Source organism: Paenibacillus solani (genome assembly GCF_050475945.1).
Taxonomy (GTDB): Bacteria; Bacillota; Bacilli; order Paenibacillales; family Paenibacillaceae; genus Paenibacillus_AQ; species Paenibacillus_AQ solani_A.
This window is the reverse complement of sequence record NZ_JBCMXJ010000008.1, coordinates 1-57671: the sequence shown is the minus strand read 5'-3', so window position 1 is coordinate 57671 and position 57671 is coordinate 1. Positions and strand designations below refer to the sequence as shown.

The following is a 57671-nucleotide window of genomic DNA, read 5'->3' as shown; positions in this document are numbered from 1 at the left end:
GATCAGCCGGATTAGCAATGTGGGCTTTTCGAATTCGGGATTTGTTGACCGTTTTTACTTCCGTTCCCTGTACTTTAGAGAGCCTAACGGTATTTTGTTCGAAGTAGCGACTGACGGACCGGGATTTGACACGGATGAGCACATCGACCATCTGGGCGAATCTCTTGCGCTGCCGCCATTCCTGGAGCCGAAGCGGGAACAGATTGAAGCTAATCTTAAGCCGCTGCATACAATTCGATAATGATAATGGCGCATATGTGCGCAAAGCACACAACACCGGACAAGTCTCTGTTAAGGGGCGATTGCCCGGTGTTTTCTTTTACATATCAGAAAGTATAAACTTCGAAGCTTGTGATTTCTGATATCGTAAGAAAAACATCTTATAGCAGAGGTCTGCTATCTGAGAAAGTTACGTTGACAGGCCTTTTTCTAACCTATTCGTACAGCCGGGTAATAGCCTTTACCGCTGTACTGACATGCTCCCGCAGCTCTTGTGGAGCAATGACCTCGATCTCCGCTCCGCAGCTAAGCAGAATAGCTGAAGCTGACTCCATTGTATTAAATTCCAAATCTGCCGAGATCCATCCGCTCTGTGAGTTATCCATGTCGCAGCGGAGTATTTTGACGTATCGCTCCCGCTCAAGGCGCTCGGTAAGATTGACGCTCATACGCACCTGCGCCGGATATTGCGGGAGATTCTGCATGAACCGTACCAGTGACTCCTCCCAATAATTGGCCAGATTAAAGTCAGGCGGGCGCTCGAAGGCTTCCTCGGTCATGACGGCATCAACGATTCTGGACACACGGTAGGTTCGGAGTTCGCCTTGGGATTCGGCTACCACATACCAGGTGCTGCGTTTGGCAACCAATCCGAGCGGATGAATAATTCTTTCGACTCGCTCCTCTCCCTTCATATATTGAATTCTGGTGATACGATCCAGCCACAGAGCCTCCTGAAGCACGGTAAGGTACGGATGCGTTTCACGATAGGAGTGCCAGCCTGCGCCATCAATATGGATTTTCTCCCGTATCATTTCAGCGTCCTGCCTGATGGAGCGGGGAGAAGAAGCCAATAATTTCTGATAGGCCGCGTCAAAATGCTTGCGGATTCCCAAATCACCGATCAGTGGGCTGTGACTAGTCACAAGCAGGGAGATCAGCTCATCATGCGTCATCCCGGTCAGGTTAGTTCGATAACTCTCTTCAAGCACCCAACCCCCAAGGGAGCCTCTTTCCGCATAGACGGGAATACCGGCCGAGCTGAGGCTTTCCATATCGCGTATTATCGTTCGTTCCGAAACCTCGAGCTGCTCCGCCAAATAACGGGTGCTCTTCTTACCTCCGTTTTGGAGCATCAGCATAATGGATAATAGACGATCGGCCCTCAAATCAGCTCACCTCTTTATCATGTGTAGAAATTAATTTCATTGTAGCACGGATATAAGACAAGGGATGTCATATATGACGGGTACGATAAGGATGTTGAGAATATTCAGTATACAGGTGGAGGTTATGCAATGAAGAAGAACGATCTAAAGCCATTACAAGGTAAAGTAGCTGTCGTTGCCGGAGCGACCCGAGGGGCTGGACGTGCGATTGCAGTGATGCTGGGCGCTGCAGGAGCCACGGTATATTGCACGGGACGAAGCACACGGGGACAGGCATCGGATATAAAGCGGTCCGAGACGATTGATGACACGGCTGATATGGTAACGGCACGAGGCGGGGTGGGCATCGCCGTGCAATGTGACCATACCGTGGAGGAGCAAGTTAAGGCATTATTTGAACGAATTCGCAGGGAGCAGGAAGGACGGCTCGATATCCTCGTCAATGATATATGGGGAGGCGAGAACATCACGCACTGGAATATCCCTTTTTGGGAGCAGTTTCTATCTGATGGCCTGTTAATGCAGGAGCGCGCGGTGACGGCGCATATGATCACAAGTTATTATGGTGTGCCACTGATGGTGGAGAACGGTGGCGGATTGGTTATTGAAGTCACCGATGGATCTACGTATCGGTATCGGGGGAACTTGTACTACAGCTTGGCCAAAATCTCGGCAATCCATCTGGCTGAAGCCATGGCGGAAGAGCTGCGTCCATACCAGGTAACGGCGCTATGCGTGACACCGGGGTTTCTACGTTCCGAACAAATGCTGGATTACTTTGGCGTGACGGAAGACAATTGGCGGGATGCTGCTGCGCAGGAGCCGCATTTCATCGAATCGGAGACTCCGTATTTTCTAGCGCAGGGCGTCGCAGCACTCGCCGCCGATCCGAATGTCGCCGACAAGAGCGGTAAGGCCTTGACCAGCTGGGATTTATCCGATGAATACGGGTATATTGACATCGATGGCCGTAAGCCGCATTGGGGCAATTATGCGAAGAAGAATGGACTTCCTGTATCTTAGAATAGAACAAAACTACAAAAACAGGGTGACCTGCTGCCGTGAAGGCAATAGGTCACCCTGTTTATTGTGGATCTTATCCATGAATGGGCTAATGCCGCTGACCGTGACTCTGGGTCTACAGTTCCCGGTTAAGCACACTCAAGCACAATCCACTTCACCGGTTATGAACGGCCGCGTCTCATCGAACCCATGATCAGGCTGACAACAAAGACGAGGACGACGGCACCGATCAGAGCAGGCAGGATGAAGAATCCACCCATTTCAGGTCCCCAAGATCCGAGCAGAAGGCCACCGAGCCAAGCGCCGACGAAACCAGCAATGATGTTACCGATGATACCGCCCGGGATGTCTCTGCCCATAATCAAACCTGCGATCCAACCAATGATACCACCAACGATTAATGACCAAAGAAAACTCATGCTTATCACCTCGTATAAGTTATAGTTGTTTGTGCCTTACTATTAACCAAAGACGTGACTTTTAAACCGAATCGAACATGAACTTGAGTAAAAAAATTCTTCCAAGTTGATAAGAAACGTTGCTGTTCTTTGATAAATCTGAGGCTTTTGATTATGCTTGAAGTACTCAAGGTTGTACATGGTAAAGGAGCTGGCATGTGACTCATGGTTGAGAAATGGACAGAAGAATACACGATTCAATCCGTTGATGCAGATTTTAAAGGGGAGTGTCGTTGGTCCTCACTGCTTAGTATTTTGCAAAGAGCGGCTGACAGGCATATTGAAGCGCTCGGGATCAGTCGCGAGGAAATGATTGAGCGGGGAATGGGCTGGATGCTGATAACGCTGGAGCTCGATATGCGGCGAATCCCAAGGGATATGGAAACCTTGTATGTGGATACCTGGAGCCGCGGCTCCAAAGGGGCGCTCTGGCATCGAGACTATCGGATCAAGGACAGCAGTGGTGACATACTTGGTGAGGCTCGCTCGGTCTGGGCACTGGTGGATATCCATAAGCGGAAAATATTACGCCCATCCATGTTTCCATACGAGGTGCCGATCGGTCAGGAAACGGTTGGAGAGCTGCCAAGCAAAGCTGTATTGCCTGAAGGAATACAACTATATGAAGCCTACCCATACATTGTCAGGTATAGTGGAATCGATACAAATGGTCATTTGAATAATGCAAGATATGCAGATTTGTGCTTTGATGTGCTGGATGAGCAAGAGCTGCAGGAAGGCAAAGTGACTGGTTTCAAAATTACATACCATCATGAAGCCAGATGGAAGGACACGATGCTGGTCAATCGTTCATCAGAACAGAACGGCAGGGTATACGTGCAGGGCACATCGCCGGACGGAACCAACTTTTTTGAAGCGGCTATCGTTAGGGAATCATAAACCATCAGGCGAATTCTTTCGGAAGGGAAGGAGCGGCCTGACGCTTCATGGAGGGTGAACGGATGTACAAAATCATGATCGTTGAGGATGACCCCAAGCTGGCAGGGCTGCTACAATCGCATATCGAACGGTACGGAAATGATGCAATCATCGTCGAGGATTTCGATCATGTGCTGGAGCAATTCCAGGAGATAAAGCCGCATATTGTTCTGCTCGACGTGAATCTGCCAAGCTTTGACGGATATTATTGGTGCCGCCAGATCAGGTCGATATCCACCTGTCCGATTATTTTCATATCCGCCCGGAACGGGACCCCTGATCAGTTGCGGGCGCTGGAGAACGGCGCGGATGATTATATCACCAAGCCGTTTGCATATGATATCGTCATCGCCAAGATTCACAGCCAGTTGCGCCGCGTATATGGTGATTATGCAGCTGCCTCCGCCGAGCGTACGGTTGAGAAGGACGGGCTAATCCTGTACCCCGAACGGATGGAGCTGATTCTTGAGGACCGGACATCCGTACTTACCAAAAAAGAAACCATCCTCCTGGAGACGCTGCTGAGCCGGAGCCCCCGGCTGGTCACGCGCGAAACGATTCTGGAGAAGCTGTGGGATGATACGTTCGTTGATGATAATACGCTCAGCGTGAATATTAACCGAGTGCGCAAACGGCTTGCGGAGTTAGGGATTGAGAATGCGCTGGAAACGATCCGTGGCTCCGGGTATCGCCTGCAAACGGTTTGGAAGAGGTAAGGGAAGTCTATGAAAAAGCTGTTTTGGCGTGAGCAACTGCCCTTGATACTATTTACGGTCGCCGAGTTGTTCGTGGTGCTGCTCGTATTCTGGTATGACGGTTATGATCATCCGATGACAGCGGCCTATGCTCTTTTCCTCGGCCTGACCATTCTGGGCGGATACTTGGCATTCCGGTATTTCACGCACCGGGATTTCTATGAACGGCTGTCACAGCCTATCAAGTCGCTGGAGGAATCGATCAAGCATAATGAATCGGCCCCGCTGCCTACGGCCCTTAGCGAGCTCATGGAAGAGCAATACCGTCAATACCGAACGGTTATGGAAGAGTGGGAGCGCCGGCGGAAAGAGCATATGATCTTCATGAATCAATGGGTACATCAGATGAAAACGCCGTTGTCTGTCATTGAGATGATCACGCAAGAGGATGATAACGACTCCTTCAAGAGTATATCCGAAGAGTCCGACCGGATTCGGCGCGGGCTGGAGATGGTGCTCTACATGTCCAGGCTCGAAACCTTTGAACAGGATTTCAGCGTGGAGCCCGTGAAGTTGCACCAGATTGCAGTTGATGCAGTTCATGAGAACAAGCGCTATTTTATTCACAGCCATGTATATCCGGAAGTCCGGATCAATCCGGACCTCACCGTTCAGACGGATGCCAAGTGGCTTCGGTTCATCATGCTGCAGCTGCTGTCCAACGCCATCAAATATTCCGCCGGCACCGGTCTTAAAGTGACAATCCAAGCCCACCGGAGCGAGCGACATGTCGTGCTGGAGATCACGGATCGGGGGATGGGCATACCCCGATCCGACATGAAGCGGGTGTTCGACCCGTTCTATACCGGGGAAAACGGACGCAGGCTGAAGGAATCCACCGGCATGGGCTTGTATCTCGTCAAGGAGGTCGTTTATAAAATGATTCACCAAATCGAGCTGGAATCCGAGCCGGGGAAAGGAACAACCGTGAGGTTGATTTTCTCGGGGTGAGGCCTGCTTGGTGTAGACGTCTCTTGGGTGGTTAGAGTTCATTTATTACAGTTGCAGGTGACATTGATGAAAATAGCATTATGTAGGCTGTAAAGCATGTGTTAGAGATATCTAGTTCGATTTCTTGTTAAACTTTGGATTGAATCACCTAAATACTTTATGAGGGCACCTTATCTCGGATAAACGATGGTTATTGAAATCATCATGAAGCCCTGAGATAAGGTTCTTTCTTTTGTTTTAAATAATGAGTAGGTATCGGCACGCGCCAGCGAAAGAGGACGAAACGATTCCGAAGAAGCGAAGCGGTCGCCTTTGCACCCGAATTTTTACCACAGTGTAATCGTTCAGAAAATTTGGGGGCAACAGCGATCGTAGGAACGTTACGTACTCGGAGCGGTCTTGAGAAGCGCAAAAGTAAAAACATGAATCTTACACCGATGTAAGATTGGTGAAAGAGTGATCGATAGGAGATGCTCTGGGGATGCTATACACTAACCTTACAAGATATGAAATAACGAAGGTGAGGTTTACAAGATGGAAATACTGAACGTGCGCAATCTGGGCAAAGTCTACAAGGCCGCGGTGTCCCATGAGGCGCTTTCCAATATCAATTTGAGCATCAACGAAGGGGAATTCGTTGGCATCATGGGACCTTCCGGAAGCGGAAAAACAACGCTCCTTAACATGATATCCACCATCGACCGTCCCACATCCGGAGAGATCCACATTGGCGGGGAAGATCCATTCCGTTTATCCCAGGATAAACTCGCGATGTTCCGCCGCCGTGAGCTCGGGTTTGTCTTTCAGTCCTTCAATCTGCTGAATACGTTGACGGTGAAGGAGAACATTTTGCTGCCGTTGGCGCTGGACGGTGTGGATCTGGATGAGATGAATCGCCGAGTGGGCATATTGGCCGAGAAGCTCGGCATTACATCGATTCTGGATAAGCGGACCTACGAAATATCGGGGGGACAGGCACAGCGGACGGCCGTAGCACGGGCGATGATCCATGTACCGAAGCTGGTTCTGGCCGATGAACCAACGGGGAATCTGGACTCCAAATCGGCACGCGATGTCATGGAGATGATGGAACGGAGAAACAAGGAAGACCAAGTGACAATGCTGCTGGTCACCCATGATCCGGTCGCTGCAAGCTACTGCAATCGGGTGGTGTTTATCAAGGACGGTCAGTTGTACAACGAGATCACGTACGGTGAGAGCCAGTCGGCCTTTTATCAAAAAATCATCAATGTGTTATCGCTGCTGGGAGGTTCGGGACATGAATTTTCGCCAGTTCGCCATTAACAATGTCCTGCGCAGCAAGCGCACGTATATCGCCCATTTCCTGAGCAGTGCCTTCTCGGTCATGATTTTCTTTACCTACGGGCTGCTGTCGTTTCATCCGCAGCTGAAGGACGGCCTGGTCTCCTCCAGCGGTACCATGTCCATGCTGGGCACGATGGGCATGACGGTATCGCAATACATTGTGTTTGTTTTTTCATTTTTCTTCCTGCTGTATTCGGTGGGGGCCTTCATCAAGGTCCGGAAAAGGGAGTTCGGCATTCTGCTGATCCTCGGCATGTCCCGCAAGCAATTGAACCGGATGCTATTTATCGAAAACATCTTGATTGGCGTTGCGGCGATCGTTGTCGGCATCGGAACGGGCCTGCTGTTCTCCAAGCTGATTCTGTTAATCAGCGCCAAGCTGCTGGCCGTGGATACCGGGCTTCCGTTTTATTTTCCGCTCGAATCGCTGATCATCACGGCAGCAGCTTATGCCGTATTGTTCCTGCTGATTGCGCTGTTCTCCTCGTTCATGCTGCGAAAGGGCACTCTGCTCGCCCTTGTGAAAGCGGAGGAAAGCCCCAAGCCGCAGCCGAAAGCATCACCTTGGCTCGCCGTGCTGGCTGTCCTGCTGATTGGTTCCGGATACGGCATGGTCATGGTTTTTGCGATACTCCAAATTTTCAATTTGTTATTGCTGCTTGGGGGCGTCGTATTCGTTATCATCGGCACTTACTTTCTCTTCACCCAGTTCAGCGTGTTCTTCATGCGGTACCTGCAGAGAAAAGAGCGATTCTTCTTCAAAAGAACCAATCTGTTGACGATCTCCGAGCTGCTGTACAGAATTAAGGATAACGCGGTGATGTTCTTCCTCGTTTCGGTCATTTCGGCATCTGCCTTTACCGGCATCGGAACTACGCTTGCGATCGGGGATCCGGGCCTGTCGGCCATGGAAAATCCCTATGCCTACACGTATTCCATGTACGAGGAGAATGCGGACAATGACAATCGACATCTTGATATCATCAGGGATGAACTCAAGAAAGGGGGATTCGATTACAAGGAGGCGGAGGTGACCCCGATTTTCTCGGATAACGGGGTGAATCTGATTAAGCTGAGCGAATATAACAGTCTCATTCAGTCGCTGGGTTACCCTGCAGAAACATTGGGTGACCTGGAAGGGATCTTGACTCCGGGAACGGTCACGGAGAAAAACGGCTACCGGATTGACGGCTTATTGAATGATCAGTTCGAGGTCATGAACGGCAACCAATCGGAAACCGTAAAGGTGCTCAAAGCCGAAACGTTCATTGCGATACCCGAAACCTACGGCGATACGCTGGTCGTATCCGACCGCTTGTACGAGGATGTGTTCCAGGTACAACAGGATCAGGAATACGGATATGCGGCATACCATACGTTTTACGTGCAGGATTGGAAGAATACAGGGGATGCGTCCAGAGCGATTATGGATCGACTCAGTGAGAATGAAGACTACAGCTATTATCTAAAATCATTATATTTGGACTGGAAAAGCGCCCAGCAGCAGAACGGAATTCTGCTTATGGTGAGCGGCTTGGTCGGCATTGTCTTTTTCACCTTCGCGGCAAGCTTTGTTTATTTCCGGCTGTACGCAGATCTAGCCCGGGATGAACAGCAGTATCGCATGATTGCCAAAGTCGGCCTCAGTAAAAAAGAGCTTGGCACCATTATTACCAAGCAGCTTGTCATCATGTTCTTTTTGCCGATGCTGATCGCGCTCATTCATAGCGGTGTTGCCTTTGTAGCCCTGCAGCAGCTGGTAGACTTCTCGATCGTTGGGCACAGTTTTAAGATCTTCATCTTCTTCCTGAGCATACAGATCATTTATTTCTTTATTACTCGCTGGCGTTATCTAGATCGTCTCAATAAAATCATTCAGTAAAAAATCGCCATTTCTTCGTTGAAAAGTGCCAAAACGGGTATGTTATTACAAGAAGCACTTACAACGAGAAGTGGGGGCGATTCCATAATGAATGATCACAGTATGTTAAAGACGGGTGCCGTAGAGACTGAAGAGATTACGCCGGATATTCTATCTTTGCGTACTGTAATGGTGAACGTCCAGATGATCGGTACGCCTGGAACGGGAGATTGGGTACTGATTGATACGGGGCTCAGGAATTTTGAAGGCTCCATTGTAGAAGAAGCTGAAAAAAGATTCGGAAAGCCGCCGGTATGCATCGTGCTTACGCATGGCCATTTTGACCATGTCGGGAATGTGAAGGAATTGACGGACCGCTGGAGCGTACCTGTCTACGCTCATCAGGACGAACTGCCGTTTCTTACGGGAAAAGAAGACTATCCACCTGGAGATCCAAGCGTAGGCGGCGGATTGATGGCCCGCGTTGCTCCGATGTATCCGAACAAAGCCATCGATCTGGGCTCCAGGATACAACCTCTGCCGGAGGACGGTAGCGTGCCGGGTCTTCCTGAATTCAAATGGCTGCCGACACCGGGCCATAGCCCCGGCCATATCTCTCTGTTCCGCGAACGGGATCGAGTCCTCGTGGCGGGAGACGCGGTGATTACGGTGAAGCAAGAGTCGGCGTTAGCCGTCATCGGGCAGGAGAAGGAGCTGCATGGTCCGCCGATGTATTTTACGCCGGATTGGGATCTTGCACGAGAATCGGTTCGTCGCCTGGCAAGCTTGAATCCCGGAGTTCTGATCACGGGACACGGGGTTTCGATGCGGGGTGAGGAGCTAATGACTTCACTTGCGCGGTTGGCCCGGGACTTTGACCGTTTAGCCGTTCCCGAGCAAGGTCGATATGTGGATAAGGATACGAAATGAATGTGAAGGGATCCAGTTATCCGTTTCATGATATGAACGATTCATAGGCTGAACGAGACACCGTGAGGGCGATGACCGACCTTGCGGTGTTTTTTCATAGGCTGAATATTCAATATGGCAATGATTAGTGGAATTGTGCAAAAATGAAGGTGATGGAAACTCCAGATTTTAAAAAAAAGATAAACTGACGTGAACCTGAGCACGCTCTCAGGCATCTAACTTATGTAAGGCCAAGGAAGTATTGCAAAGGAGGTCTCCCAATGTGAACAAGAAATCCAATATAGAGCGCGATGCTCAGCTTGCCAAGCATGGGGATCGAGAAGCCTTCAGTAGGCTGATCCATGCTTATGAGCGTAATTTGTATGGCTTAGCCCGCTTGTATCTGAGGAGGGAAGAGGATTGCGCGGATGCCGTACAGGAAGCGATTATTAAATCCTTCGCAGCTATGCCAACCTTGAAGGAGCCTGCTTATTTCAAAACATGGCTGTCCCGTATTCTCATTCATGAATGCCTGCAACTGCTGCGCTCCCAACAGCGGCTGTGGACGGTTGAACTTGCCAGTGGGGGCGCCGATGCCCTGCCGTATGAAGCGATCGAGCTCAACGAAGCCGTGACCCATCTGGAAGATGATTTACGCAGGGTCATTCAGCTTCACTATTACCGGGATATGCCGATTAGCCATATCGCCAAGATCGCAGGGATACCGGAAGGAACGGTGAAATCCCGGCTGTACCGGGCCCGCGCCATTTTGGCGGAAAGATTGGATCCCTCCACGGAAAGGAGCGTGGTCCATGACCCGATAGTAGGTAAGGAGTCGAGTCGGAATGACTTAACTCCTATCATGGCGATCCGAACGGCTAGGCTTGCCGGGGATTACGGTATCCTTTACAGATCATGGGGAGCGGCGGCTTAATGGAAACGAATCTGAATGTCAGATTGATGGACAAATCCGACCTTGAAGCAGAGTATTATATCGATCCCGGTTGGCAGGGTAGCGGATTAGGCTCGGCATTAATATGAAGGCATACCTAAACTCGGTTCACAATCATTATGGTGCTGCTTACGGGAAAGGATCTTTCTGCGGAGGATTTTTATCGGAAACTACGGCTTTGAAGCGAAGAAGGATATTATTTTTTATGGTCAACAGTTTTTAGTCGGCGGGATTTATATCGAAAATAGGGGAGCTGTCTTGATGTCGGTGCGTGTTCTTAACTAACCAAATTGTATAGGACTCTGGCTTGTGTTTTGGGAAAAGACCCACTTTATGTGAGGTTTATTTGTCATGGCGCAATAGCTGGAGTCCACCTGGTTAAGAACACAACAGCCATCCCTTATATATTGACTGTACAGCCGAGCTCTGAGCACGGCTTCCCGCTTGAGGGGACAGAAGGTGGACGATGGTTCATGGACTTCTGTCCTTTTTTTATTACTGCAGCACGTATGGGGTTACGTGTGTTCTTTTCCAGGGGCAATAACCATCCCATATTCAGGAAAAGAGCGTGATTCGAATGATCGATTATATAGGAAAAGTAAAAACCAAGGTTCGTCTCCAGGAAGGCGTTCAGGTGATCGAACAGCTGCTGGTGGCGAGTTATATGCGTCCTGGCATATCAACCAAAGAGCTGGGGCGTCATACCTATCTCCCGGTTCCGGTCGCTGCGGCGATCAAGAAGGAGCTCATCCAAGCAGGGGCTCTCATTCAAGAGCAGGGAGTCCGCTGCACCCATTCCGGGAAGTATTATGTTGAACATGAGTTAGGATACAGCGGCTTGGATTTAGATTTGTATCAGAAGCTGATGGCCAATGAAACTGATTGGCAGACGGAGCTTTCGGATGTACTAGCAAGGCTCACGGAGATACTGGAGCAGCGCCCACAAGTCGATGTACAGATCGATCAATCCCAATGCACGGTCGAGACGAGTCTCCGGAGAGCAGTTCTGTCTCTGAGGGAGCATAGCCTGATCGGAAAAAAAATCCTGTGTGTCGGCGATGACGATCTCGTGAGCATCTCCCTGGGTCTGCTTCTTAAACGGCTGTTCCCGAACGCTAAAGATCAGAGGGCAAGCATTACCGTAATGGACATCGATGAGCGATTCCTGCAGTTTATCCAGGGCGCGGCTGCAAAAGAGGACTTAGTGGTTACATGCAGGCATATCGATCTCAGACAGCCTTTGCCTCAGGGCTGGAGCGGGCAATATGATTGCTTTTTCACTGATCCGCCGTACACGCTTCAAGGGCTGACCCTGTTCTTATCCAGAGGGATTAGCGCGTTGAAACGCGAAAAAGGATGCCCCATCTTTCTCTCCTTTGCCCACAAATCTCCTGATTTCACATGGTCCATGCAGCGTGATTTCGTCCGCATGGGTTTGTCGGTAAAACAGGTGCTGCTTCATTTCAATCAGTATATCGGAGCGCAGATGATTGGCAATAGCAGCCAGATGATCGTGCTGACAACGACGGAATTTACGGAGCCATATATGACGGATTCTTTTGAGGAGGAGCTTTATACAGGCGAGGTTAGGCGAACGGTCCGAATCTACAAATGTATTCAATGTCAGGGCGAGCTGCAGGTGGGCGTGCAGGGTGATTATTCCACGATTGAGGATTTGAAGAATCAGGGTTGCCCAGTATGCGCCAATCAAACGTTTAATTTGCTGGATAAGAAAATGATCTGACGATCTTTGTGGAAACAATCGATGGGAGGTTATAATAGGGGCATAGAGGAAGGGGAGGGCTATGAAAGTATTAGTATTGGCTGAGAAGCCGTCCGTTGCGAAAGAAATTGCAAGAGTAATGGGGAGCCGTGAGAAGCAGAAGAGTTATTTTGAAGGACCGAAATATATTGTGACCTGGGCGCTCGGGCATCTGGTAGGTCTTGCGGAACCCGAGGATTATGATAAGAAGTATCAGACCTGGGCATTGGAGGATCTGCCGATTCTCCCGGACAATACACGGCTGAAAGTGCTGAGGGAAACTAGTCATCAGTTCAAGACGGTCCAGCATTTGATGAAGCGGCAGGATGTCGGGGAGTTGATTATTGCTACAGATGCCGCGCGTGAGGGGGAACTGCTTGCACGCTGGATTCTAAAAATGGCGAAGTGGAACAAGCCGTTCAAACGGCTGTGGATTTCTTCTCAGACCGATAAGGCGATTAAGGAAGGTTTCGCATCCCTCAAGCCGGGGCAGCAGTTCGACCGATTGTATGAGTCTGCGCGCTGCCGGGCGGAAGCGGATTGGATGGTCGGGCTTAATGTGACGCGTGCGCTGACAACCAAGTTTAATGCACAACTGTCGGCAGGAAGAGTTCAAACACCAACGCTTGGAATGATCATGGATCGTGAGAAGGAGATCATAAATTTCCGTTCCCAGGAGTATGAGACATTGCAGGCCGATCTTGGAAGCTTTGAGGTTTCATGGCGTCCGGCTGGCGGTGACGGTCGTATCTTCGAGAAGGAGAAGGCAGCGAAGTTGAAGCAGAAGCTGGAGGGCGGCTCCGGAAAAATCGTCAGCGTGAAAAAGAGCGAGAAAACAGAACCGCATCCGCTGGCTTATGATTTAACCGAACTGCAGCGGGATGCCAACCGTCGGTACGGGTTCTCGGCCAAGCAGACCTCGAATGTGCTCCAGCGCCTGTATGAGCAGCATAAGCTGGTCACCTACCCGCGGACGGATAGCCGTTACCTGACCTCCGATATGGTCGGGACCTTAAAGGAAAGATTGTCGAGCATCGCGATCGGACCTTATGCTTCTCTTGCACGGCCGCTGCTGCGCAAGAATCTATCGCCAAGCAAGCGGGTCGTGGATGACAGCAAGGTTACCGATCATCACGCTATCATTCCGACCGAACAGACCGTGCTGCTGAATCAGCTATCTGTTGATGAACGTAAGCTGTACGATCTCATCGTGCGCCGGTTCATTAGCTTGTTCTATCCTCCTGCCCGCTACGATAATGTATCCGTAACCGTGCAGATTGAGGGTGAACAGCTCTACGCCAAAGGCACTACTATTAAGGACAACGGATGGCGTGAGGTATATGGCGGCGATTATGATGATGAAGCTGACGACGAGCATGACGATGGTCAGAGCGGGTCTTCATCGGGCAAGCTCCTGCCGGAGCTGAAAGAAGGAGAATCGGTGAAGGTGGTCCGGTGCGTGCTGAAGCCAGGACGTACCCAGCCGCCGAAGCGGTATAACGAGGCAGCGCTGCTCTCCCAGATGGAGAAGCATGGTCTTGGAACACCGGCGACACGAGCGGACATTATTGAGAAGCTGGTGAGCTCGGACACGATCGAACGACAGGGGCAGACCCTTCATCCGACAGGCAAGGGCAAGCAGTTGATTGAGCTTGTCGCTCCGGAGCTCCGCACACCAGATCTCACGGCGCGGTGGGAGGCCGAGCTGGAACGAATTGCGAAGGGGCAGGGCAAGCCGGAGCCTTTCTTGCGCGGCATACGGGATATGACGAAGAAGCTGGTCACGGACGTGAAGGGAAGCGATGCGGAATACAAGCCGCATAATGTCTCGAACAGCCACTGTCCGGATTGCGGCACAAGACTGCTGGAGAAGAAGACCAAGCGCGGCAAGCTGCTGGTCTGTCCGAGTGACGATTGCGGCTATAAGCGCTCAGGAGAGAAGCGTCTGTCCAACCGTCGCTGTCCACAGTGCCATAAGAAAATGGAGATGAAGGAAGGCAAGGCAGGTCTCTTCGTACAATGCCTTGGCTGCGGGATCACAGAAACGCTCAAGAAAGACGCCAAGCATGTGAACAAACGCGAGGAGCGGAAGCTTGTGCAGCAATACAGCAAGCAGGAGTCGATCGGTTCCAATCTGGGCGATCTGTTGAAGGCCGCCCTGGAACAGAAGGGGAAGGAATAACCTAACTCAACGGATCTCGGCTGCGTGAACAGCGGTATATTGCTGGCTGGAGCATAACCTGGGGTAGAATAGTTCATTCTACGGATAGGGGGTGATTTGCATGCCGCATCATAAAGCGAGAAAAAGCGAAAATCAGCAGAACAAATCCAGCATCCTTGAGGAGAGCAAAACCCTCAAGCCGAAGAAGGCTGCAGACTATGTTCCAAGTCTGAACGAAATACCCAAGAATGAATCATAAGTTTTCGTAAGTTGTTGAAGAAAAATAGTCTGGTTGCCATTATCCAAAGGACACGGTCCGTTTCGTTGCTCGCGTTCGGTCGGTGTCCTGATAATGGCAGTCACACTCAAGATGGCTGGTCGGATGCATGGTCAGATCATTGTTTTCATCAGCCTGCAGTTTTATAATAAGGATAGAGCGTATAGCTGATGGCTGGTTGGAAGGATCGATCAGTTGGAATGGAGGTGCATGAACCCACTTGAAACCTGCACTGATCGTTTGGATTGTTTTTATCAATGCGGTTGCCTATCTGGTCATGTCAGACGATAAACGTCGAGCCCGTATGGGAAGGGACCGCGTGCCGGAGAAAACCCTTTTTCTGCTTGCAGCCATAGGCGGAGCCTTGGGGATATGGATTGCCATGTACCGCAAGCGTCATAAGACGAGGCATTTGACTTTTAAAGTCGGAGTTCCGCTGCTGCTCATCGTCAATGTTGCATTATATACGTATTTCTGGGGCTAATGCTGATTACTCTGGATACATAGGCACCCTAAAGCTGGTTAGCAAGCTCGATTCATACGGGTATCATATTGTTTAATTATATATAGTTGGTCTTTTAACAATAGAAAGAGGTGGCCTGTATGCTTTTTACTAAAATTCTTCTAGCTTACGACGGCTCCAAAGCAGCGAATAAAGCGCTCGGACGTGCGGTTGAGCTTGCCAAAGTAACGCCGGGAGCGACGCTGGATGTCATTCATGCATATGATTTTCCGCGTTTTTTTGTTGGGGAAGGGCTTGCTCCGATTCCAGCTTCACTTAATAAAGATGTCTACGATCTTGCTGTACAGACGACAGAGGAAGTCCGTGAAAAGATCGAAAACTCCGGCGTCAACGGTCAAGTGGAGATGATCCAGGGACCTCCGGCCGAAGTCATTCTGGAATATGTTGAGCAGAACGGCAATGATCTCATTATCATTGGCAGCCGTGGCCTTGGGGGCATTCGCGAATTTGTACTGGGCAGTGTCAGCCATAATGTGGTGCAGCATGCAACAGTTCCGGTACTGGTGGTCAAATAATACAGCTAGGGACGCTAAAGCGTCCCTTTTTTATACATATACTTCAATACGACACCACTGCTGATTACGATGAAGGTGTATTCATGTACAAATGGAGAAGTTAAGGTATAGGAGGATGGTTAACCTGTTATCAAAAAAGAAAAATACGATTATTTCTCTTGTGATGACTTTAATCCTCGCGGCAGTAGCTTACTATTACTTTGTCATTTATAGCTCCGTTCGTGACATATCCTTACCCGCCACCTACAAAGGGTATTCAACTGCACAAGCATTATTCTCCGGTGCTGATTTGGTTGTGATTGGGAGTCCAATTAAAGACTTTGAGGATCGTGAAGTGATTCTGAAAGAGCGTTCCAGGGGCATTATCGAATATATTGTAACCTCTACAGAAATTAATGTAGAAAAGGTATTGAAGGGGCCTAAAGAGGATGCTGTTAATCTTAAAGTAATTGAACCTATCGGTATAAGACAGACTTACAGAGGTAAAGAAAGAATAGCAAGTGATGGATATACCGCGATGAGAAAAGACAGCCAATACGTAATATTTTTAGGTGAAAACACGTTTGGTCAATACAGTGTCATTAATATGCAGGCTGGAAAATTCAATCTGGATGGAACAGATCCCGATGATCTCTCGGGAGAAGAGTCATTTAATAAGCAAAGAATTTTCACAGAACTTAAAACGGATTTTTCTCAGGAATTAAAATAAGGCGGGATTATCCCGCGGGACGCTATAGGCGTCCCCTATATTAAATCCCAAGACTTAGTGCTCATGGCAAGCAATTCATTGGGAGAGGGGAGTCATTATGGAAATTATTCTTCTTATCGTCGTAGTCGTTCTAGCCGTTCTTATGATCTCCAGCCGTATGGCAGCCATCGAGAAACGAATGAAGCAGCAGCAGGCTGTTTTGAACCAAATCGCCAAACATCTAAGCGCTCCCGAACCGCCGGTTCATGAGGAAGTCAAAAGGCTGCTTCGTGAAGGGCAGGATATCAAGGCGGTTAAAACTGTCAGGGAAGAATTAGGGTTATCTTTGCTTGAAGCTAAACAATATGTAGATGCAATCAAGAATGGTGAACATTAGACCAGGGCGGGAAGACCAGGGCAGATTTCATTTTGGTTATAGGTGAGGTGTCGCATTCTCCAAGGTGAGTTCTAAGCGTCCGCCACGGTGCTCGATTTTGTGCAGGCTGGTATTTGCCGCCGGGAAGAACGGGTTCTTATTACTCCATACGATATCCTTCATTATATGGTAAATGATATTGATGACTCCGCCGTGAGTGACCACCAATACGTTTTCGTTTATTTCTAGCTGGTTCTGGCATAACCTCACGAAGGTTTCCTTAATCCGCGCAAAATTCTCCTGGGGACTCTCACCGCCAGGGTATTTTTCGTCCATCCCTAAGCTGGAAAAATACAATCCGGGGAATCGTTCTTCAGCTAAAGCGTGAGGCATACCGGCGAGCAGACCGTTGTTGGTCTCCCTCCAACCCTCGGAGCCATGAAAGGGCAGGCCGAGCTGATTGGCAAGGATGGCAGCAGTCTGAGAAGCCCTCTGCAGATCACTGCATACAATCCGGTGGATATTAAAATCATGCTTGTGTTCACTAAGGTACTGCCCCAGTTTCTCCGCTTCCCTGATTCCTTCATTGATGAGCCCCCGCTGGCTTCACCCTCCGCGGTATCCTTCTTCATCTTGACCATGTCTAACGAGATAGATAGCCATTTGGTTCCTCCTTAGAAATAGATTCTTGTATGGGACAATTAAGTATTCTATCGTATTTAATTCTAGTGGCGGATCTTAAGAATTCGACACTTAACTCGATCTTCCTTGTAAGCAACTACAATTAAAGAGCAGAATACGGTTTTATTTTTATTCTGCTATAACACTTTTCCCTTACCCTCTATGCAGCAGCAAAAAAAAGTCCGCGCTCCAGCGGAGCAGACGAATCGTGGATGGAGAAGCGAAGCGTTCGCCTTTAAACACGGGAAACTTCCTTAAAGATAGTTCATTCCAGTTTCCCGTGTTTAACAGCGATCGGAATCACGATGCGTCAGCGCAGCGACGACTATGCTCCACATGTACTGCTCAGGGCTTCTTCATGCCCTAGAGCTGCCCACGCTTTATAAAGCCCGCAAACTCAAAGGAAGTTTTTGTTGCTGCATTGCTCACTCCCTAGATACGAACATTATTTTTTCGATAAAAGAGATTGTTCGTGTTTAGGTTGACATGGAGTGTCAGAAATTGATAAACTGAGGATGTTGGGGTTCTAAAAAACTTATAAAGCGTAATTGATGAAATTAAATACATCTCGTATAAAGCCGGGGATATGGCCCGGAAGTCTCTACCCGGAAACCGTAAATTTTCGGACTACGAGGGAATACAAACGGTGCGGCAGCAGTGGGGCTTTTAGCTACATGTTTGTCTCTTTGGCGGCGGATGCGAGAAGACTCTTCTGCTTGACATAGGCAGCAGCGTTCGTAATCCTATTCATGTCCGAGACCTGCACAGACTTTGTGTTTACGGGATCGGACTTTTTTTTCAGTAGTTCACTATAGCATGATCGAATTTCGAAGAAAGCGGGGGTAACTGATGACAGCACAAGTAGGAGTCATTATGGGAAGCCAATCTGACTGGGAGACGATGTCACATGCATGTCAGGTGCTGGACGAGCTTGAAATCGCTTATGAGAAAAAAGTCGTTTCGGCTCACCGGACACCGGATCTGATGTTCCAATATGCTGAGGAAGCGGAAGGCCGGGGAATTCGCGTTATTATTGCTGGAGCCGGCGGAGCCGCTCATCTTCCGGGAATGGTCGCTTCGAAGACCGTATTGCCGGTCATTGGCGTACCGGTTAAATCGAATGCGCTGAAGGGTCTGGATTCATTGCTGTCGATCGTGCAAATGCCGGGGGGAATTCCGGTAGCGACCGTAGCTATTGGCAAAGCGGGGGCAACGAATGCAGGATTACTGGCGGCTCAGATTTTAGGTGCCTCCGATGTAGGGATTCGCGCAAGAGTGCAGGCGCGCCGGGACCGAATCCGTGACGAAGTGCTGGAAAGCAGTGATCACCTATGATGGAAAGCGGAGCAGAGCAGAAGCAAACCGCGGGTAGAAAGATTCTTCCCGGTTCTGTTATTGGTGTTCTTGGAGGCGGACAGCTGGGGCGGATGATCGCGCTCGACGGAGTCCGTATGGGATATTCGTTTGTTACCATTGATCCAACGCCGAAATCTCCGCTTGGCCAAATAGCAGAACAGCTTACGGCCCCTTATGACGATGTGGAGGCTGCCCGGCAGCTCGCCGCTAAGGCGGATGTCATCACATACGAATTTGAAAATGTCGATGCGGGTGTGGCCCGGCTTCTGGAGGAGCAATCTTATGTTCCCCAAGGAAGCAAGCTGCTGTATACCACACAGCACCGCTTGCGCGAGAAGGCTGCGATTGAAGCAGCTGGCGTGCCGGTTGCGCCGTATCGTGAAATAACTAGCTTGGAAGATTTGAAATCTGCCGCTTCTGAACTTGGACTTCCGTGCGTACTTAAGACTGCAACGGGAGGTTATGATGGTAAGGGGCAGGCGGTTCTCCGCAGCGAGAATGAACTGGAATCCGCGTACAGGGAGCTGGCCGCCAGCGGAACTGAACTGGTGCTCGAGAAATTCATCAAGTTCGCATGCGAGATTTCCGTGATTGCTGCGAGAACGCCTAGCGGTACCGTGAAGAGCTTTCCTCCGGCAGAGAATGTGCACGTCAACAATATTTTGCACTTGTCGATTGTGCCTGCGCGCGTGTCGAGCGAAGTCATGCGTAAAGCCTGCCAGCTAGCAGAACGTGTGGCTGAAGGTCTGGAAGCCGTTGGACTGCTGGCTGTGGAAATGTTCGTGACCGAGGACGGGGAACTGTTCGTCAACGAGCTTGCACCTCGACCGCATAATTCGGGTCACTATACGATGGAGGCTTGCTCAACTTCCCAATTCGAACAGCATGTGAGAGCGATCTGTGATCTTCCGCTTGGCGATACTACGCTGCTAAGCTCGGTCGTTATGGTGAACCTGCTGGGACAGCATGTGGAGGAAGCGGTAAGGCGTTTTGGAGAGCGTGACGAGCTTGCAGAGTCTCTGGGCGTTGTCCCTAAGCTTCATTTATACGGCAAGAGTGAATCGAAAGTTAACCGCAAGATGGGACATATCAACCTCTTGTGCGGGGACGTCGATGCCGCGCTTGAATGGGTAGAGAAAATGAATATTTGGAGGCAGGATTAAACGATGATTGAACGTTATAGCAGACCGGAAATGCGGGCGATTTGGACCGAGGAGAACAAATTCAGAGCATGGCTTGAAGTAGAATTATGTGCTTGCGAGGCTTGGGCAGATCTGGGTGTCATTCCGAAGGAAGACACAGTGAAGCTTCGCCAGAACGCAACCTTTGATATAGATCGGATTTATGAAATCGAGCAGGAAACCCGCCATGACGTCATCGCTTTTACTCGCGCAGTATCAGAAAGCCTTGGTGAAGAGCGCAAATGGGTCCACTACGGATTGACTTCCACGGATGTGGTGGACACCGCGACGGGGTATTTGCTCAAGCAAGCTAACGAAATCCTGGAGCAGGACATCCTGCGCTTCATCGGTGTTCTGAAAGAGAAGGCACTGGCCTACAAGCATACTCCAATGATGGGCAGAACGCATGGCGTGCATGCAGAGCCGACGACTTTCGGTCTTAAGATGGCGCTCTGGCATGAAGAAATGATCCGAAATCTGGAGCGTTTCCGCCATGCGGCTGACGGTGTGCAGTACGGCAAAATCTCGGGTGCTGTCGGAACGTATGCCAATATCGATCCTTCAGTAGAAGAATTCGTCTGCCGCAAGCTCGGCACGAAGCCAGCGCCGATCTCAACCCAGACACTGCAGCGTGACCGTCATGCGGAATATATGGCTACGCTCGCGCTCATCGCTACATCGCTTGAGAAATTCGCTACCGAAGTACGCGCACTCCAGAAGAGTGAAGTTCGCGAAGTCGAAGAGGCATTCGCCAAAGGGCAAAAAGGCTCCTCCGCAATGCCGCATAAACGCAATCCGATTGGTTCGGAGAACATCTCCGGTCTTGCTCGCGTCATTCGCGGTCATATGGTATCTGCTTACGAGAATGTGTCGCTCTGGCATGAGCGGGATATTTCCCACTCCTCGGTAGAGCGGATCATTCTGCCGGATGCGACAATGCTGCTGAACTACATGCTGAACCGTTTCGGCAACATCATCAAGAACCTGACAGTCTTCCCGGAGAATATGAAGCGCAACATGGCTCGCACATTTGGTGTTCCTTTCTCGGGCCGCGTCATGACCAAGCTGATCGACAAGGGCTTCAGCCGCGAGCAAGCGTATGACACTGTTCAACCACGTGCCATGCAGGCATGGGAAGAGCAGCGCCAATTCCGCGAGATTGTGGAATCCACACCGGAGATCACCGAGGTGCTGAGCGCTGAAGAGATCGAAGATGCGTTCAATCCAAGCTGGCATCTGAAGCATGTGGATACGATTTTCGCCAAGCTGGGACTGGAATAGTTTAAATACCGGATTGGACCATATTTAAATAAGATCTAGAGAAGATCTTTTTCTACAACGGAGAAGGCCGATTTATTTTGTAGAAGCGTCAGCGGTCTCCTGAAAGCTTTCCGTTGGAAAGCTAGCATCGAAAGCATATGATGCCCCCGGATTTCAACCATTAAATTGTATGTAATAGAAATCTAGGGGCAACAGGGATCGGAAAAATAATCCGCATTCGTAGTGATGAACAAGCTAAAGATCTTAATGCACATAGTACTGAACGTTATATTTTTCATCTGTCAGAAATATAGGGAGCGACTTTTCGAGGATCGAGATACACGTCGCCCCAAGGGGAGGAACACATGACATTACCGGCATTATCGACCGCCACTCATCTGGTCAACGTACCGCTGCTGTATAAGGGCAAGGTTCGTGAATTGTACGACTTGGGCGAGCATGTACTCATTGTAGTAACCGACCGAATTTCCGCTTTTGACTATGTGCTGGAGCCGCCTGTACCGGCCAAAGGAACCGTGCTGAACAAGCTCAGCGCCTTCTGGTTTGAACAAACCGCTCAGCTCATCAGCAACCATGTCGTGCATACAGACGTCAACCTCCTGGGAGATGCCGTTAAGGACAAGGACTTGCTGGATGGACGAATCATGGTATGCCGCAGAGCAGAACGCATCGATATTGAATGCGTGGTGCGCGGGTATATTACCGGCGGGGGCTGGAGGCAGTACCAAACCTCTGGTGAGGTGAACGGCATTAAGCTGCCGGAGGGCCTGCGCAAGAATGAGGCTTTTCCAGAGCCGATCTTCACGCCAGCTGCCAAGAACGATGTCGGCCATGACGAGGATATTTCGCTGTCCCGCATGAAGGAGCTTGTCGGCGAGGAGCTGGCACTGCAGCTGCAGGACAAAAGCCTGATGCTCTATAAATATGCGCGGGATTACTGCGCGAAGCAGGGTATTATTTTGGCGGATTGCAAGTTCGAGTTCGGTTTGATTGACGGGGAGATCATCTTAATCGATGAGATTTTCACGCCGGATTCCTCCCGCTTCTGGGATGAGAAGAATTATGCGCTTGATATTGAGATTGACAGCATGGATAAAGAGCCTGTGCGCACCTATCTCGCATCATCCGATTGGGACAAGAATAGTGCACCTGATCCCCTGCCGCAAGACGTGGTTGAGGAGACGACACGCCGCTACACCGATATTTACAGCCGAATCACGGCTATGAGTCTGTAAAGCTATAGATCTTTTATAAAGCCATTTTATTCATTATACCGAGGAGGAACAGGATATCATGTTGAAAGCAAAGGTCTACGTTACAATTAAGCAGAGCGTATTGGACCCTCAAGGGGTAGCGGTGCAAGGGGCGCTTCATTCGATCGGATTTAAAGAAGTGGAGAGTCTGCGGATCGGTAAATATATGGAGCTTGAACTGGATACGGACAATCGTGAGGAAGCGCAGCAGCGCGTGAAAGAAATGTGCGAGAAGCTTCTGGCCAATACGGTGGTAGAGAACTACCGTTATGAATTGGAGGGCTAAACCAATGAGATTTGCAGTGCTGGTCTTTCCTGGCTCCAACTGTGATATTGACTGTTATAAGGCGGTAGAAGAGACAATCGGTCAGCCGGTGGATTATGTGTGGCATACGGCTACGGACCTCTCCGCTTACGATTGCATTTTGGTACCCGGCGGATTCTCCTATGGAGACTATCTGCGGTGTGGTGCGATTTCCCGGTTCGCCCCGGTTATGAATGAGGTGGCGAAGGCGGCAGAAGAAGGCAAGTATATTCTTGGCATTTGCAACGGATTTCAGATTTTGACGGAAGCGGGACTCTTACCGGGAGCTCTGCGCCGTAATGATTCCATGAAATTCCGCTGCCATGATACTGTGCTCAAGGTGAACAATAATACAACGCCGTTTACGCGCAGTTATGCGGAAAGACAAGAGATCGTCATCCCGATCGCACATGGTGAAGGCAACTATTATTGTGATGAAGATACGCTTCAAAAGCTCCGGGACAACCGGCAAATCGTATTTACGTATCAAGACAATCCGAACGGTTCGGTAGCAGATATTGCAGGTATCTGTAATGAACGCGGCAACGTGATCGGCATGATGCCGCATCCGGAGCGCGCGGTGAGCAGCCTGCTCGGTTCGGATGACGGTAAAGCAATGTTCACATCCATATTACAGGCATGGAGGGATACTCATGGCGCAGCAAACATCCGTTAAGGAACCGACAGCAGAACAAATCGCAGAGCATCAGATTTACAAGCAGATGGGAGTCTCGGACAGCGAATATGAGCTGATCTGTTCCTTCATGGGACGCAAGCCGAATTATACCGAAATCGGTGTGTTCAGCGTGATGTGGTCTGAGCACTGTGCATACAAAAATTCCAAGCCATTGCTTCGTCGTTTTCCGACTAGCGGCCCGCGCGTCCTGATGGGACCGGGTGAGGGTGCAGGGATTGTCGATATTGGTGACAACCAGGCGGTTGTGTTCAAGATTGAGAGCCATAATCACCCTTCCGCTGTTGAGCCATATCAGGGCGCAGCTACGGGTGTAGGCGGCATTATCCGTGATATTTTCTCCATGGGAGCAAGACCAGTAGCGATTCTTAACTCACTTCGCTTCGGCAAGCTGGAGAGCGATCGCGTGAAATACTTGTTCGAGCATGTGGTATCCGGTATTGCCGGTTACGGGAACTGCATCGGTATTCCGACGGTAGGCGGCGAGGTTGTATTCGACGAAAGTTATGAAGGCAATCCGCTGGTCAATGCGATGTGTGTCGGCATTATTGATCATGACAAGATTCAGCGTGGTGTTGCAAAGGGCGTGGGCAATCCGGTCTTCTATGTTGGACCTCCTACAGGCCGGGACGGCATTCATGGCGCGACGTTTGCTTCCGTAGAGCTGACAGAGGAATCCGAAGCGAACCGGACGGCCGTTCAGGTTGGCGACCCGTTCATGGAGAAGCTCGTAATGGAATCCTGTCTTGAACTGATTGATTCCGGCATCGTGCTTGGCATTCAGGATATGGGTGCGGCTGGACTGACTTGCTCCAGCGCGGAAATGGCAAGTAAAGCAGGCAATGGTCTTGAGCTGTACCTGGATCAAGTACCACAGCGTGAAGAAGGTATGACACCTTATGAAATGATGTTGTCGGAGTCCCAGGAACGGATGCTGTTCGTGGTTGAGCCGAAGCATGAAGCGCAAGCGCGTGAAATCTTCGAACGTTGGGGAGTCGTCTGCGCCAAGGTCGGCAAGGTTACGGACGATGGCCGCCTGAAGCTGATTCACCATGATGAAGTGGTTGGTGACATGCCGGTTAAAGCACTTGTTGACGAATGTCCGATCTATAACAAACCATCCCAGGAACCAGCTTATTACAAAGAGCAGGCTGCGGTGGATACGCTCCGTTATGAAGAAGTGAAGGATCTGGGCGGTGCACTCAAGAAGGTGCTTGGTTCTCCAAGCCTTGCAAGCAAAGCATGGGTTTACAACCAGTACGACTATATGGTTCGCACTAGTACAGCTGTTCGTCCAGGATCGGACGCTGCTGTCGTAACGGTGCAAGGAACCCGTAAAGCTCTCGCGATGACAACGGATTGCAATGGACGTTATGTGTATCTTGATCCCGAGCTCGGCGGTAAAATCGCGGTCAGTGAAGCAGCGCGTAATATCGTATGCTCCGGCGCGGAGCCGCTGGCGATCACGGATAACCTGAACTTCGGAAGCCCGGAGAAACCGGAAATTTTCTGGCAGATGGAAAAAGCAGTAGACGGTATGGCAGAAGCCTGCCGTGAGCTGGATACACCGGTTATCGGCGGGAATGTCAGTCTTTATAACGAGAATGCCAAAGGCGCAATTTACCCGACGCCGGTCGTTGGTATGGTCGGTCTGATTCATGATACGGATCATATCACAACACAAAGCTTCAAATCCGAAGGCGATGCCATCTATGTACTGGGTGATACCCGTGCAGAACTGGGCGGCAGCGAGTTCCAAGCGATGATGCATGGAGTTTCGGAAGGCAGACCGCCTGAGCTAAGCTTGGACACTGAGAAAAAATTGCTTGGCGGTGTATTGAAAGCCATCCAATCGGGTCTGATCCAATCCGCGCATGACGTGTCGGAAGGCGGACTTGCAGCAGCGCTTGCAGAAAGCTGCATCAGCGGTAACATTGGCGCAAGCGTGGAATGGTCAACTGATCTGCGTAACGACGTAGCGCTCTTCAGCGAGAGTCAATCCCGGATCGTGTTGTCCGTATCTCCAGATCATAAGAACGCGCTGGAGAATCTCCTGCAAGAAGCAGAGGTTCCTTTTACCGCGCTTGGTGTAGTCGGCGGAAATAAGCTCAGTATTAATATTAACGGTGCTTCTGCGCTGGAAGAATCCGTGGAGGCTTTGAAATCCGTTTGGGAGGATGCCATTCCATGTCTCATGAACTGATACCCGAAGGACTGTGGACAGGGGATTACTACAATGAGGGAACAGGTCAGAGCGATATTTTCGATACATTAAAAGAAGAGTGCGGCGTATTCGGGGTGTTTGGGCATCCCGATGCCGCTTCCCTTTCCTATTATGGGCTTCATGCCCTTCAGCATCGAGGAGAAGAAAGCGCAGGTATCTGCGTAGCCGATGGCGAGCATTTCAATTACCACCGCGGGATGGGGCTCGTTAAGGAAGTGTTTGATAAAGATAGGCTGGAATCGCTTCATGGCAGCATGTCAATCGGTCATGTTCGTTATTCGACAAGCGGGGACAGCGGACTGATGAATGCGCAGCCGCTCGTCTTTAAATATCGCGAAGGCAACCTGGCTATTGCCACCAACGGCAATATCGTGAACGAGCCGAAGTTGCGGCGTGAGCTGGAGATGGAAGGTTCCATCTTTCAGACGACCAGCGATACCGAGGTCATCGCACATCTGATTGCCAGATCACCCAAGGATTTTGTCGAGGCGGCCAAGGATGCGCTGCAGCGTCTGGTGGGCGGCTTTGCTTTTCTGCTCATGACCAATGACAAGCTGCTTGTCGCTTCGGACCCGAATGGACTTCGTCCGCTAACAATGGGACGACTTGGTGATGCCTACATCTTCACTTCCGAGACGTGTGCGCTTGAAGTCATCGGAGCAGAAGCGATTCGCGACGTCGCTCCCGGAGAGCTTCTCATTCTCGATCGGAACGGCTTGCGGGAAGAACGGTATACGGAACCGGGACGCAAAGCGCTGTGCGCGATGGAATATATTTATTTTTCCCGGCCAGACAGCGATCTGAATGGCTCGAATCTGCACTCGGCCCGTAAACGGATGGGCAGCAAGATGGCTCTGGAATCGTTTATCGATGCCGACGTGGTTACGGGCGTACCAGATTCCAGCATTTCGGCAGCTATCGGTTATGCCGAGCAAACGGGCATTCCTTATGAGCTTGGATTAATCAAGAATAAATACACGGGCCGGACGTTCATTCAGCCAAGTCAGGAACTGCGGGAGCAGGGTGTGAAAATGAAGCTGAGTGCGGTACGGCGCGTGGTCGAAGGCAAACGTGTGGTCATGATCGATGATTCCATCGTTCGGGGAACCACATCCCGCCGAATCGTAAACCTGCTTCGTGAAGCAGGCGCGGCGGAAGTGCATGTGCGGATTACATCGCCGCCATTCAAGAATCCTTGCTTCTACGGTATTGACACGCCGGACAGAAGGGAACTGATCGCCTCCGAGAAAAGCATCGAGGAAATCTGCCGGGAGATCAATGCGGATTCTTTATCATTCCTGAGTCCGGAGGGACTTATAGCCGCCATAGGCGGTTATGATGAGCACAGCCCTAAAGGCGGCCTGTGCATGGCATGCTTTGATAATGATTACCCGACGCAGATTGATTTTAACGGGGAAGAGAAGATGGGCTGCAGCTGCTGATTCTGCAGTGGACAGCCATTTTTTCTAGGTGCTAAATTTTAAGTTCGGGTTCAAAAAAGTCGGGAACTTTTTAAACATCATCTCTTTAAGCTGATTATTGATTAAGCCCATAAATTGATGTGTGTGTAACGGATACCTTCGTATAACGAAAAAGGAGTGTTGAGCTCGTGTCGGATACTTACAAACAAGCAGGCGTGGATATTGCTGCAGGCAACGAAGCGGTAGAGCGGATGAAAAAGCATGTTAAAACGACTTTCAGACCGGAAGTCATGACGGACCTTGGGGGATTTGGCGCCCTGTTCAAGCTGAATAAAGACCAATATGAAGAGCCGGTACTCGTCTCAGGCACGGATGGCGTCGGTACAAAGCTGAAGCTCGCATTTGCGATGGATCAACATGACACCATCGGAATTGACGCCGTAGCGATGTGCGTGAACGATATTGTGGTGCAAGGGGCAGAACCGCTCTTTTTTCTCGATTATTTAGCATGTGACAAGGTGATTCCGTCCAAAATTGAATCCATTGTTAAAGGGATCGCTGATGGATGCAACCAGGCAGGTTGTTCTCTGATTGGTGGGGAGACGGCGGAAATGCCAGGCATGTACAGTGAAGGCGAGTATGATATCGCAGGATTTACCGTAGGTATTGTCGACAAAAGCAAAATGATCAACGGGTCGAATATCGCGGCAGGCGACACCGTGATCGGTCTGGCTTCCAGCGGCGTGCACAGCAACGGCTTTTCGCTCGTCCGCAAGCTTCTTCTGGAAGATGCCGGCTATTCGCTGCAGCAAGTGCTTCCAGAGCTGGGCGGCCGTCTGGGTGATGTGCTGCTCGCGCCAACCAAGATTTATGTAAAACCGCTGCTTGGGCTGTTGAAAGAGATCGAAGTCAAGGGCATGGCGCATATAACAGGCGGCGGCTTTATCGAAAATATTCCGCGTATGCTGCCGGATGGCGTCAATATCGACATCGAATATGGTGCATGGCCGATTCTGCCGATCTTTAAACTGATGCAGGCTCAAGGCAATATCTCGAACAAGGATATGTTTACGACATTTAATATGGGGATCGGCATGGTGCTTGTCGTCAAGGAACAGGATGCTGACGCCGCGCTTCAATACCTCCGCACGGCAGGTGAAGAGGCTTATGTAATCGGCCGCGTGACCGAAGGTGAGCGCATCGTAACCTTTACGGGAGCTGAGGTATAGATGAAACCGTATCGGATTGCGGTGTTCGCTTCCGGAAGAGGCAGCAATTTTCAGGCTTTGGTTGATGCACAGCAATCTGGCGCCCTTGGCGGTGAAATCAGCATGCTGGTGTGCGACAAGCCGCAGGCACCGGTCGTTGAGCTGGCTCATGCGGCAAATGTGAATGTATTCGCGTTTCAGCCAAAGGATTATGCCTCGAAGGAAGATTACGAACGGGAGATTGCGGCAGAGCTTCAACAGCGTGGTGTCGAATTAATCGTACTTGCGGGATATATGCGGCTGTTAAGTTCGTCCTTTGTCGAGTTCTATAGCGGCCGGATTATTAATATCCATCCTTCGCTTCTGCCTGCATTTCCTGGTAAGGATGCGATTGGCCAAGCGCTTGCTTACGGGGTGAAGATGACCGGCGTGACGGTTCATTTCGTGGATGGTGGCATGGATACAGGGCCGGTTATTGCTCAGCGGGCGATAGAAATTCAAGAAGACGATAACGCAGAAACGGTGGCCGCACGTATTCACCAGGTGGAACAGAAGCTGTATTATGAAGTCGTATCCTGGTTTGCTCAAGGACGGGTTGCGCTGAACGGGCGGAATGTGACGATTAAGAATTACGCTTTGTAATAAAAGCCGGCAAGGATTGCCTTTGAATCGACATGTTCGATATTTCTCGGGAAATAATTTGTAATTATGGATCTTCGACAGCATATAAGGAATCAGGACAGGCTTATGTGATTTTCATTCATAATAGGGGGTTTGTACGTGGGTATCAAAAGAGCTTTGGTCAGCGTTTCGGATAAAACCGGCGTCGTGGAATTTTGCCGCGAGTTGTCTTCATTGGGTGTAGAGATCATATCGACTGGGGGAACAAAGAACCTCCTGGCAAAAGAAGGAGTTCCTGTCATTGGTATCTCCGATGTGACCGGATTCCCTGAGATTCTGGATGGACGTGTTAAAACCCTTCATCCTGCGGTACACAGCGGTTTGCTCGCTATTCGCGATAGCGAAGAGCATCAACGCCAGATGAAGGAGTTGGAACTCGATTACATCGATCTGGTTGTGGTGAATCTGTATCCGTTCCAGGAAACGATCGCTAAGCCGGATGTCGCGTATGAAGATGCGATCGAGAATATTGATATCGGCGGTCCAACGATGCTGCGCTCTGCAGCGAAGAACCATGCTTTTGTGAGTGTGGTTGTTGATGCGGCAGATTACGGCAGCGTAATTGAAGAAATTAAGAGTGGCGGCGACACTACGCTGGAGACACGTAAACGCCTGGCAGCCAAAGTATTCCGTCATACAGCCGCATATGATACTTTGATTTCCGACTATTTGTCGAATGTAACGGGCGACCCGCTTCCTGAGCGGTTCAGTGTGACTTACGAGAAGATTCAGGACCTGCGTTATGGCGAGAATCCGCATCAAAAAGCGGCATTTTACCGCAAACCGCTAGCACCTGCGGGTACTTTGACGACAGCCGAGCAGCTGCACGGCAAGGAGCTGTCCTATAACAATATCAATGATGCCAACGCGGCTCTGCAGATCGTGAAGGAGTTTGACGAGCCGACCGTGGTGGCCGTGAAGCATATGAATCCTTGCGGTGTTGGCATTGGGACAAATGTGCTGGAAGCTTATCAGAAGGCTTACAATGCAGACCCAACCTCCATCTTCGGTGGTATTGTGGCAGCTAATCGCACCATTGACGCCCCGACAGCAGATCTGCTGAAGGATATTTTCCTTGAAATTATTCTGGCACCAGACTTCACGCCGGAGGCGCTGGAGATTCTGACGAAAAAGAAAAATATTCGTCTGCTGAAGATGGGTGAGTTCGGTTCGGCCAAGGAGCGCCAAAGCACGCTTGCCGTTACCACGATCGAAGGCGGCATGATCGTACAGGAAAGCGATGTGCATTCCCTGGATGTCGTAGATTTGAAGGTTGTGACGGATCGTGAGCCTACAGAAGCCGAGCTGAAGCAGCTACTCTTCGGCTGGAAGGTAGTCAAGCACGTGAAGTCCAATGCCATTGTATTGGCGGCTGACGACATGACCGTCGGTGTTGGCGCAGGTCAAATGAACCGTGTCGGTTCCGCGCGGATTGCGGTAGAGCAGGCGGGAGAGAAAGCGAAGGGAGCCGTTCTCGCTTCCGATGCGTTCTTCCCAATGGGAGATACCGTGGAGCTTGCAGCCAAAGCCGGCATCACCGCCATCATTCAGCCGGGCGGCTCCATTAAGGATGAGGAATCCATTAAGGCTGCCAACGAAAATGGAATTGCCATGGTCTTTACAGGCGTAAGACATTTTAAACACTAATTTATAAGCATAACACGGAATATTCACTGCAGTAGTGAATTGCAGTTGAAGAGTATTTCTTCATCCAGTTACATCTATAGAGGCGACGCCGCGCTGTAGCGCGCGCCGCCTTTGCATTTAAGGGGTTAAGAGGGCGTCTATGCTTTGCACTGTAAATCATTCATGCGATGAATGATCATGGTGAATTAGGATATGAATCGGGAGGGAATTCCATGGATATTTTGGTGATCGGAGGCGGCGGAAGAGAGCATGCCATCGTATGGGCGCTGGCGAAGAGCCCGAAAGCGGATAAGATTTACTGCGCGCCTGGCAACGCAGGCATCGGACAGCTGGCAGAATGTGCGCCGATTGCGGTATCAGAGTTCGATAAGCTGGCGGCGTTCGCCGTGGAGAAGCAGGTGGGACTTATTGTTGTCGGCCCGGATGATCCGCTGGCAGAGGGGATCGTGGATGCACTGGACGTTACTGGCATCCCGGTGTTTGGTCCACGTAAAAATGCAGCCGAAATAGAGGGCAGCAAAACCTTCATGAAGGACTTGCTTCATAAATACAGCATTCCGACAGCAGCTTACGCGAAGTTCGACGATTACGAGGCGGCGCTGGCTTACTTGCGCGAGCAAGGTGCGCCGATCGTTGTGAAAGCGGATGGGCTCGCTGCCGGCAAAGGGGTTACAGTTGCCCGGACAATCGAGGAAGCCGAGCAGGCACTCAGCGACATTATGCAATCGAAGGTGTTTGGCGAGGCGGGTAGCCGAGTAGTCATCGAGGAATTCCTGGAAGGCCAGGAGATGTCGATTCTCGCCTTTGTGGATGGTGAAACCGTGAAACCAATGTCGGCGGCACAGGACCATAAGGCGGTTTATGATGGAGATCTGGGACCGAATACGGGCGGAATGGGAACGTATTCCCCATTGCCTCATATTCAGTCTTCTGTCATTGAAGAGGCCATTGAGACGATTATCAAGCCTACGGCGAAAGCGATGGTAGCGGAAGGACGTCCGTTCCGGGGCGTACTGTTCGCCGGTTTGATGATCACACCGGATGGTAAACCGAAGACCATTGAATTCAATGCCAGATTCGGAGATCCCGAAACCCAGGTCGTATTGCCACGTCTAAAGACGGATCTGCTTGAGGTATTCCTTGCTGCTGTAAATGGAAATTTGGCAGATCTTGAGTTGGAGTGGAGTGACGAAGCAGCAGTATGCGTCATCCTGGCTTCCGGTGGTTATCCTGCATCGTATCCGAAAGGGATAGCGATCAGTGGTCTAGACAACGAGCAGGACGGAACGATTGTCTTTCATGCGGGAACTTCCCGCGATGCCGATGGAACCTGGAGAACGAATGGGGGCCGCGTCCTGGGCGTTGTCGGACTAGGGGCTGATATCGCATCCGCACGGGCGAAAGCGTATGAGCGTGCAGAAGCGATTTCGTTTGAAGGCAAGCAGAACCGGACGGATATTGCGCTGAAGGCGCTGGTGTAGCTCTTTTTTATGGTTATATACTTAGAGCAAAAAATATAGCAGAATCAAGAAAGGAGTCTTCATCTTCGAAGACTCCTTTCTTGTTGTAATTATGATGATGCTTTGATTAATTTATGTTTTGTTCAGTTCCTGTTTACCTCTTGTTTATTTTGTACATATAGGATGATGAAGAAGGGATCGTACCGAGCCATTCCACCACCTTACAATACGTAATTTGAAACTTTGGAAGATGACTCTGTTATATAATACAGTTAACGGTTTGTAGAATTATGATAATAATGGAGAAAAATGCTATGGATAATATGTCTGTACTGCTTGTGGATGACGAACAAGGGTTATGTGATATGTTGACTACCGTGCTGAAAAAGGAAGGCTTTCGGCATATTCGAAGCGTGGGTACGGGGAAGGAAGCGGTGAGGATACTGTCGGAGTTTAATCCGGATGTGATTATACTGGATGTCATGCTCCCTGATGAGGACGGTTTCGAGGTGTGCCGGAAAATTCGCAAGCTGACCGAAACGCCGATTCTCTTTCTTACTGCCCGGGACGCTGACTTGGACAAGCTGATGGGGTTTGGCATTGGCGGGGATGATTATATTACGAAGCCATTCAATCCATTGGAGGTTGTTGCCCGCACTAAAGCTCGTTTGAAGTATAAAACACAGCGAAAACAAGAGGTACTACCGCGATTGACTAGTCTTGATTTTGGTTATTTTCTGCTGGATCTTGCAGCCGGAGAACTGATCGTGGATGGCAAGCAAGTGGAGTGCCCGGCACGTGAATGGGAGCTGCTTGTATTCTTATGCCGACATCCAAACCGCATTTTTAGCACAAGGCAATTATACGAATCGGTCTGGCAGGAGTCCTACCTTGGAGATGAGAAGACGGTTGTCATCCATATCTTCAGACTGCGAAAAAGAATGGAGCCCGATCCCGGAAATCCTCAGTTTCTTGTTAACGTAAGAGGACTTGGCTATAAAATGCTGGCTCCTAGGAAGGAACAGGAATGAATCCAATGACCAGGATGGCCTTTCGCTTTATCAAGTTAACCGTTATTTTGGTGATGGCATTTGTGTTTTGTTTTGTTGTAAGCACGGTTATATTCATCTTTTTGCAGGATATGGTGAATTCTCGGAACATGATATCCACGAAGACTTTTTTAGCTTTTATCGGGTTCGTGCTGACGGTTATTTTTTTCATTGCTTTCGGCTGGTGTGTGGGCAAACCGCTCACTTATTTGATTCGCTGGATCAACCGATTATCCGAGGGGAATTACAGTCAGCCGCTGGAACATTTTCGCAAGCTGAACTGTGACTTCAATGGCACCGATAATCCCTATGGCACTGATGATACTAATGGAGCTGTTAGTTCCAATGGTCTCAATGCTCCCGATGACACACTCCATCATAACCATTATCGGTATCCGTATGTGTTATACAAAGAATTATTTGATCGAATGACTCTATTATCGAATCAATTGCAGCGCAGCGAGACCGATCGATTAAATGCGGAGGCGAAGAAGCTGGAATGGATCGCTGCGATCAGCCATGACCTCAAGACGCCACTGTCCTATGTCGAAGGCTATGCTCATATGCTCACGGCAGCCGAATATCAATGGACCGATGAAGAAAGGCAGAATTTTAGCAGGCAGATCAGTGATAAGACAGCGGAAATGAAACATCTGATTCATGATTTGAGTCAAACGGGCCGATGGTCTGTCGAACAGTTCCCCATCAATAAGAGGGAGAATGATATCGTGAATTTTCTGCGTGATCGGATGATCGATATCGCAAACCACCCGGTAGCCGAGCAAGCATCTTTTACGTTTACTGACCCAGAGAGCGTGTGCATGATCGATTTTGACAGCAGATTGTTAGGCAGGGTCTTTCAAAATGTACTCATGAATGCGGTTATACATAATCCGCCTGGCACTGAGATTCAGTGCAGTATCTCTATAGACGGAAAGCATTGCATCATCGTGATTGAGGATAATGGAATCGGGATTGAGGAAACAAAGTTAGCACAGGCTCTGGATCAATCCGGTAAAGGAATCGCTATAGCCAATGCCTTTGTTGAAGCCCACGCAGGCTGTATGAGCATTTCCCCCGCAGAGGGCAAGGGCACTCGAGTTGAAATTGTATTGCCGATCAGTCCATAAATTATCTTATCGTTCACTTCTTGTTTACCTGTTGTTAATTTCCCATTGCTACACTTTAAGTGTTAGCAATGCCAAGCAGGAGGAATAAGAGATGAACGAATATGCAATCGAGACGCATGAGCTGACCCGGCTGTTCGGGAAGCGGGAAACGGTTAAGCAGATTAATTTGAAGGTCCCCAAGCGGGAGATCTATGGATTTCTGGGGCCCAATGGCGCTGGTAAAACAACGACGATTCGGATGCTCCTGGGACTGATCCGTTGCTCATCCGGTGAGATTCGTATCCTAGGCAAGGATCTGAACAAGCATCGAATGGACATTTTAAAGGATGTCGGTTCTCTCGTTGAATCCCCTTCATACTATGCTCATCTATCAGGATATAAGAATTTGAAGATCATGGCGTTAATCCATGGAATACAAGAATCCAGGATACAGGAGGTCCTGGAATGGGTGAGGCTGAGCCAGGCAGCTCATCGGCCGGTCAAAAGTTATTCTCTTGGCATGAAGCAGCGGCTTGGGATCGCAATGGCGCTTATTACAAACCCCAAATTATTGATTCTGGATGAGCCCACAAACGGACTTGATCCATCCGGAATTCAGGAAATTCGAGAGCTGATTACTCGACTTCCCCGCGATTTTGACATCACCGTGCTGCTTTCGAGCCATTTGTTGAGCGAAATCGAGCAGGTTGCAACCTGGGTGGGAATTATTAATCAAGGGGAATTGATCTTCCAAGGACCTCTGCAGGAACTAACCGATCGCAGCAAGCCTTATGTATGGTTGGAGATGGATCGGCCACTGGAAGCAGCAGCAGCTCTGAACGACCATGGCTTTGATGCGGTGCCGGAAATATCAACAGGCCAGGTCCGAACCTCCATGATCGACAGGCCGCAATCAGCGGAAATGATTCGCTTCCTTGTCAACCATCAATATGATGTCTACCGGGTAACGGAGAAGAAGAAAACCCTTGAGGAAATTTTCCTGGAGTTAACCAGTCAGGAGAACAGCTTATGATGCTGGAGCTGATGCGTGCAGAAGGATTAAAGCTTAAGTTATTATGCCGATGGATGCCTGTAATCCAGGGCATAATTCTGATCAGCATGACGGCACTGGAGTGGTATCTCTATTTTCGTCAAGGTCCAGGAGGGATTTATGCCGGCTTTGCGGTCATGTACATGTTTTTGTCTTTTGTTTTTTTATTGGGAATTACGCTTCTCGCCAGCATTATGGCTGGTACTGAGCACGAAACCAAGGCATGGAAGCAGCTGCTTGCGATGCCTGTCCCCAAAGCCTCTGTATATCTGGCTAAACTTGTATGGATCCTAGTATTGCAGGTATGTGCCGCATTGATTACGATCATGGGGATGTGCCTGATTTGGGTTCTGTACTCGAATGAACCGATACCTTGGGGAATCATGATATTGCAGCCTCTGTTCGCCTGCTTATCGACATTGCCGATGATGGCTATTCAGCTCTGGCAGTCCACGGTGTTTTCCAACCAGGCATTACCGCTGACTCTGGGGATATTCGGCTCCATTTCCAGCTTGTTTTTAGCGCGCAGCAATTCTTATATCATTCAAATTCTTCCCTGGTCGTACCCGGCACTATCCAGCCCGTTGATCCCTGGCCATATGCAGTGGATCGGGATTTCACTTGGAGTAGGGGGCATACTGTCGGTGCTGGGAGCTCTCCTGTTTGCCAGAAGAGAATTTGAATAGGGGGTGCTGCCATTATGAGAATGCTGATACGTGCTGAAGGAATCAAGCTTCAATGGAGTGTAATCACGGTGCTCATCGTATTGGACACGCTGATTAACTCAGCGATGGGAGCGATGCAGCTTGAGAGCTTAAAGGATTTTTTTCCGCCCAACTGGTTGACGCTCTATATCCACAGCGTTAATTTACACTCTATGTTTTTCTATCCTTTGTACAGTGCGATTGTAGCCTCCTTATTATGCTTGTATGAGCATCGGGATGGGGGCTGGAAGATAGCCATGAGTATGCCAGTTTCCCGCTATAGGGTCTTCTATGCGAAATATATGATGCTCATTGGGATTTTAGGGCTTGTGCAAGTCGTTTTTTTGCTCGGTTATGTGGCAACGGGTTATCTTGTTGAAGCGCCCGGTGAGATTCCGTGGGAGACATTACTCTATTCAATTATCGGAGGATGGATCGGCGTTCTGCCTCTCGCTGCATTACAGCTTATCGTTTCAATAAGAGTACGGAATTTTGGAGCCTCACTGGCGATGTCCCTAGGGTATGTCGTACCGAATATCGTGCTGACAGGCTTTCATTCCGTGATTGGGGCTTGGCTTCCGTTCACGATTCCCTACTATGTTATGATGCCGCAAGAAGCAATCTATGCGCCAAGAGTTGAGCCGTATAGCTTGTGGTCCATTGTACTGCTGACAGGTATCTTGTATTTGTTAATGGGGCAGAGATTTGTTGAAAAAAGAGATTGGTTGTAGCCTCTCCTCATCAAATTAGCAGGCTAACTGTTTTCGGAAACCCTGGTGCTGTGTCACCAGGGTTCGTTTGTAATGTCATGGACTTCCTGATTGCGGGTTAATGCATTATGTTTAATTTTGACAAAGAAGGGGGACGGAGCTAGGCTATTTCAAGGGGAAATCCCATGATGACCGAAAAGGACTTTTAACAGTGTAACTAAGCAGTATCATTCAAGTGCAAACGTTTGTGCAACAACAGAGCGTTTTACTGCCATTCCAGCTCGGTTTTGAGACTAAAATGACGGTATTGCACAGTTTGTACATGAATATAATTATGATATCTTATGAAATACGGTGAATAGTGAAGATATTAATGGATTATATGCTAAAAACAGAGAGATATGATCTGTGCAAACGTTTTTACATTCAATATTAAATGTTGTATTATGATTTCAACGGATGAAGCGCTTTCTCCCCAGGATTTTTCCTGAGTATCTCCCTAGATGCTACATAGAAAAAGAGACGCTGAAAATTTTCTGAAATCGTTTGCGCAGATTCCCGATATTTTCTGATCATTTATTTGAGAGGGGTAATCATGGAATGAAGATGAAGAAACTACTTACGCTTGCTGCAACCTTCACGTTGGCGTTCTCCGTTACAGCGTGTGGAGGAAAAACAGCGGCTCCCGCTACAGAGGCACCTGCTGAGAATCCTCCGGCACAGGAAGCACCAGCCGAGAATACAGAAGTGAAGGAGCTTACACCAGAAGAAGGCGCGAAATTGGTTGTATGGGAAAGCAGAGACGAAAGAGCCTATACCGATGCCGTCGCAAAAGAATTCACCGAAAAATACGGTGTAGAAGTGACTATCGAGGAATTGTCCCCAACTGATCAAGTAACCAAGCTCGCTCAAGACGGACCATCCGGATTGGCTGCTGACGTTGTACTGTTCCCTCACGATAACCTGGGTAAAGCAGTAGCGACAAACCTGGTTCTGCCAAACGATTTTTATGAAGAGAAAACAAAGAGCAACAACACAGAAGCTGCCATCCAAGGCGTAAGCTATGACGGCGTTCTGTACGGTTACCCGCGTGCTGCGGAAACTTACCTGATGTACTACAACAAGGATCTGGTGAAGGAAGTTCCGACAACGATGGAAGAAGTTATCGAATTCAGCAAAACCTTCACAGACAAATCCAAAAATAAATACGGCTTCATGTTTGAAACCGGCAACCTGTACTTTGCTTATCCGTTCCTTGCTTCCAACGGAGGATACATCTTTGGCAACAATGGCGCAGATATCAACGATATCGGCCTTAACAATGATGGTGCAGTGAAGAGCATGGAAGTATATGCAAGCCTGAAAGAAATCCTGCCAGTTAAATCCGGAGACATTACACCGGATATCAAACGCGGATTGTTCACATCCGGTGACCTGGCAATGGATATTAACGGACCTTGGGAACTGGGCGGATACAAAGAAGCGCTTGGCGACAAGCTTGGCGTTGCTCCAATCCCATCCATCGGCGGTCAGCCTGCGGTATCCTTCTCGGGTATCAAAGCTTGGTATGTAAGCTCGTTCACGAAATATCCGCAAGCTGCTCGTTTATTCGCTGACTTTGCAACAAGCAAGGAAGCACAGCTGCAGTTGAGCGCACTGGTAGGATCTGTTCCAACCAACAATGAGGCTCAAGAAGATCCACAAATCAAGAACGACGAGTATGTATCGGCCTTTACGGAGCAGTTCAAATCTTCCCAACCGATGCCATCCGTTCCTGAAATGGCTAACGTATGGTCTCCTGTAGGTGCTGCGCTGGCAGAAATCTGGGATAACAACAAAGACGTAAAAGAAACGCTGGATAAAGCCGTAAAACAAGTGCAAGATCTTAACAGCGGTGGAGCTGGCGAGTAAAAACGTTCTTATATAATACGAGAAAGATGAAGAAGTTCACCCGCCGAACAACCGGCGGGTGATTCCTCGATTATATGGAGAGGGGAATGGAGGGAGCATGCGCCAACATCGTATGACAGCGGCCGTATTATCAGCCATCTGTATGGGTCTGGGTCAGCTTTACAACCGGCAATGGATCAAAGGTATTATTCTACTTATCGTAGGTATATTCAGTCTTTATTACTTCATTAATAACCTGGGTGATGCCATCTGGGGTATGGTAACACTGGGAGAACAGGGAAGCCATTTAGAGAAAGTTAACGGATTAACACAAATGGTGGCAGGTCACCACTCCATCAATCTGCTGATTGAAGGACTTATCACCTTGATTATGCTGGTGCTTTTTCTTATCGGATATTATGCCAATATCAAAAACGCTTATAACGCTGGAAAACAAAGGGAGCAGGGCGTAACGCCCAACAACTTTAGACAGACCCTTTACTATATGTTTGAATGGAAATTCGCGCAATCTTTCCTGACGCTGCCGGCGATCGGTATTCTGTTCTTTACCGTCATGCCGATTATCTTCATGATCATGCTGGCGTTCACGAACTATTCCGCTCCGAACAACTTGCCGCCTGCGAACCTGGTGGATTGGGTTGGTTTCAAAACCTTTAATAACCTCGTAGCATTAAAATCGTGGAGCCACACCTTCTTCGGCGTCCTGACCTGGACGATCATCTGGGCGGTGCTCGCTACGGTTACGACCTATTTTGGCGGGGTGCTCGTTGCTCTGCTGATTCAACAAAAAGGGATCCGCTTCAAAGGTGTATGGCGCGTTATCCTGATCGTTCCTTATGCGATTCCGCAGCTTATATCCTTGCTCGTCATGCGGAATATGTTTAACGGACAATTTGGACCGATTAACCAATATTTACGGTATTTTGGACTGGAAGGTCTTCCGTGGCTGACTGATCCAATCTGGGCCAAAGTAACAGTTATCATCGTTAATATGTGGGTCGGTATCCCTGTATCGATGCTCCTCGTGATGAGCGTCCTGACGACGATTCCTAAGGATCTCTATGAAGCGGCGGATGTGGATGGAGCGACTGGCTTCCAGAAGTTCAAGATCATTACCCTGCCTATGATTATGTTCTCAACGGCACCGGTTCTGATTACGCAATTTGCCGGTAATATCAATAACTTTAACTTGATCTTCCTCCTGACCAACGGTAACCCGGTTGTGGGTGATTATCAATATGCAGGAGCGACGGACCTGCTGGTAACCTGGCTCTATAAACTGACGCTCGATCAGCAGCGATACAGCATGGCATCGGCCATCGGTATTATCATCTTTATGATTATTGCGACCTTCTCGATTTACAATTACCGCAGAACCAGATCCTTTAAAGAGGAGGATATGATCCAATAATGGGAATTAAAATGAGAAATGCGATTCGCCTGACGGCAAGTTATATTATGCTTGTCATCATCGCGATCGGCTGTATTTACCCGGCACTCTGGATTGTTCTGGCCTCTTTCCGTCCCGGAAAGTCGCTCTACAGCAAGACTTTGATTCCAGAATCATTCACGCTCAGTCACTATAAAGAGCTGTTTACGTCCCAAAGCTTCTTGTTTGGCACATGGTATATGAACACGTTGAAGATTGCAGTATTCTCCATGATTATCGGGACTATTCTTGTCCTGCTGACAAGTTATGCGGTATCCCGGTTCCGGTTCAAAGGCCGGCAGAATGCCCTATCGGTCATTCTCGTGCTGGGGATGTTCCCAGGCTTCATGAGTATGATCGCCCTGTATATTCTGCTGAACTCTCTGGACCTGCTGAATACGCATGCAGCGATGATTATCGTGTATGCGGCAGGGGCGCCGCTTGGTGGAACCTTGATCATGAAAGGGTTTCTCGATACGATACCGCGAAGCCTTGATGAGGCGGCGAAGATTGACGGAGCCACGAATTTCCAGATCTTCCGCAAAATCATTCTGCCATTGTCGAAGCCAATGATCACGTATATGGGCTTGACGTTGTTCGTCGGTCCTTGGGTAGACTTTATCTTTGCCAGACTGGTGCTGCGGACAAAAGAAAACTGGACGCTCGCCGTTGGCTTATGGGATCTCGTTAACTCCACCCAGGACAGCAACTTTACGTTGTTCGCGGCGGCATCCGTACTGATCGCACTGCCGATCACCCTGTTATTTGTCTTCTTGCAGCGTTTGCTGGTCGATGGCATGACGGCAGGAGCCAGCAAAGGGTAATCTATGCTTGGCAGCTAAACTTACAATTGATACAAAGAGACACATAGATAAAAAGAACAGCGAAGAGACACAGCCGGTAATTGCTAGCTGTGTCTTTTTGCATGTATGCATGCTATCTCGGGGGGCACATAACTATGAATATGACAAGACGTTTTCAATTCAAAGCGGTCGGGATGAAGTTGTTTGTTATCTTTTTTACAACGATCGTGCTGTTAGCTTCAGCATTAGGATTAGTATCGTATTTTATCTCCAAGGACACGGTCACGGAGCAGGTGGCCGAAGCGACTTCGGGGCAGATCATGCAGGCCGCAGACAAGCTGGATTTTCTATTGGGCCAATATGAGGCCGCTTCCCGTCAATGGGCGCTGGACACGGTGCTACGCGAGGATCTAATTACGGTTAGTACGGCGGACATCGGTATCCGGGACAAAACGCAGGCCGAGAACCGGATCCGTGAGAAGCTGAACGGGACAGCATCCTCGGACAAGCGTCTGTATGGCATGCGGCTGGTTGCGCCCAATCTTCAGGCTCAAAACTCTTATAACTCGACGGGCTACTCGGGAATGTCTTCCGGGGACGAAGTGAAGGCCAAGATCGACCGGATTATTCAGGCTGACGGCGAAACGGTATGGTTTCCGACAGAGGTCAAAGGTTTTATGGGGAACGAGAGCAACGCCAACATGACGATGGGGAGATTGCTGAAAAACCTGAATAATCCGAATGCCCAGTACGTCCTGCTTATGGATATCAAGGATGAGGCGGTCGGCGAGGTGCTGGCTAATCTGAAAATTGGGAGCCATGGCCAGATGCGGATCGTGACTGAAGATAACCGGATTGTACACGACATGGACGCAGCCCAGCTGATGCAGCCGTCCACGATTACGGTTCCTCAAGATGCGGAGGAAGAGGGGATTTATTATACCGCCGACGAGCAGATGGTGGTGTACACACCTCTGAAGACCGCTCCTTGGTATATGGTCGGCTTTGCTCCCGTCAGTGATTTCGTGCAGGCCACGGACAAATTGCTAACCGTGACGCTCGTGGTCATAGTAGTCGCGATTCTTGTTGCCGCCCTGATCGGCTATTATATGATGCGAACCGTCGGCCGTCCGCTGAACCAGATGTGCTCTCTGATGGAAGAGGGGGAGCAGGGGAATCTGAAGGTACGAACCGAGTTCCGGCGTGTGGATGAAATCGGCCGTCTAGGCCAGAGCTTCAACCGGATGATGGGGCAAATCTCGGCTTTGGTCGACCAGACGAACACATCGGCCAAGGAAGTGCTGGCTACGGCAGAGGAATTGGCCGAAGCCTCAAGGGGAACCTCGCTCACCGCTGGCGAAATTGCGGCTGCCATGGAACAGATTGCGCAGGGAAGCGGCAGCCTGGCCATAGAAGCTGAACGCGAGAATCAGCTGGCCGAGAACATTGGCGTCCGGATGACCAAAGTATCCGGGTCCAATAAAGTAATTGCGGCTGCGGCAGATCGTGTACTCCGAGTGACGGGAGAAGGCGCCTTACATATGGATAGCCTGGTGGAGAAGTCAACACGCATTAACCAGGTGAACCGGGCAATTGTCCAGAATGCGGAGAAGCTGAAGGAGAATACCGCATCGATTCACAAAATATTGGAGCTAATGTCCGAGATCACGCATCAGACCAACGTGCTGTCGATTAACGCAACCATTGAAGCGGCCCGAGCCGGGTCTGCAGGCAGCGGCTTCATGGTGGTTGCCAACGAAGTACGGAGTCTTGCCGATCGTTCCAAGGAATCGATCCAGACGGTAGGCGCGATGATTCTGGACATTCAAAGTGAGGTGCAGGGTTCGGTAGATGCATTGACGTCTGCGTCACCGCTCTTTGACGAGCAGCTACATTCGGTGCAGGAAGCTCAAGGTATATTTGATAACGTTCGTTACGAGATGGATGCACTCTTAACTGAGATCAGCGAGTCTACGCAAGCGGTGGAGGTCCTGATCAACTCCCAGCTTGAGCTGACCGACTCGATCTCGGAGGCGAGCTCGATCGTCGAAGAAACCAGCGCCGCCACAGAGGAGGTCGCTTCGATGTCTTCTGAGCAGTTCAAGGTGAGCGAGAAGCTCGTCGGCCTGTCGGCGCGATTGGAGGAGCTGTCGGAGGGACTACGTAAGTCATTGGTGATGTTTAGGACGTAAATGTTTTTTTCGTTTGTTGCGTGAAAATGATGTGATGGTTATACAGCACTCCGCATGCGAATTATACTTCGGCATTCTCTGTTGGAGACGCTTCGAGTACGTATCGTTCCTCCAATCGCTGTTGCCCCCAATTTTCTTGAAATTATAATGATGCGGTAGAAAATCGGGGGCAAAGGCGACCACTATCGTTTTTCCGGAATCGATTCGTCCTCTCCGCTGCTGCGTGCTATGCGCTACTCGCTAAGTGCTAAGCGCGCACCCATTTACGCTAGGGTGTGTGGGGGGAGAAAAGCCGATGAAGGGTTACATCTTCATCGGCTTTTTGGCTGGTGGGAGTGCTGCTTGTGGAAGTGCTGGTGGGAAGTGCTGCTTGGGTGCGCTGCTCGGGGTGCCATACGGGAGTGCTGCTTGGGAGCGCCAGGATTTAGAGCGGGAATGTAGAGCTGCCGAGTGCGCTTGTTGAGTTGCTGCCTGCTCGGGATCGCAGAATTTAGCGTGGAACTGTTGAGCTGCCATATGAGCTTATTGAGTTACTGCCTGCTTGGATCGCTCTCCCTTTGGGATTCGCTCATGTAGTGCAGGCAATGTATGGGTACTGCGTGTAGCACATAGCCATCCAAGCGTGCCTGAACAAGGCATCGTGTGTGTATCAAGAGGTGTGCGCCTGAGGTATAGTAAAGATTGCTGTCTGCTGCAGTATTAGCCGCATTAAACCGTGCGAGCAAAAATAGCTCCGGGAATTGTCCCGGAGCTGTGGCTCACGCTCAATAAAGTGGCAGGCGTTTTCCTTATGAGCGTTAATGTTACGTTCGATGTAGTAGAACGCCTCATATTATAGATGATAGCCTTAGATTCAATATAATAACATGCTGCGTACGGATTGCGCTGTCATTCTACGTTATGTGTCAGCTTACGGCTGCCAGTTCACGTTGATGGTGGCTGTGCCGCTGGCTGGTGCGGTGAAGGTGTGGTTTGATCCGCCTTCCCACGTGACTGTTGCGCCTTGTTTTTTCAGGAATTTAAATTCAATGGTTTTACCTGCAGGAACGCTGACGTCATAGTACCACGTTGGGTATTGATAGATGACCTGGTTGTACATCGGACCAATCGCTTTGGCAGGTTCCCAGTTGCCAAGCTCGCTGACGCTGCCTGCCAAGTAAACGTTCTGACCGAGCGCCGTATTGGCATTGTTCACCACAAAGCGTACGCTGACTTGATCCCCGGTCAGCACTTCGAAGTTGTCATGCACATTGCTTGAGACGCCTGCACTGCCCGTGATTTTGATATTGTATACACCTCCGGCAACCGCAGGGATTTTCACTTTAATCTGCGTGTCCTCCCAAGAGGTAATGTTGGCGCCTGTTACGGCTGTCGTGCCGAAGTATACTGTTCCTTTGTTTGCACCGAACCCGCGGCCGTCAATCGTAATGCTTGCGCCCGGTTTGGCCATCATCGGTCCTACATGTCCGATGGTTGGCGATGTGACAGCGGTGGTGTATTGCCATACGGCCGTACCGCCAGCTGCGAGTGTGAAGTTGGACGCGGCTCCGCCAGAGCCAACCGTGAGGCTGTTGCCGTTAAGCAGGCCGCCGAGTACGTCGGTGTAGCTGCCTGATGGCAATGATGTAACTAATCCCGTAATATTTGCAGGTGTGTTCACGTTGCGGTTGACGGCAATCACGGCCACATTGCTGCCGAATTTGCGTTCATAGATTAACACATCGTTGTTGATCCAGCGTTCCTGTGTCGTTCCATACGCAATGGCCGGGTTGGATTTGCGCAGCGGCGCCAGCTTCTGAATCACCTGGTATGCGGTGGTCGTGGTTGAGAAAGATGGAATCCGGGCCCGGTTGTCGGGGTCGTTCCCGCCGGACATATACTGTTCGGTTCCGTAATAGATGGCTGGCACACCGCGGGAAGTGAGCGTAAAGGCGAGGGCCTGCTCCAGTTTCCGCTGGTTCGCGCTGCTGCTGTGGAAACGTTCCATGTCATGGTTATCGATGAACGTGACCTGATCTTCCACCTGTGTGTAATCAGCTGCTGAGCCCTCCAGCATGGACTTCAATCCATACATATTGTCGGTGTTGTCTCTGAATACCTGGCGAACCTTCTGTGCGAAACGGAAATCCAGCAAGCTCATACCGGATTCATTGGCGAACTTATGATTCTCGGCACTCACCTCGTTCACGCCAAGGAACCATTCGCCGAAGGTGAAGACCGGCTTGTAATTGTTAACGGTAGCCATAAAACTCTTCTGCCAGCCAAACGGCATATGTTTTACTGCGTCCATCCGAATGCCGTCAATGCCCAGATCGAGCCACATTTTAATAGCATCCTTCAGATAAGTATCCACGGTGCTGTTGTTGTGGTTCAAGTCTGCGAGGTCATACAGATTTTTGTAAATCCCGTTCTCTGTCGTCGAAAAATCGGTACCCCCGTTATGATGGAATAAATTCTGTGTATCGTTTGTGTATCCGCCAAGCAGGGTGCCGTTGTTATACAGCTTGCCGTTCTCCGCAAACGACGGTTGGTCCGAGGAAGCGGGAGATGTGTGATTTGGTGCGAAGTCGATGATGACCTTAATATTCTTGGCGTGGGCGGCAGCAATGAGATTCTGGAAATCAGTGATCGTACCGTAAGCCGGATTCGTCTTCTTAAAGTCTCTGGCCCAATAACCGTGATATGCGGTGTTGTTTACACCGGAATAATTGATGACGCTGTAGATGTTCTCAACCGGCTGTGAGATCCAGATGGCAGTAATACCCATGCCTGTTAGATAGCCATCGTTGATTTTGTTAATGATACCTTGCCAGTCACCGCCGCAGTACAGTCTCAGGTTGGTACAGGTGCCGTCAAAGGCAGAACCGGTCGGGTTGTTGGCAGGGTTACCATCAGAGAAACGGTCGGTAAAGATTTGATAAATGACATCTGTGCTGAAATTCTGCTTGTTGGATACCGAGGTGTCTGGAGCTGCATGGGCTGGACCCAGCGAGCCCAGAACCAAGGACAAGCTGAGGGCGAGAGCGGCTGATAATTTGTAGATTTTCTTCATCGTTTTCCTCCTATGTAATACATATTGATTGACTGGCTCAATGAGCCTTAACCGGTGTTTTAGGCATCACCTCCTATACGAAATCAGGCAACAAAAAACCCCGGAATCTCCTAAAGAGAAACCGGGGTTGTTCCAAACCTTATGCATGGTTATGGAATGCATAGCCCTTAAATTAAATAGTGGATTAATTAAACATTATTGTAAATGTAAGCGAATCCATATGTCAATACGCAAATTATAAATTAAAGTAATTTGTTTGCTTAAGACATTGAAATTAAATTTTATAATTATCATAAATTATTGAAACGAAATTTTAAGGGTCATATAATAGTTATGGTAAGCGTTTACAATCTGGAGGATTTTATTGGTGTGGATGGCGCGTATTACGTCTGTTATTCAGAGATCCAAGAGCGAAGATCCATGATCCAACTCAAGGATTTATCGCAAAGGAGGGAGAAGCGTTGGGAAATCGTCCGGAAGATGGCGCAGATCAGCTTCGAATGGGAATCAGAGGAGTGAGGGCAGCTTGTGCTGCAATTGAACGGGAAATCGCTGCAGATACGACGCCGGGCGCGGTACTGGGTGTACTGCATAAAGGCAGAGAATGGGTGTATGCTGCAGGATATGCTCATCCCAAGCCGTCACAGGGAGAGCCTGTACTTGCCCGTGAGGATACATTATATGATGTTGCCTCTTTAACGAAGGTTGCTGTGACGCTGCCGTTAATGCTACAGCTGCTGGATGAGGCACGTTTGACGTTGAGCACCAAGGTGAGCGATATTCTTCCCTCTTTTCAAGGGCAGGGCAAGATGGAGATTACGGTAGGCCAGCTGCTGACGCATACGTCTGGACTCCAAGCGGATCTGAATCTGCACTCCTGGGGCTGGAGCAGAGAGCAGATGTGGGAGGCTGTTCTTACGGCGCCGCTCGCGGCGAAGCCGAATACCGAGGTGATTTATAGTGATCTGGGCTACTTGACGCTCGGCTGTATTATCGAGAAGATGCTCGATATGTCTTTAGAAGAGGCAGTGAAACAACGGGTATGGGACCCGTTGGGGATGTTTCATTCAACGCTTACCCCTTCGCCTGAGCAAACTGGGCGTTATGCCGCAACAGAATATGAAGATGAGATTCAAGGGCATCTATGGGGAGTTGTGCACGATGAGAAGGCCCGGGCCTTGGGCGGTGTATGCGGCCATGCCGGATTATTTACCACCGCAGGCGACTTGTTGAAGTACGCTCGAATGTGGCTCTCAGAGGGGGCGGCGCCCCTCATGCAGAAGACGGAGACGGCAGAAGGCGAATCGCGGGTCTTCTCTCGTGCTGCAGCTGCAGCTGCCATTCGAACTCATACCGGGCATGTCCAGGGCACTAACCGAGGTCTGGGATGGGTACTGAAAGGGGATCAGATGGATGCTTCCGGTGATTGGATGAGTCCTCGCTGCTATGGACATACCGGGTTTACAGGAACCAGCATGTGGATTGATCCTGAGCATGAGCTGGCAGTCGTGCTGCTGACCAACCGTGTATACGGAGGGCGGAGCAGCAGCGTTGCACAGCTGCGCGCCCAGGTCCATAACGCATTGACAGGAGCGGTGTCAAGATAAAACGTAAGGAAGCAATCGGCATTCTCTGATCAATAAGTTATCAGTATAAGGAGGAGTATACGATGACAAGCATAACCTTCCGCCATTACCAGCCTGGGGACCAGGACGGCATCATCGACCTGTGGAATGTCTGCCTGCCATGGGATCCGATCACGCGGCTGCGTTTTCGCAACTTAGTGCTGCTTGATCCGAACTTTGACTCGCAAGGATTGCGGATCGCCGAGCAGGAAAACCGTATCATAGGCGTTCTGTATGCGGTACGCCGGAGATTGCCGATGATCGGAACCGAGCTGGAGCCGGATCATGGCTGGATTCCTTTCTTTTATACCGATCCGGCAGTCCGAAGACAGGGCGTGACATCGCGGTTACTGCAGGGGGGCGAGAAATTTCTTCGCCAGCATGGACGAACCAAGGTCATTTTCTCTTCATATGCTCCGAATTATATCGTTCCGGGAATCGACGGCGAGCGCTATCCTGAGGGCTTGGCGTGGCTGAAGGACAGCGGTTTTGGGCGCAATTATACGGCGGTGGCTATGGATCGTTCTCTGGTTGATTTTCATATACCGCCTGAAGTGATGGAGCTGAAGCGAAAGCGTGAGCAAGAAGGATATACCTTTAAGGTGGCTCAGGATAGCGATTTGGTGGAGCTGATTGCTTTTGCAACGGACGTATTTAACCCCGACTGGGGGCGGGCGATTCGCGAAGGATTGCTGCAGCATTTAAGAAGCGATCAGATTCTGATAGCACGGGATCAAGGGAAGCTGGTGGGCTTCTGCCTGCATAACGCATATGAGGGTGTGGCTGAACGCTTTGGGCCGTTTGGTGTAGATCCTTCAATGCAAGGGAAGGGCCTGGGCAAAATCCTCTTATATGACTGTCTTGCCCTGATGCGGGCGCAGGGATTGCATGGTGCCTGGTTCCTGTGGACCGGTGAGCATAACGCTGCAGGACATCTCTACCAAAAGACAGGCTTTCACATTACACGCCGATTCGATATTATGAGCAAGCCGCTTCAATAGATAGAATCTACGACTGATCAAAAAGGAGAGATTGAATTGACGGAAGCACAGCAGCATCATATTTTGGCGATCGGCGGTCATGCAGGCGATATGGATTTGACGGCCGGAGCTGTTATTGCAAAATATACGCAGGCAGGCCACAAAGCGACGTTTCTTCATTTAACGCCAGGTGAGAAGGGACATCCCCGTCTGACGCCGGAGGAGTATGCAAAGCAAAAGATTGATGAAGCGCATCAATTTGCCGAGATCGTTGGCGCAGACGTTCGATTCCTGGCGTATAAGGATGCCGAGCTTCCGCTGGATGAGGAAGTGAAGTATCAGGTAGCTGACGTGATACGGGAAGTGAAACCGGATATCATCATCACACATTGGAAAGAAAGCATCCATAAGGATCATTCCAATACGCATTATATCGTAGAGGATGCAAGGTTCTATGCGGGTCTTAAGACGATTGAGCGAGAGCTTCCGGCCCATTATGCCCAGCATTTATACTACGCGGACAATTGGGAGGATCCCTATGACTTCCATCCTGAGGTATTTATTGATATTCCGGACGAAGCTTATGAAACCTGGGTCCGGGCCATGAATGTGTATGCGTACGCACGCGGGGAAACGTATGGATTCCCTTTTATCGAGTATTATAAGGCGCTCACAATCGTACGAGGAGCACCCGTGAATTTCAAACGGGCACAGGCCTTTGCAGTTCCAAGGGGAGCGCTGACTAAACGGTTACAGTTTTTCTAATTATATGAAGTTATAACCAGTCAACTGGAATAAAAGCTAATGAAATCACAAATAAATTGTGAGAAATGCCAAAATATCCACTGACATTGCAAACATCTTTTGATATAATGGAGGATGTTACGGGGGAACACGCACGGAATCATATAGAGAACACAATAAGAGAGGAAGTCTTCCATTACTGGAGGCTTCCTCTCTTTTATTTTGGTTAGACGGGTGAGTTTTTTGAGAAGGGCGGATAGCTGTTGCTTTTTTTGAAATCCGTGGTATTATTTGATTAAAGAATCTTAAATTTAAGATAATTACTACTCATACTCAGTCTATGGATTAGGCAGGATTCGGGCAATCTAGGGTTTGTGCAGGCTATGGGTATGATGCTGGTTACGTCGATAAAAGATAGCAGCGAAAGGAGACTGATAGCATGATGGAACATAAGCATATTTACCGCCAGGGAACCTCCCCAGAGGCGCCTACTTTATTATTATTGCACGGTACAGGAGGGAATGAGGAGGATCTGCTGCCGCTGGCCGAAATGATTTCGCCAACGTCGAATGTACTCGGCGTTCGCGGGAACGTGATGGAAAACGGCATGCCGAGATTTTTCCGCCGGCTGGCTGAGGGCGTATTCGATGTAGAGGATCTCGTAAAACGCACGCAGGAGCTGAATGAATTTCTGAATTGGGCAGCTGCTGAGTACGGCTTTGACCGCAGCCGCATCGTGGCGGTTGGTTATTCGAACGGTGCCAACATCGCTGCGAGTTTGCTGTTTCACGAAGGAGACGCCCTGCAGGGAGCTATTCTCCACCATCCGATGGTTCCTTTGCGAGACAAGGAGTTGCCGGATTTGAAGGATATACCCGTCTTCATTGCGGCGGGCAGACGTGATCCGATGTGTCCTCCGCAGGAGAGCGAGGATCTGAACGAGCTGCTGAGCGGAGCAGGTGCGGACGTGAAGCTGCATTGGGAGAACGGAGGGCATCAGCTCAGCCGTGCAGAGGTCGGGATGGCAGCTGTCTGGTTCAAGGAGAAGTTTCAATAATATTAATAATATAGCGATCCATTATCCAGACGTGTCTTGGAGCGGCGCAATCGCGATAAACGATTAAGCCGTAAAAGAGACGCGGGGTAGTGTGGAGATCGGATGCATGAGATCAGATACGTTGTGTAGACGAAAGCCGGGGTTCATTTACCCCGGCTTTCTTTGTTGCTTTATATGAACTTTCCCCGCTCTAAAGTGAGCAGTTTGAAACACGATGTCTTGCAAAATCAGTAATAATTAACCGTTCGATGAATGTCTTATTTCGTCAAATAGGAACTGGTCAGAGGAACAAACAGGGAAGTGCCCGGACCCTCATCAACGATCTCCACAAATATAAAATCGGCAGCCGATACATCGACGTCTACGCCGACCAGGCCATCTTCAGAACCCACTGATACCTTTTTGAGCGTTGTGTTGTTGTGATCCATGATTACGATTTCTTGCGCACCACCAGTCACGGCCAGCTCAAGATGCAGTTTGGCATATTTTTTACCGGTCATGATCTGGAAGCTGTTGCCTTGTTTGGTCGAATCGGTATGTAAATAAACGTCTTTATAATCTTTACCTTTATAGACTGTATCGCTGGAATCTTTGGTATGCCAGGCTGAAGTCCCCAACACGGAGGCTCCGAGCGAACTTAACGTTAAGGAACTAGCGGTTTCGGTGGAGGATCCGTTCTTGCTGCCAATCAGCACGGAAGAAGTGGCGGAGTCATAACGAATATCAATATCCATCAGATCGCCTACAGCTCGCACAGGCAAGTACGTCGTGCCATTATAGGTGATCGGCAGTACGGTTTTGCCGTTTGCATCTTTCGGTGTTACGACGGTACCGTTTAACTTCAGGGAAATCTTGCTGTTCAAATAGGCCGTGATAGGCTCCAAAGCGGATGATGCCATAGCACCTGTACCAATCCCCAGAGTGAGCGTACCCGCCAATAACCCGTACAATACTTTTTTCTTCATAATAAATCCCTCCCAGAAAATAGGTTGATTTCATGCTTTACACAATTAAATTAATAAAGTGTTAGAGGGAAGTCAAGACTTTTATAGGGGGCCGTTCCTCCCTGGCTGTGAGAAATGACAGCTGAGCGTCCTCATTTTACTTGCTGTTAAATGAGCTCTATTTCCGAAAGGATGTCAGAAAAGGGCGGGATAATTTCATGAAAAGTGTTACAATGATAGAAATACGTGAATGAGGGTGGCGTTCAGATCAACGTTTACCTGGCAGCGAAGTGGGAGTGTGATCTAAGAGAATGGAAGATACGTATACAACAAAACGGGCAGTCAGCATGGAGGACATTGTACGTGCACACCATGTGCTTCGCGAAGTGATCGTACGGACACCGCTGCAGCGGGATGCGGTGCTGTCGGCGAAATACGACTGCGAAGTATATCTGAAGCGCGAGGATTTGCAGGTGGTTCGCTCCTTCAAGATCCGCGGAGCATACAATATGATCCGCAGCTTGTCGGAGGAGCAGCGGAACGAAGGGATTGTATGTGCGAGTGCGGGAAACCATGCGCAAGGAGTGGCTTTCTCCTGTAATGCACTGAATATTAAAGGCAAGATATTTATGCCAAGCACGGCCCCGAATCAGAAGGTCAAGCAGGTGAAGCGTTTTGGGGGAGGCAGTGTCGAAGTCATCCTGACAGGCGACACCTTCGATGATGCTTATGATGAAGCGATCAAGGCTTGTGATGAATATGGCATGACCTTTATTCACCCGTTCGATGAAGCGAAGATCATTGCAGGCAACGGGACTATCGGGATGGAGGTTATGGAAGATCTGGATTCACCAGCTGATTATATGTTTGTTACGATTGGCGGCGGCGGTCTGGCTGCAGGCGTGGCCACCTATGTCAAAACCGTCAGCCCTACGACGAAAGTCATCGGCGTTGAACCGCTTGGCGCGGCATCCATGATCGAATCCAAGAAACAGGGTGAGGTTGTCACCATGCACGAAATCGACAAATTCGTTGACGGTGCCGCTGTTAAACGGGTCGGGGAACTGACTTATGATATTTGCAATGATCTCCTGGATGACATCGTCATGGTTCCGGAAGGCAAAGCTTGCACGACCATCCTGGAGCTGTATAACGAGAATGCCATCGTGGTTGAGCCTGCGGGTTCATTGGCTGTGGCTGCGCTTGATATGAACCGGGACCAGATTCGCGGCAAAACCGTAGTATGCATCATCAGTGGCGGCAATAACGATATCGACCGGATGCAGGAAATCAAGGAACGCTCCTTGATCTATGAAGGGCTGAAGCATTACTTCATGATAAACTTCCCGCAGCGTGCAGGTGCACTCCGCGAGTTTCTGGAGGATGTGCTGGGTCCCGATGACGATATCGCGCGCTTCGAATACACGAAGAAGCACAACAAGGAAGATGGGCCTGCACTTGTAGGTATTGAGCTGCTGCGGCCTGAGGATTACGGTCCATTAATTGAACGGATGCAGCGCAAGGGATTGGATTATACGGAGCTTAACAAGAATATGAATCTGTTCAATCTGCTGATCTAAGTTCAGGCAGCAGGACAACTGCAAGAAGAAGCCGGACTCCCATCGATGGGAATCCGGCTTCTTCTTTGTAAGTGAAAGCTTGGGTACTGTCTTGTTGTTATAGCGAGGAATGAATGTTTTCTTCTTTTCAATCAATTGGAACCGCTTTGGCGCGATATTGCTCCACTTCCTGGTTCAGCTTGTCCTTGTTGTTCTCAAGCACTTCAGACCAGGACTTCAGCTTCTTCAGCAGCGGGCTGTTGGAGACGGCCTCACTGTTCTTAAGGGCTTGATCGAGAGCTTCCCGAACTTCCGGATCCAGGAGATTGTCTTCGTATTTAAATAGCGGTGTATTGTTATATCCGTAATATAAGCTTAATTCGGTAAAACGCAGCTTCAGCTTTACGTCCTCCGCCCGGTTTGATTTGGGATATGCGCTTAGAAAGGCTTCTTGGGCAAGTCCACGTTCAATGACTTCAGACCATGGGATCACCAAGGCAGCATCACTAACCGCAGGCTTCTCGGATTCCACGATCATGATATCGATGTAGGCCTGAGTATCCTTCTGGATATAAGGCTTGTAGGGTTTGAAGGTCGTATAGTCGATAATCGGGAAGACTACCCCTTCCGCCGTATGGAGTCTGTAGCCGCTGTCACGAAGGTTTATGAGCACCTTTCGAAGCGTTTCATCCTTGGTTTTGTTGAGTGTGGTCTGAATTGGCTCTCCATATTTGTACAGCTTCATCAGTTTATCCTGAATGCCAATTTGAAACACATGCTCAGTTTTTGGCGACAGCGCATCTTTGGCTGCATTCTCCAGCTTGAGCACCAGCATGGTAGCCTGATAGGGGGTGACGCTGCGGATATGTTTGGTAATATAAGACTTCGCATACGCCACGTCGGCTTCTTTTAACAGCTTATTTGCTTTGGCGTACACGGCATTGCCGAAGGCTGTAGCTTTGCCTGAAGTGGCAGTTGTACCCGCTTGAGGTACGGAAGCAGGTGCAGCACTGGCAATAACGCCGGTCTGGATTGATAGAGCAAGTACAAGGATAGCAGCAATCGCGGATTTACTGGATTTGGACATCAATATTCCTCCCTTACCACATTACCCCTATCCTACCATTTTCCATAGATTTGTAGATTACAATCAACTAAAAAATATTAAAGATTCTGTTATCGATTCTTCACGAATTCATGACGAAACTGTATTATTTTCCCGAAAAGAGCAGCTTTGTTCCTATAAGCCCAATCAGGAATATGAGTAGACTTACCCAAGGCGCAATGATCAGAACAGGCAGGAGGCGTCCGATCCACACCCCGGTGATGAGGATCAATACCGTGATGGCAACATAAACCCCGATATTGCGTGCACTAATCTTGCGCTCTCCTTCTGCAGGTTTAAAAGTGTCATTCTTCATCCATTTCATCAAGGCATGGATCAGCACATAAGCACCCCCGGCAATGACGATCAGGGTGGAAATACGAACCTGGGACATTCGTTCCACTGGGCCGCCAGCCCACATCGTAATAAACCCAACGATTGCTTGTACGAAGAAGAACCAGGTCAAAGCAATCCATGGGATCATGAGATGGTATTGCAGAGCACTGAGGCCTTCTCTTTTTGGCAGCCGCTCGATCTGCTCCTTGCAGTAAGATTCGAGATCGTTGCCGAAGACATCCTTGGCGTCCTTGCCCTTATCTTGAGCATCCAGCAGCTGCCTTGCCATTTCGAGCAGCAGTTCCTCGCTTTGCTGCTCCTGTACGGCGCTGCTGCGTATACAGACAACCATGTCCTGATAATAACTAAGATTATCGGGTGACATGGCATCCTGAAGCCGATTGTTCTCCTTAATCATCTGTCTGATATTCATTGTGACTGTCCTCCGCGGGTTAATTGTATATCTAAGCTATAGCTGTTAAGCAGGCATTTAAGGGTGATCAGGTGATGTGGAAGAGATGAAAGCGAATGTCCCCCTTATATCGAAATAAGGGGGACATCTGTCTGCCATCTTGTTATGCAATATATCATAGGCAGAGAACCCTTGCAAAGCATGCTGGATTGAACGGTCTATGGCATATTTATGAACCCGGTATAATTTCTTGTCTGCTATTTCACAATAATAAGCATTCCGGGTCGATAGACGATCCCCTTGAATGATTCAGGGCAAAGAAGGAGGATTTCTCAGATGAAAGCAAATTATTTTGATGATGAATTGCATGGGGGAGAAACACCCCGAGCTAATGGTCAAGAGGTTGTCACTGGCAATCGTGAAGAGAACGGGGCATTTGCCCAGCCTGAAGGAGGATTCACCTCCGGAGGTGAGGAATCCGATTTGTCCGCCTCATCGTTATGGGAGAACGATCCTGTCGGAAAGACCTGGATGAATGATTGGAGCGGGCGTGAAGAGACTCACGCGATGTTCCGGCAGAGCTACGAGTAAAATCGGAAGTTTCTAAGTGCCATCCTGCTTGCTATTTGCGTTGACAATCCATAATGGCGATGCTAAGATAAGCTTAATTAATTCATATTAAACTTATCGGAATTATCTATATTATGATGGCGGCGTATGATCGCAAGGAGGAATTTGGCATGGAACGGCAAATCACCATTCGACATAATCAAGAGGAACTTACAGCGACAATCCATTACCCATTACAAGAAGCGGCTCAAGGTGACCGATGCCATCGGGTTCCCCTGGTCGTTATCTGCCACGGGTTCGTTGGGAGCCGGATCGGCGTGGATCGATTGTTTGTCAAAACGGCGCGTGAGTTTGCCCAAGACGGCTACATGGTGATCCGTTTTGATTATATCGGATGCGGAGAGAGCTCGGGCCATTACGGAAGCGAGGGGCTGGATTCGATGATTGCCCAGACTCGTTCCGTCCTCGATTACGGACTTAGCTGCGCCGATGTTGATCCTACGCGCATTACATTAATCGGACATAGCCTGGGCGGCGCCGTCGCCTTGCTGACTGCGGTCCGCGACCGGCGGGTGAAGAATCTGATTCTGTGGTCGGCGGTAGGTTATCCATTCAACGATATCGTCAAAATCACGGGCCGCGATGTGTACGATGCTTCAGTGAAGGCAGGTTCTGCTGATTATCTGGGATACGACTTTACGCCGGTTTTCTTCGATTCGCTGGCTCAAGGGCAGCCTTTCCAGGAAGCGATCAAGTTTACGGGCGATGTGCTTGTGATCCATGGAACCTCGGATGAGGTCATTCCGGTGGATTATGCTTTCTTGTACCAAAAGGTGTTCTGGATGCGTCAGGAAGGGCGCTGTGATAAGGAAATCATTTTTCAGGCGGACCATACGTATTCGGCGGGGCCGCAGCGCGAGCAGCTCCTTCAGCGGACCCGGAATTGGCTGAGCGATCAGGAGAACCAGCAACAAGAGTGGCAGAACTGGATGATTTAAGCAAGTGATTTGGCATAATGGGCGATTTAGCAGTACAATAGAGTTGTCCCTTGATTTTGAAGCTGGAGGTGGCATCGATGACGTTACCTGCTTTATTTATTGCCCATGGTTCGCCGATGATGGCCCTGGAGGACAACGAATACACCCGCTTCCTAGAGCAGTTGGGACGGGAGCTGCCTGTACCTAGAGGCATAGCGGTATTTTCTGCCCATTGGGATGATCCGGATCAACGGCTGACCGAAGACGCCGAGCATGGCACGATGCATGATTTTTACGGATTTCCGGAGGAAATGTACCAGATTACGTATCCGGCCCCTGGAGGCGCTGAACTCGCAGCTCAGATTCGTAAACGCTTTGAGGCAGGAAATTTGCATGCCAAAGCCGTAACCGGCCGCGGATTGGACCATGGAGTGTGGGTCATTCTGCGAAAAATGTACCCTGATGCGAATATACCGGTGGTGGCCTTGTCCGTGGACTCCAAGCGCTCGCCAAGCGAACAATATTCCATCGGTGCTATGCTGTCCGATTTGCGTGAAGAAGGTATCCTGATCATTGGCAGCGGCGGCTTGGTGCACAATCTGCGGATGCTGCATAAGAGCGATGAGCCTGATGAGTGGGCGGCTGCATTCGATGAATGGATCGCGGAGCAGCTGTCGGAATGGAATCTTCACCAACTGTTTGCGTATGACAAAAAAGCACCACACGCCAGCGATGCTGTCCCTTCCTACGGACGGGAGCATTTTGTTCCCTTGTTCTATGCGATGGGAGCTGCTGATCGTGGCCGCAAGGCCAAGCGATTGTTTCAATCTTACCAATATGGCAGTTTGAGTTTGAATTGCTGGTCATTCGAATAATAAGAAGCCGGGCTTGGGTTACAAGCTCGGCTTTTGTGGTGTAATGTATGAATCCTAAGCTCAGTTCGTTACTGGATCAGGCTGTTTGTTTTTTTAGCGGTGTATGGGTAGTGCCGTCTTCATGATCGGTTTTATGCGTCATTTTGTTCCAGAGACCGCGGAGATAAGGGAGTACCCAGTGGTCAAGGCCGATTTTACCGGCGTTGGCAGCAGCGACGACGA

The 57671-nt window shown here is 49.6% G+C and carries 53 protein-coding genes, 1 pseudogene and 1 riboswitch (1 of these 55 running past the window's edge); of the genes and pseudogenes, 46 read left to right on the top strand and 8 right to left on the bottom strand.

Translation table 11 applies throughout. The features are described 5' to 3' along the window. A protein-coding gene (locus ABEQ74_RS10860; RefSeq protein WP_430122204.1) for a ring-cleaving dioxygenase crosses the window boundary here: on the top strand, positions 1-241 show its 3' portion. It extends 731 nt beyond the left edge of the window; 241 of the gene's 972 nt are visible here — the last part of the coding sequence; the start codon falls outside the window, past its left edge; its stop codon occupies positions 239-241. Positions 242-434: 193 nt separating this feature from the next. Here ABEQ74_RS10860 and ABEQ74_RS10855 read toward each other — a convergent pair whose 3' ends face one another. Continuing rightward, complete coding sequence (locus ABEQ74_RS10855) at positions 435-1388, bottom strand: helix-turn-helix transcriptional regulator (protein WP_430122203.1); 954 nt, start codon at positions 1386-1388, stop codon at positions 435-437. 129 nt (positions 1389-1517) lie between these two features. On the opposite strand from ABEQ74_RS10855, the gene ABEQ74_RS10850 reads away from it, so the two are divergent. Then, positions 1518-2411 (top strand): SDR family oxidoreductase, encoded by an 894-nt coding sequence (locus tag ABEQ74_RS10850; RefSeq protein WP_430122202.1) that lies wholly within the window; start codon positions 1518-1520, stop codon positions 2409-2411. Between the two features lie 161 nt (positions 2412-2572). On the opposite strand, the gene ABEQ74_RS10845 is transcribed toward ABEQ74_RS10850, so the two are convergent. Beyond that, entirely contained in the window at positions 2573-2830 is a 258-nt protein-coding gene (locus ABEQ74_RS10845) for a GlsB/YeaQ/YmgE family stress response membrane protein (protein WP_430122201.1), read from the bottom strand. Between the two features lie 204 nt (positions 2831-3034). On the opposite strand from ABEQ74_RS10845, the gene ABEQ74_RS10840 reads away from it, so the two are divergent. The 14 genes from ABEQ74_RS10840 to ABEQ74_RS10775 all read left to right on the top strand — a co-directional run bounded on the left by ABEQ74_RS10840 (position 3035) and on the right by ABEQ74_RS10775 (position 16885). Further along, positions 3035-3769: an acyl-[acyl-carrier-protein] thioesterase gene (locus ABEQ74_RS10840; protein ID WP_430122200.1), complete on the top strand. Its 735-nt coding sequence runs from the start codon at positions 3035-3037 to the stop codon at positions 3767-3769. Between the two features lie 62 nt (positions 3770-3831). After that, a complete protein-coding gene (locus ABEQ74_RS10835) occupies positions 3832-4524 on the top strand; it encodes a response regulator transcription factor (protein WP_430122199.1) in 693 nt (230 codons plus the stop codon). A 9-nt stretch (positions 4525-4533) separates the two neighbouring features. Next, positions 4534-5514, top strand: coding sequence for a sensor histidine kinase (locus tag ABEQ74_RS10830; RefSeq protein ID WP_430122198.1), 981 nt, complete (start codon positions 4534-4536; stop codon positions 5512-5514). 534 nt (positions 5515-6048) lie between these two features. Further along, positions 6049-6819: an ABC transporter ATP-binding protein gene (locus ABEQ74_RS10825; protein ID WP_430122197.1), complete on the top strand. Its 771-nt coding sequence runs from the start codon at positions 6049-6051 to the stop codon at positions 6817-6819. Next, positions 6794-8722, top strand: a complete 1929-nt coding sequence (locus tag ABEQ74_RS10820) for an ABC transporter permease (protein ID WP_430122196.1) — start codon at positions 6794-6796, stop codon at positions 8720-8722. Before ABEQ74_RS10825 ends, ABEQ74_RS10820 begins: the two co-directional genes overlap by 26 nt. Positions 8723-8809: 87 nt before the next feature. Then, entirely contained in the window at positions 8810-9631 is an 822-nt protein-coding gene (locus ABEQ74_RS10815; RefSeq protein WP_430122195.1) for an MBL fold metallo-hydrolase, read from the top strand. 262 nt (positions 9632-9893) lie between these two features. Continuing rightward, positions 9894-10544 carry a sigma-70 family RNA polymerase sigma factor gene (locus ABEQ74_RS10810; RefSeq protein WP_430122194.1) on the top strand — a complete coding sequence of 217 codons (651 nt, stop codon included), beginning with the start codon at positions 9894-9896 and terminating at the stop codon, positions 10542-10544. 595 nt (positions 10545-11139) lie between these two features. Beyond that, positions 11140-12306 carry a bis-aminopropyl spermidine synthase family protein gene (locus ABEQ74_RS10805; RefSeq protein WP_430122193.1) on the top strand — a complete coding sequence of 389 codons (1167 nt, stop codon included), beginning with the start codon at positions 11140-11142 and terminating at the stop codon, positions 12304-12306. 61 nt (positions 12307-12367) lie between these two features. After that, positions 12368-14506 (top strand): DNA topoisomerase III, encoded by a 2139-nt coding sequence (locus tag ABEQ74_RS10800; RefSeq protein WP_430122192.1) that lies wholly within the window; start codon positions 12368-12370, stop codon positions 14504-14506. A 100-nt stretch (positions 14507-14606) separates the two neighbouring features. Continuing rightward, positions 14607-14744, top strand: a complete 138-nt coding sequence (locus ABEQ74_RS10795) for a hypothetical protein (protein ID WP_165593358.1) — start codon at positions 14607-14609, stop codon at positions 14742-14744. Between the two features lie 238 nt (positions 14745-14982). Continuing rightward, positions 14983-15246, top strand: a complete 264-nt coding sequence (locus tag ABEQ74_RS10790) for a DUF1294 domain-containing protein (protein ID WP_054400793.1) — start codon at positions 14983-14985, stop codon at positions 15244-15246. 119 nt (positions 15247-15365) lie between these two features. Continuing rightward, positions 15366-15800 carry a universal stress protein gene (locus ABEQ74_RS10785; protein ID WP_430122191.1) on the top strand — a complete coding sequence of 145 codons (435 nt, stop codon included), beginning with the start codon at positions 15366-15368 and terminating at the stop codon, positions 15798-15800. A 115-nt stretch (positions 15801-15915) separates the two neighbouring features. Continuing rightward, on the top strand, positions 15916-16509 hold the full coding sequence (locus tag ABEQ74_RS10780) for a hypothetical protein (protein WP_430122190.1): 594 nt from the start codon (positions 15916-15918) through the stop codon (positions 16507-16509). Between the two features lie 97 nt (positions 16510-16606). After that, a complete protein-coding gene (locus tag ABEQ74_RS10775; RefSeq protein ID WP_430122189.1) occupies positions 16607-16885 on the top strand; it encodes a hypothetical protein in 279 nt (92 codons plus the stop codon). A gap of 36 nt (positions 16886-16921) precedes the next feature. Here ABEQ74_RS10775 and ABEQ74_RS10770 read toward each other — a convergent pair whose 3' ends face one another. Further along, entirely contained in the window at positions 16922-17425 is a 504-nt protein-coding gene (locus ABEQ74_RS10770; protein ID WP_430122220.1) for a histidine phosphatase family protein, read from the bottom strand. A 668-nt stretch (positions 17426-18093) separates the two neighbouring features. After that, positions 18094-18195: riboswitch (purine riboswitch) on the top strand. A 199-nt stretch (positions 18196-18394) separates the two neighbouring features. On the opposite strand from ABEQ74_RS10770, the gene purE reads away from it, so the two are divergent. The 22 genes from purE (at position 18395) to ABEQ74_RS10660 (ending at position 43676) form a co-directional block, all read left to right on the top strand. Beyond that, positions 18395-18880 carry a 5-(carboxyamino)imidazole ribonucleotide mutase gene (gene purE / locus ABEQ74_RS10765; protein WP_430122188.1) on the top strand — a complete coding sequence of 162 codons (486 nt, stop codon included), beginning with the start codon at positions 18395-18397 and terminating at the stop codon, positions 18878-18880. Beyond that, the gene (purK, locus tag ABEQ74_RS10760; RefSeq protein ID WP_430122187.1) at positions 18877-20064 is read left to right on the top strand and encodes a 5-(carboxyamino)imidazole ribonucleotide synthase; all 1188 of its coding nucleotides are present in this window, start codon (positions 18877-18879) and stop codon (positions 20062-20064) included. Before purE ends, purK begins: the two co-directional genes overlap by 4 nt. Before the next feature lie 3 nt (positions 20065-20067). Next, on the top strand, positions 20068-21363 hold the full coding sequence (gene purB / locus ABEQ74_RS10755) for an adenylosuccinate lyase (protein WP_430122186.1): 1296 nt from the start codon (positions 20068-20070) through the stop codon (positions 21361-21363). 344 nt (positions 21364-21707) lie between these two features. Continuing rightward, positions 21708-22598, top strand: a complete 891-nt coding sequence (locus ABEQ74_RS10750) for a phosphoribosylaminoimidazolesuccinocarboxamide synthase (RefSeq protein WP_430122185.1) — start codon at positions 21708-21710, stop codon at positions 22596-22598. A 58-nt stretch (positions 22599-22656) separates the two neighbouring features. Then, positions 22657-22902 (top strand): phosphoribosylformylglycinamidine synthase subunit PurS, encoded by a 246-nt coding sequence (purS, locus tag ABEQ74_RS10745; RefSeq protein WP_430122184.1) that lies wholly within the window; start codon positions 22657-22659, stop codon positions 22900-22902. Positions 22903-22906: 4 nt separating this feature from the next. Then, positions 22907-23596: a phosphoribosylformylglycinamidine synthase subunit PurQ gene (purQ, locus tag ABEQ74_RS10740; RefSeq protein WP_430122183.1), complete on the top strand. Its 690-nt coding sequence runs from the start codon at positions 22907-22909 to the stop codon at positions 23594-23596. After that, positions 23574-25817: a phosphoribosylformylglycinamidine synthase subunit PurL gene (gene purL, locus ABEQ74_RS10735; protein WP_430122182.1), complete on the top strand. Its 2244-nt coding sequence runs from the start codon at positions 23574-23576 to the stop codon at positions 25815-25817. The genes purQ and purL overlap by 23 nt, the downstream gene beginning before the upstream one ends. Continuing rightward, the gene (gene purF / locus ABEQ74_RS10730) at positions 25802-27280 is read left to right on the top strand and encodes an amidophosphoribosyltransferase (RefSeq protein ID WP_430122181.1); all 1479 of its coding nucleotides are present in this window, start codon (positions 25802-25804) and stop codon (positions 27278-27280) included. Before purL ends, purF begins: the two co-directional genes overlap by 16 nt. A gap of 167 nt (positions 27281-27447) precedes the next feature. Continuing rightward, a complete protein-coding gene (gene purM, locus ABEQ74_RS10725; RefSeq protein ID WP_430122180.1) occupies positions 27448-28488 on the top strand; it encodes a phosphoribosylformylglycinamidine cyclo-ligase in 1041 nt (346 codons plus the stop codon). Beyond that, a complete protein-coding gene (purN, locus tag ABEQ74_RS10720; protein ID WP_430122179.1) occupies positions 28489-29109 on the top strand; it encodes a phosphoribosylglycinamide formyltransferase in 621 nt (206 codons plus the stop codon). Between the two features lie 138 nt (positions 29110-29247). Further along, positions 29248-30795, top strand: a complete 1548-nt coding sequence (gene purH / locus ABEQ74_RS10715; RefSeq protein ID WP_430122178.1) for a bifunctional phosphoribosylaminoimidazolecarboxamide formyltransferase/IMP cyclohydrolase — start codon at positions 29248-29250, stop codon at positions 30793-30795. Positions 30796-31007: 212 nt separating this feature from the next. Then, on the top strand, positions 31008-32276 hold the full coding sequence (gene purD, locus ABEQ74_RS10710) for a phosphoribosylamine--glycine ligase (RefSeq protein ID WP_430122177.1): 1269 nt from the start codon (positions 31008-31010) through the stop codon (positions 32274-32276). 293 nt (positions 32277-32569) lie between these two features. Further along, complete coding sequence (locus tag ABEQ74_RS10705; protein WP_430122176.1) at positions 32570-33286, top strand: response regulator transcription factor; 717 nt, start codon at positions 32570-32572, stop codon at positions 33284-33286. Next, positions 33283-34434: an ATP-binding protein gene (locus ABEQ74_RS10700; protein ID WP_430122175.1), complete on the top strand. Its 1152-nt coding sequence runs from the start codon at positions 33283-33285 to the stop codon at positions 34432-34434. Before ABEQ74_RS10705 ends, ABEQ74_RS10700 begins: the two co-directional genes overlap by 4 nt. A 91-nt stretch (positions 34435-34525) precedes the next feature. Next, positions 34526-35446: an ABC transporter ATP-binding protein gene (locus ABEQ74_RS10695; RefSeq protein ID WP_430122174.1), complete on the top strand. Its 921-nt coding sequence runs from the start codon at positions 34526-34528 to the stop codon at positions 35444-35446. Beyond that, a complete protein-coding gene (locus ABEQ74_RS10690) occupies positions 35443-36150 on the top strand; it encodes an ABC transporter permease (RefSeq protein WP_430122173.1) in 708 nt (235 codons plus the stop codon). Before ABEQ74_RS10695 ends, ABEQ74_RS10690 begins: the two co-directional genes overlap by 4 nt. A 14-nt stretch (positions 36151-36164) precedes the next feature. Continuing rightward, positions 36165-36899, top strand: a complete 735-nt coding sequence (locus ABEQ74_RS10685) for an ABC transporter permease (RefSeq protein WP_430122172.1) — start codon at positions 36165-36167, stop codon at positions 36897-36899. Positions 36900-37478: 579 nt separating this feature from the next. Further along, on the top strand, positions 37479-38789 hold the full coding sequence (locus ABEQ74_RS10680; RefSeq protein ID WP_430122171.1) for a sugar ABC transporter substrate-binding protein: 1311 nt from the start codon (positions 37479-37481) through the stop codon (positions 38787-38789). Between the two features lie 97 nt (positions 38790-38886). Beyond that, complete coding sequence (locus ABEQ74_RS10675) at positions 38887-40200, top strand: ABC transporter permease subunit (protein WP_430122170.1); 1314 nt, start codon at positions 38887-38889, stop codon at positions 40198-40200. Further along, positions 40200-41042: a sugar ABC transporter permease gene (locus tag ABEQ74_RS10670; RefSeq protein WP_053489902.1), complete on the top strand. Its 843-nt coding sequence runs from the start codon at positions 40200-40202 to the stop codon at positions 41040-41042. Before ABEQ74_RS10675 ends, ABEQ74_RS10670 begins: the two co-directional genes overlap by 1 nt. 134 nt (positions 41043-41176) lie before the next feature. Continuing rightward, positions 41177-43213: a methyl-accepting chemotaxis protein gene (locus ABEQ74_RS10665; protein WP_430122169.1), complete on the top strand. Its 2037-nt coding sequence runs from the start codon at positions 41177-41179 to the stop codon at positions 43211-43213. Between the two features lie 295 nt (positions 43214-43508). Continuing rightward, the gene (locus tag ABEQ74_RS10660; protein WP_430122168.1) at positions 43509-43676 is read left to right on the top strand and encodes a hypothetical protein; all 168 of its coding nucleotides are present in this window, start codon (positions 43509-43511) and stop codon (positions 43674-43676) included. A gap of 447 nt (positions 43677-44123) precedes the next feature. Here the strand turns inward: ABEQ74_RS10660 and ABEQ74_RS10655 are convergent, their stop codons facing one another. Further along, on the bottom strand, positions 44124-46265 hold the full coding sequence (locus tag ABEQ74_RS10655) for an alpha-amylase family glycosyl hydrolase (protein ID WP_430122167.1): 2142 nt from the start codon (positions 46263-46265) through the stop codon (positions 44124-44126). A gap of 461 nt (positions 46266-46726) precedes the next feature. Here ABEQ74_RS10655 and ABEQ74_RS10650 point away from each other — a divergent pair, with 461 nt between their 5' ends. From ABEQ74_RS10650 to ABEQ74_RS10635, 4 genes are all read left to right on the top strand, one after another. Next, positions 46727-47872 carry a serine hydrolase domain-containing protein gene (locus ABEQ74_RS10650; RefSeq protein ID WP_430122166.1) on the top strand — a complete coding sequence of 382 codons (1146 nt, stop codon included), beginning with the start codon at positions 46727-46729 and terminating at the stop codon, positions 47870-47872. A gap of 62 nt (positions 47873-47934) precedes the next feature. Next, entirely contained in the window at positions 47935-48891 is a 957-nt protein-coding gene (locus ABEQ74_RS10645; protein WP_430122165.1) for a GNAT family N-acetyltransferase, read from the top strand. 36 nt (positions 48892-48927) lie between these two features. Further along, positions 48928-49635 (top strand): PIG-L deacetylase family protein, encoded by a 708-nt coding sequence (locus tag ABEQ74_RS10640; protein ID WP_430122164.1) that lies wholly within the window; start codon positions 48928-48930, stop codon positions 49633-49635. Between the two features lie 421 nt (positions 49636-50056). Next, complete coding sequence (locus ABEQ74_RS10635; protein WP_430122219.1) at positions 50057-50671, top strand: alpha/beta hydrolase; 615 nt, start codon at positions 50057-50059, stop codon at positions 50669-50671. A gap of 257 nt (positions 50672-50928) precedes the next feature. Here the strand turns inward: ABEQ74_RS10635 and ABEQ74_RS10630 are convergent, their stop codons facing one another. After that, positions 50929-51636 carry a stalk domain-containing protein gene (locus ABEQ74_RS10630; RefSeq protein WP_430122163.1) on the bottom strand — a complete coding sequence of 236 codons (708 nt, stop codon included), beginning with the start codon at positions 51634-51636 and terminating at the stop codon, positions 50929-50931. A gap of 290 nt (positions 51637-51926) precedes the next feature. Here ABEQ74_RS10630 and ilvA point away from each other — a divergent pair, with 290 nt between their 5' ends. Continuing rightward, positions 51927-53195, top strand: a complete 1269-nt coding sequence (gene ilvA, locus ABEQ74_RS10625) for a threonine ammonia-lyase IlvA (protein ID WP_430122162.1) — start codon at positions 51927-51929, stop codon at positions 53193-53195. A gap of 127 nt (positions 53196-53322) precedes the next feature. Here ilvA and ABEQ74_RS10620 read toward each other — a convergent pair whose 3' ends face one another. Both ABEQ74_RS10620 and ABEQ74_RS10615 read right to left on the bottom strand, forming a co-directional pair. Beyond that, complete coding sequence (locus ABEQ74_RS10620; RefSeq protein ID WP_430122161.1) at positions 53323-54261, bottom strand: hypothetical protein; 939 nt, start codon at positions 54259-54261, stop codon at positions 53323-53325. Positions 54262-54385: 124 nt separating this feature from the next. After that, positions 54386-55048, bottom strand: a complete 663-nt coding sequence (locus ABEQ74_RS10615) for a DUF1129 family protein (protein ID WP_430122160.1) — start codon at positions 55046-55048, stop codon at positions 54386-54388. A 315-nt stretch (positions 55049-55363) separates the two neighbouring features. Between ABEQ74_RS10615 and ABEQ74_RS10610 the strand changes: the two genes are divergently transcribed. The 3 genes from ABEQ74_RS10610 (at position 55364) to ABEQ74_RS10600 (ending at position 57449) form a co-directional block, all read left to right on the top strand. Continuing rightward, positions 55364-55618, top strand: a complete 255-nt coding sequence (locus tag ABEQ74_RS10610; RefSeq protein ID WP_430122159.1) for a hypothetical protein — start codon at positions 55364-55366, stop codon at positions 55616-55618. 149 nt (positions 55619-55767) lie between these two features. Next, positions 55768-56595 carry an alpha/beta hydrolase gene (locus ABEQ74_RS10605; RefSeq protein ID WP_430122158.1) on the top strand — a complete coding sequence of 276 codons (828 nt, stop codon included), beginning with the start codon at positions 55768-55770 and terminating at the stop codon, positions 56593-56595. A gap of 77 nt (positions 56596-56672) precedes the next feature. Then, positions 56673-57449 carry a DODA-type extradiol aromatic ring-opening family dioxygenase gene (locus ABEQ74_RS10600; protein ID WP_430122157.1) on the top strand — a complete coding sequence of 259 codons (777 nt, stop codon included), beginning with the start codon at positions 56673-56675 and terminating at the stop codon, positions 57447-57449. 76 nt (positions 57450-57525) lie between these two features. On the opposite strand, the pseudogene ABEQ74_RS10595 reads toward ABEQ74_RS10600, so the two are convergent. Beyond that, positions 57526-57671: pseudogene (locus tag ABEQ74_RS10595) on the bottom strand (Crp/Fnr family transcriptional regulator); the annotation flags it as partial.

What these genes read in the sequence shown, in the direction of transcription:
- ABEQ74_RS10680 (WP_430122171.1), top strand. Translation starts at nt 37,479, where the DNA reads ATGAAGATGAAGAAACTACTTACGCTTGCTGCAACCTTCACGTTGGCG.
- ABEQ74_RS10795 (WP_165593358.1), top strand. Translation starts at nt 14,607, where the DNA reads ATGCCGCATCATAAAGCGAGAAAAAGCGAAAATCAGCAGAACAAATCC.
- purQ (WP_430122183.1), top strand. Translation starts at nt 22,907, where the DNA reads ATGAGATTTGCAGTGCTGGTCTTTCCTGGCTCCAACTGTGATATTGAC.
- ABEQ74_RS10785 (WP_430122191.1), top strand. Translation starts at nt 15,366, where the DNA reads ATGCTTTTTACTAAAATTCTTCTAGCTTACGACGGCTCCAAAGCAGCG.
- ABEQ74_RS10825 (WP_430122197.1), top strand. Translation starts at nt 6,049, where the DNA reads ATGGAAATACTGAACGTGCGCAATCTGGGCAAAGTCTACAAGGCCGCG.
- ABEQ74_RS10660 (WP_430122168.1), top strand. Translation starts at nt 43,509, where the DNA reads ATGAAGGGTTACATCTTCATCGGCTTTTTGGCTGGTGGGAGTGCTGCT.
- ABEQ74_RS10675 (WP_430122170.1), top strand. Translation starts at nt 38,887, where the DNA reads ATGCGCCAACATCGTATGACAGCGGCCGTATTATCAGCCATCTGTATG.
- ilvA (WP_430122162.1), top strand. Translation starts at nt 51,927, where the DNA reads ATGGAAGATACGTATACAACAAAACGGGCAGTCAGCATGGAGGACATT.
- purK (WP_430122187.1), top strand. Translation starts at nt 18,877, where the DNA reads ATGATGGAAAGCGGAGCAGAGCAGAAGCAAACCGCGGGTAGAAAGATT.
- ABEQ74_RS10695 (WP_430122174.1), top strand. Translation starts at nt 34,526, where the DNA reads ATGAACGAATATGCAATCGAGACGCATGAGCTGACCCGGCTGTTCGGG.
- ABEQ74_RS10815 (WP_430122195.1), top strand. Translation starts at nt 8,810, where the DNA reads ATGAATGATCACAGTATGTTAAAGACGGGTGCCGTAGAGACTGAAGAG.
- purS (WP_430122184.1), top strand. Translation starts at nt 22,657, where the DNA reads ATGTTGAAAGCAAAGGTCTACGTTACAATTAAGCAGAGCGTATTGGAC.
- purD (WP_430122177.1), top strand. Translation starts at nt 31,008, where the DNA reads ATGGATATTTTGGTGATCGGAGGCGGCGGAAGAGAGCATGCCATCGTA.
- ABEQ74_RS10665 (WP_430122169.1), top strand. Translation starts at nt 41,177, where the DNA reads ATGAATATGACAAGACGTTTTCAATTCAAAGCGGTCGGGATGAAGTTG.
- ABEQ74_RS10850 (WP_430122202.1), top strand. Translation starts at nt 1,518, where the DNA reads ATGAAGAAGAACGATCTAAAGCCATTACAAGGTAAAGTAGCTGTCGTT.
- ABEQ74_RS10700 (WP_430122175.1), top strand. Translation starts at nt 33,283, where the DNA reads ATGAATCCAATGACCAGGATGGCCTTTCGCTTTATCAAGTTAACCGTT.
- ABEQ74_RS10820 (WP_430122196.1), top strand. Translation starts at nt 6,794, where the DNA reads ATGAATTTTCGCCAGTTCGCCATTAACAATGTCCTGCGCAGCAAGCGC.
- ABEQ74_RS10610 (WP_430122159.1), top strand. Translation starts at nt 55,364, where the DNA reads ATGAAAGCAAATTATTTTGATGATGAATTGCATGGGGGAGAAACACCC.
- ABEQ74_RS10780 (WP_430122190.1), top strand. Translation starts at nt 15,916, where the DNA reads ATGGTTAACCTGTTATCAAAAAAGAAAAATACGATTATTTCTCTTGTG.
- ABEQ74_RS10620 (WP_430122161.1), bottom strand. Translation starts at nt 54,261, where the DNA reads ATGTCCAAATCCAGTAAATCCGCGATTGCTGCTATCCTTGTACTTGCT.
- ABEQ74_RS10670 (WP_053489902.1), top strand. Translation starts at nt 40,200, where the DNA reads ATGGGAATTAAAATGAGAAATGCGATTCGCCTGACGGCAAGTTATATT.
- ABEQ74_RS10845 (WP_430122201.1), bottom strand. Translation starts at nt 2,830, where the DNA reads ATGAGTTTTCTTTGGTCATTAATCGTTGGTGGTATCATTGGTTGGATC.
- ABEQ74_RS10835 (WP_430122199.1), top strand. Translation starts at nt 3,832, where the DNA reads ATGTACAAAATCATGATCGTTGAGGATGACCCCAAGCTGGCAGGGCTG.
- ABEQ74_RS10705 (WP_430122176.1), top strand. Translation starts at nt 32,570, where the DNA reads ATGGATAATATGTCTGTACTGCTTGTGGATGACGAACAAGGGTTATGT.
- purE (WP_430122188.1), top strand. Translation starts at nt 18,395, where the DNA reads ATGACAGCACAAGTAGGAGTCATTATGGGAAGCCAATCTGACTGGGAG.
- ABEQ74_RS10805 (WP_430122193.1), top strand. Translation starts at nt 11,140, where the DNA reads ATGATCGATTATATAGGAAAAGTAAAAACCAAGGTTCGTCTCCAGGAA.
- ABEQ74_RS10690 (WP_430122173.1), top strand. Translation starts at nt 35,443, where the DNA reads ATGATGCTGGAGCTGATGCGTGCAGAAGGATTAAAGCTTAAGTTATTA.
- ABEQ74_RS10800 (WP_430122192.1), top strand. Translation starts at nt 12,368, where the DNA reads ATGAAAGTATTAGTATTGGCTGAGAAGCCGTCCGTTGCGAAAGAAATT.
- ABEQ74_RS10830 (WP_430122198.1), top strand. Translation starts at nt 4,534, where the DNA reads ATGAAAAAGCTGTTTTGGCGTGAGCAACTGCCCTTGATACTATTTACG.
- ABEQ74_RS10645 (WP_430122165.1), top strand. Translation starts at nt 47,935, where the DNA reads ATGACAAGCATAACCTTCCGCCATTACCAGCCTGGGGACCAGGACGGC.
- purB (WP_430122186.1), top strand. Translation starts at nt 20,068, where the DNA reads ATGATTGAACGTTATAGCAGACCGGAAATGCGGGCGATTTGGACCGAG.
- ABEQ74_RS10685 (WP_430122172.1), top strand. Translation starts at nt 36,165, where the DNA reads ATGAGAATGCTGATACGTGCTGAAGGAATCAAGCTTCAATGGAGTGTA.
- ABEQ74_RS10600 (WP_430122157.1), top strand. Translation starts at nt 56,673, where the DNA reads ATGACGTTACCTGCTTTATTTATTGCCCATGGTTCGCCGATGATGGCC.
- ABEQ74_RS10750 (WP_430122185.1), top strand. Translation starts at nt 21,708, where the DNA reads ATGACATTACCGGCATTATCGACCGCCACTCATCTGGTCAACGTACCG.
- ABEQ74_RS10840 (WP_430122200.1), top strand. Translation starts at nt 3,035, where the DNA reads ATGGTTGAGAAATGGACAGAAGAATACACGATTCAATCCGTTGATGCA.
- purN (WP_430122179.1), top strand. Translation starts at nt 28,489, where the DNA reads ATGAAACCGTATCGGATTGCGGTGTTCGCTTCCGGAAGAGGCAGCAAT.
- ABEQ74_RS10615 (WP_430122160.1), bottom strand. Translation starts at nt 55,048, where the DNA reads ATGAATATCAGACAGATGATTAAGGAGAACAATCGGCTTCAGGATGCC.
- ABEQ74_RS10630 (WP_430122163.1), bottom strand. Translation starts at nt 51,636, where the DNA reads ATGAAGAAAAAAGTATTGTACGGGTTATTGGCGGGTACGCTCACTCTG.
- ABEQ74_RS10635 (WP_430122219.1), top strand. Translation starts at nt 50,057, where the DNA reads ATGGAACATAAGCATATTTACCGCCAGGGAACCTCCCCAGAGGCGCCT.
- purL (WP_430122182.1), top strand. Translation starts at nt 23,574, where the DNA reads ATGGCGCAGCAAACATCCGTTAAGGAACCGACAGCAGAACAAATCGCA.
- ABEQ74_RS10655 (WP_430122167.1), bottom strand. Translation starts at nt 46,265, where the DNA reads ATGAAGAAAATCTACAAATTATCAGCCGCTCTCGCCCTCAGCTTGTCC.
- ABEQ74_RS10775 (WP_430122189.1), top strand. Translation starts at nt 16,607, where the DNA reads ATGGAAATTATTCTTCTTATCGTCGTAGTCGTTCTAGCCGTTCTTATG.
- ABEQ74_RS10605 (WP_430122158.1), top strand. Translation starts at nt 55,768, where the DNA reads ATGGAACGGCAAATCACCATTCGACATAATCAAGAGGAACTTACAGCG.
- purF (WP_430122181.1), top strand. Translation starts at nt 25,802, where the DNA reads ATGTCTCATGAACTGATACCCGAAGGACTGTGGACAGGGGATTACTAC.